The organism is Alcanivorax sp., from assembly GCF_040118815.1.
In the GTDB taxonomy this organism is placed as follows: Bacteria; Pseudomonadota; Gammaproteobacteria; order Pseudomonadales; family Alcanivoracaceae; genus Alcanivorax.
This window is the reverse complement of record NZ_JBEDTC010000001.1, coordinates 230,686-288,356: the sequence shown is the minus strand read 5'-3', so window position 1 is coordinate 288,356 and position 57,671 is coordinate 230,686. Positions and strand designations below refer to the sequence as shown.

At 56.1% G+C, this 57,671-nt stretch carries 43 protein-coding genes (1 of these 43 running past the window's edge); 28 read left to right on the top strand and 15 right to left on the bottom strand.

Annotated elements, in window-relative coordinates; genetic code table 11:
* Window positions 1-93: 93 nt before the first annotated feature.
* The 5 genes from ABNH18_RS01275 to ABNH18_RS01255 all read right to left on the bottom strand — a co-directional run bounded on the left by ABNH18_RS01275 (window position 94) and on the right by ABNH18_RS01255 (window position 6,678).
* The gene (locus tag ABNH18_RS01275) at window positions 94-1,197 is read right to left on the bottom strand and encodes a GGDEF domain-containing protein (RefSeq protein WP_349381075.1); all 1,104 of its coding nucleotides are present in this window, start codon (window positions 1,195-1,197) and stop codon (window positions 94-96) included.
* Window positions 1,194-2,297, bottom strand: coding sequence for a GGDEF domain-containing protein (locus ABNH18_RS01270; protein WP_349381074.1), 1,104 nt, complete (start codon window positions 2,295-2,297; stop codon window positions 1,194-1,196). The genes ABNH18_RS01275 and ABNH18_RS01270 overlap by 4 nt, the downstream gene beginning before the upstream one ends.
* A 190-nt stretch (window positions 2,298-2,487) precedes the next feature.
* The gene (gene glpK / locus ABNH18_RS01265; protein WP_349381073.1) at window positions 2,488-3,987 is read right to left on the bottom strand and encodes a glycerol kinase GlpK; all 1,500 of its coding nucleotides are present in this window, start codon (window positions 3,985-3,987) and stop codon (window positions 2,488-2,490) included.
* 306 nt (window positions 3,988-4,293) lie between these two features.
* Window positions 4,294-5,910: an ATP-binding protein gene (locus ABNH18_RS01260; protein WP_349381072.1), complete on the bottom strand. Its 1,617-nt coding sequence runs from the start codon at window positions 5,908-5,910 to the stop codon at window positions 4,294-4,296.
* 45 nt (window positions 5,911-5,955) lie between these two features.
* The gene (locus tag ABNH18_RS01255; protein WP_349381071.1) at window positions 5,956-6,678 is read right to left on the bottom strand and encodes a response regulator; all 723 of its coding nucleotides are present in this window, start codon (window positions 6,676-6,678) and stop codon (window positions 5,956-5,958) included.
* A 667-nt stretch (window positions 6,679-7,345) separates the two neighbouring features.
* Here ABNH18_RS01255 and ABNH18_RS01250 point away from each other — a divergent pair.
* The 6 genes from ABNH18_RS01250 to ABNH18_RS01225 all read left to right on the top strand — a co-directional run bounded on the left by ABNH18_RS01250 (window position 7,346) and on the right by ABNH18_RS01225 (window position 15,259).
* On the top strand, window positions 7,346-10,231 hold the full coding sequence (locus tag ABNH18_RS01250; RefSeq protein WP_349381070.1) for a ribonucleoside-diphosphate reductase subunit alpha: 2,886 nt from the start codon (window positions 7,346-7,348) through the stop codon (window positions 10,229-10,231).
* A 137-nt stretch (window positions 10,232-10,368) separates the two neighbouring features.
* Complete coding sequence (locus tag ABNH18_RS01245) at window positions 10,369-11,661, top strand: ribonucleotide-diphosphate reductase subunit beta (RefSeq protein WP_349381069.1); 1,293 nt, start codon at window positions 10,369-10,371, stop codon at window positions 11,659-11,661.
* A 542-nt stretch (window positions 11,662-12,203) separates the two neighbouring features.
* The gene (locus ABNH18_RS01240) at window positions 12,204-13,109 is read left to right on the top strand and encodes an alpha/beta hydrolase (protein ID WP_349381068.1); all 906 of its coding nucleotides are present in this window, start codon (window positions 12,204-12,206) and stop codon (window positions 13,107-13,109) included.
* A gap of 57 nt (window positions 13,110-13,166) precedes the next feature.
* Entirely contained in the window at window positions 13,167-13,724 is a 558-nt protein-coding gene (locus ABNH18_RS01235; protein ID WP_349381067.1) for a hypothetical protein, read from the top strand.
* A gap of 116 nt (window positions 13,725-13,840) precedes the next feature.
* Window positions 13,841-14,608: an SDR family oxidoreductase gene (locus ABNH18_RS01230; RefSeq protein ID WP_349381066.1), complete on the top strand. Its 768-nt coding sequence runs from the start codon at window positions 13,841-13,843 to the stop codon at window positions 14,606-14,608.
* Between the two features lie 42 nt (window positions 14,609-14,650).
* On the top strand, window positions 14,651-15,259 hold the full coding sequence (locus ABNH18_RS01225) for a TetR/AcrR family transcriptional regulator (protein ID WP_349381065.1): 609 nt from the start codon (window positions 14,651-14,653) through the stop codon (window positions 15,257-15,259).
* Window positions 15,260-15,431: 172 nt separating this feature from the next.
* Here ABNH18_RS01225 and ABNH18_RS01220 read toward each other — a convergent pair whose 3' ends face one another.
* Entirely contained in the window at window positions 15,432-16,331 is a 900-nt protein-coding gene (locus ABNH18_RS01220; RefSeq protein WP_349381064.1) for an oxygenase MpaB family protein, read from the bottom strand.
* 7 nt (window positions 16,332-16,338) lie between these two features.
* Complete coding sequence (locus ABNH18_RS01215; protein WP_349381063.1) at window positions 16,339-16,998, bottom strand: TetR/AcrR family transcriptional regulator; 660 nt, start codon at window positions 16,996-16,998, stop codon at window positions 16,339-16,341.
* Between the two features lie 356 nt (window positions 16,999-17,354).
* Here ABNH18_RS01215 and ABNH18_RS01210 point away from each other — a divergent pair, with 356 nt between their 5' ends.
* The gene (locus tag ABNH18_RS01210) at window positions 17,355-18,218 is read left to right on the top strand and encodes an alpha/beta fold hydrolase (RefSeq protein ID WP_349381062.1); all 864 of its coding nucleotides are present in this window, start codon (window positions 17,355-17,357) and stop codon (window positions 18,216-18,218) included.
* A 53-nt stretch (window positions 18,219-18,271) separates the two neighbouring features.
* Here ABNH18_RS01210 and ABNH18_RS01205 read toward each other — a convergent pair whose 3' ends face one another.
* On the bottom strand, window positions 18,272-19,660 hold the full coding sequence (locus ABNH18_RS01205) for a cytochrome P450 (RefSeq protein ID WP_349381061.1): 1,389 nt from the start codon (window positions 19,658-19,660) through the stop codon (window positions 18,272-18,274).
* 36 nt (window positions 19,661-19,696) lie between these two features.
* A complete protein-coding gene (locus ABNH18_RS01200) occupies window positions 19,697-20,017 on the bottom strand; it encodes a 2Fe-2S iron-sulfur cluster-binding protein (protein WP_349381060.1) in 321 nt (106 codons plus the stop codon).
* A gap of 109 nt (window positions 20,018-20,126) precedes the next feature.
* Between ABNH18_RS01200 and cypR the strand changes: the two genes are divergently transcribed.
* A complete protein-coding gene (cypR, locus tag ABNH18_RS01195) occupies window positions 20,127-21,182 on the top strand; it encodes a transcriptional regulator CypR (protein ID WP_349381059.1) in 1,056 nt (351 codons plus the stop codon).
* Between the two features lie 333 nt (window positions 21,183-21,515).
* Here cypR and ABNH18_RS01190 read toward each other — a convergent pair whose 3' ends face one another.
* Entirely contained in the window at window positions 21,516-22,517 is a 1,002-nt protein-coding gene (locus ABNH18_RS01190; protein ID WP_349381058.1) for a putative solute-binding protein, read from the bottom strand.
* A gap of 328 nt (window positions 22,518-22,845) precedes the next feature.
* On the opposite strand from ABNH18_RS01190, the gene ABNH18_RS01185 reads away from it, so the two are divergent.
* Together ABNH18_RS01185 and ABNH18_RS01180 are read left to right on the top strand one after the other, a co-directional pair.
* Window positions 22,846-23,898 (top strand): AraC family transcriptional regulator, encoded by a 1,053-nt coding sequence (locus ABNH18_RS01185; protein WP_349381057.1) that lies wholly within the window; start codon window positions 22,846-22,848, stop codon window positions 23,896-23,898.
* Between the two features lie 206 nt (window positions 23,899-24,104).
* Window positions 24,105-24,317 (top strand): hypothetical protein, encoded by a 213-nt coding sequence (locus ABNH18_RS01180; protein ID WP_007149518.1) that lies wholly within the window; start codon window positions 24,105-24,107, stop codon window positions 24,315-24,317.
* Between the two features lie 73 nt (window positions 24,318-24,390).
* Here ABNH18_RS01180 and ABNH18_RS01175 read toward each other — a convergent pair whose 3' ends face one another.
* Window positions 24,391-26,100, bottom strand: a complete 1,710-nt coding sequence (locus tag ABNH18_RS01175) for an amidohydrolase (RefSeq protein WP_349381056.1) — start codon at window positions 26,098-26,100, stop codon at window positions 24,391-24,393.
* Window positions 26,101-26,461: 361 nt separating this feature from the next.
* Between ABNH18_RS01175 and ABNH18_RS01170 the strand changes: the two genes are divergently transcribed.
* The 4 genes from ABNH18_RS01170 to ABNH18_RS01155 all read left to right on the top strand — a co-directional run bounded on the left by ABNH18_RS01170 (window position 26,462) and on the right by ABNH18_RS01155 (window position 32,736).
* A complete protein-coding gene (locus tag ABNH18_RS01170; RefSeq protein ID WP_349381055.1) occupies window positions 26,462-28,102 on the top strand; it encodes an acetolactate synthase large subunit in 1,641 nt (546 codons plus the stop codon).
* Window positions 28,103-28,227: 125 nt separating this feature from the next.
* Complete coding sequence (locus ABNH18_RS01165; protein ID WP_349381054.1) at window positions 28,228-29,658, top strand: aldehyde dehydrogenase family protein; 1,431 nt, start codon at window positions 28,228-28,230, stop codon at window positions 29,656-29,658.
* Window positions 29,659-29,808: 150 nt separating this feature from the next.
* Complete coding sequence (locus ABNH18_RS01160) at window positions 29,809-30,603, top strand: endo alpha-1,4 polygalactosaminidase (RefSeq protein WP_349381053.1); 795 nt, start codon at window positions 29,809-29,811, stop codon at window positions 30,601-30,603.
* Between the two features lie 180 nt (window positions 30,604-30,783).
* On the top strand, window positions 30,784-32,736 hold the full coding sequence (locus ABNH18_RS01155; protein WP_349381052.1) for a monovalent cation:proton antiporter family protein: 1,953 nt from the start codon (window positions 30,784-30,786) through the stop codon (window positions 32,734-32,736).
* A gap of 15 nt (window positions 32,737-32,751) precedes the next feature.
* Here ABNH18_RS01155 and ABNH18_RS01150 read toward each other — a convergent pair whose 3' ends face one another.
* Window positions 32,752-34,794 (bottom strand): M13 family metallopeptidase, encoded by a 2,043-nt coding sequence (locus ABNH18_RS01150; protein WP_349381051.1) that lies wholly within the window; start codon window positions 34,792-34,794, stop codon window positions 32,752-32,754.
* Window positions 34,795-35,106: 312 nt separating this feature from the next.
* On the opposite strand from ABNH18_RS01150, the gene ABNH18_RS01145 reads away from it, so the two are divergent.
* The 4 genes from ABNH18_RS01145 (at window position 35,107) to ABNH18_RS01130 (ending at window position 43,791) form a co-directional block, all read left to right on the top strand.
* Window positions 35,107-36,297, top strand: a complete 1,191-nt coding sequence (locus tag ABNH18_RS01145) for a helix-turn-helix transcriptional regulator (RefSeq protein WP_349381050.1) — start codon at window positions 35,107-35,109, stop codon at window positions 36,295-36,297.
* Between the two features lie 131 nt (window positions 36,298-36,428).
* Window positions 36,429-38,045 (top strand): ABC1 kinase family protein, encoded by a 1,617-nt coding sequence (locus ABNH18_RS01140; RefSeq protein ID WP_349381049.1) that lies wholly within the window; start codon window positions 36,429-36,431, stop codon window positions 38,043-38,045.
* A gap of 244 nt (window positions 38,046-38,289) precedes the next feature.
* Entirely contained in the window at window positions 38,290-40,671 is a 2,382-nt protein-coding gene (locus ABNH18_RS01135; RefSeq protein WP_349381048.1) for a hypothetical protein, read from the top strand.
* A 72-nt stretch (window positions 40,672-40,743) separates the two neighbouring features.
* Window positions 40,744-43,791, top strand: a complete 3,048-nt coding sequence (locus ABNH18_RS01130; protein WP_349381047.1) for a parallel beta-helix domain-containing protein — start codon at window positions 40,744-40,746, stop codon at window positions 43,789-43,791.
* A gap of 401 nt (window positions 43,792-44,192) precedes the next feature.
* Here ABNH18_RS01130 and ABNH18_RS01125 read toward each other — a convergent pair whose 3' ends face one another.
* Window positions 44,193-44,816 (bottom strand): lysophospholipid acyltransferase family protein, encoded by a 624-nt coding sequence (locus ABNH18_RS01125; protein ID WP_349381046.1) that lies wholly within the window; start codon window positions 44,814-44,816, stop codon window positions 44,193-44,195.
* A 100-nt stretch (window positions 44,817-44,916) separates the two neighbouring features.
* Here ABNH18_RS01125 and ABNH18_RS01120 point away from each other — a divergent pair, with 100 nt between their 5' ends.
* From ABNH18_RS01120 to ABNH18_RS01105, 4 genes are all read left to right on the top strand, one after another.
* The gene (locus ABNH18_RS01120) at window positions 44,917-45,414 is read left to right on the top strand and encodes a M48 metallopeptidase family protein (RefSeq protein ID WP_502876769.1); all 498 of its coding nucleotides are present in this window, start codon (window positions 44,917-44,919) and stop codon (window positions 45,412-45,414) included.
* A gap of 304 nt (window positions 45,415-45,718) precedes the next feature.
* The gene (gene acnA, locus ABNH18_RS01115) at window positions 45,719-48,466 is read left to right on the top strand and encodes an aconitate hydratase AcnA (protein ID WP_349381044.1); all 2,748 of its coding nucleotides are present in this window, start codon (window positions 45,719-45,721) and stop codon (window positions 48,464-48,466) included.
* A 535-nt stretch (window positions 48,467-49,001) separates the two neighbouring features.
* Window positions 49,002-49,289, top strand: coding sequence for a hypothetical protein (locus tag ABNH18_RS01110; RefSeq protein WP_349381043.1), 288 nt, complete (start codon window positions 49,002-49,004; stop codon window positions 49,287-49,289).
* On the top strand, window positions 49,286-49,894 hold the full coding sequence (locus ABNH18_RS01105; RefSeq protein WP_349381042.1) for a GNAT family N-acetyltransferase: 609 nt from the start codon (window positions 49,286-49,288) through the stop codon (window positions 49,892-49,894). Before ABNH18_RS01110 ends, ABNH18_RS01105 begins: the two co-directional genes overlap by 4 nt.
* 409 nt (window positions 49,895-50,303) lie before the next feature.
* On the opposite strand, the gene ABNH18_RS01100 is transcribed toward ABNH18_RS01105, so the two are convergent.
* Window positions 50,304-51,020 carry an SDR family NAD(P)-dependent oxidoreductase gene (locus tag ABNH18_RS01100; protein WP_349381041.1) on the bottom strand — a complete coding sequence of 239 codons (717 nt, stop codon included), beginning with the start codon at window positions 51,018-51,020 and terminating at the stop codon, window positions 50,304-50,306.
* 39 nt (window positions 51,021-51,059) lie between these two features.
* Window positions 51,060-52,298, bottom strand: coding sequence for an oxygenase MpaB family protein (locus ABNH18_RS01095; protein ID WP_349381040.1), 1,239 nt, complete (start codon window positions 52,296-52,298; stop codon window positions 51,060-51,062).
* Window positions 52,299-52,410: 112 nt separating this feature from the next.
* On the opposite strand from ABNH18_RS01095, the gene ABNH18_RS01090 reads away from it, so the two are divergent.
* From ABNH18_RS01090 to ABNH18_RS01065, 6 genes are all read left to right on the top strand, one after another.
* Window positions 52,411-53,028, top strand: coding sequence for a TetR/AcrR family transcriptional regulator (locus tag ABNH18_RS01090; RefSeq protein ID WP_349381039.1), 618 nt, complete (start codon window positions 52,411-52,413; stop codon window positions 53,026-53,028).
* Window positions 53,025-54,020, top strand: coding sequence for an AraC family transcriptional regulator (locus tag ABNH18_RS01085; RefSeq protein ID WP_349381038.1), 996 nt, complete (start codon window positions 53,025-53,027; stop codon window positions 54,018-54,020). The genes ABNH18_RS01090 and ABNH18_RS01085 overlap by 4 nt, the downstream gene beginning before the upstream one ends.
* 250 nt (window positions 54,021-54,270) lie before the next feature.
* A complete protein-coding gene (locus ABNH18_RS01080) occupies window positions 54,271-55,011 on the top strand; it encodes a fatty acid desaturase (protein WP_349381037.1) in 741 nt (246 codons plus the stop codon).
* A gap of 160 nt (window positions 55,012-55,171) precedes the next feature.
* Window positions 55,172-56,053, top strand: coding sequence for a fatty acid desaturase (locus tag ABNH18_RS01075; protein ID WP_349381036.1), 882 nt, complete (start codon window positions 55,172-55,174; stop codon window positions 56,051-56,053).
* A gap of 13 nt (window positions 56,054-56,066) precedes the next feature.
* The gene (locus ABNH18_RS01070) at window positions 56,067-56,873 is read left to right on the top strand and encodes an SDR family NAD(P)-dependent oxidoreductase (RefSeq protein ID WP_349381035.1); all 807 of its coding nucleotides are present in this window, start codon (window positions 56,067-56,069) and stop codon (window positions 56,871-56,873) included.
* Between the two features lie 252 nt (window positions 56,874-57,125).
* Window positions 57,126-57,671, top strand: partial view of an NYN domain-containing protein gene (locus tag ABNH18_RS01065; protein ID WP_349381034.1) — the 5' portion only. Its footprint extends 210 nt past the window's final position; the window shows 546 of its 756 coding nt (coding positions 1-546); its start codon is at window positions 57,126-57,128; its stop codon lies off the right edge, out of view.

Genomic DNA, 57,671 nt, shown 5'->3' with positions numbered 1-57,671 from the left:
TTGAAAGTTTAAAAGCGCGAACAAATTGCGTTGCTAACCGATCGACTCCTGAGCCTCGCGTTTAAACTTTGAGCTTTCAACTCACTCCTGCTTTTACGCCACCTGGCTCTGATCCCGCCCGCTGGACTTGGCCTTGTACAAGCCTTGATCCGCCCGGTTAAGCAGTTCATCCACACTTTCGCCATCGCGATAATCCGCCACCCCCACGGACAGGCTGACAGTAGCCGGACCTCCCTGGGCATCGAAGCGTTGTTCACGCCAGCGTTGGCGCAGGCGTTCGGCCACCAGCAACGCGCCGTGAGCATCACTTTGCGGCAACACTAGCAGGAACTCTTCCCCGCCCAGGCGGCCAAAGTAATCGCCATCACGCATGCCCGATAGCGCCAACTCGGAAAACTGGCGCAGCACCCGGTCGCCCCAGTCATGACCGTGCCGATCGTTGATTTTCTTGAAGTGATCCAGGTCCACGTAGCACACCGCAAAAGGCACCCCTTTACGGCCGGACAACGCCCGCTGGCGCTCCAGAATGTCCAGCAGATGGCGGCGATTGAATAAGCCAGTCAGGTCATCGCGGATCGCCATCTCCCGGACCTTTCCCACCGCGTTAGCTAGGTCCCGGTTCTTATCTGCGAGGGCGTCACGCAGGCGGTTCACGCTCCCACCGGTAACCGCAAAGCTCACCGAAATCATGGCGAACACCAGCCACTGCAGCAGCTCCACTGACAAGCTCAGCTGCACCCAGCGGTCCATCAACGCTACCCACAGCATCAGCGCATAGGCCGCACTGGCCAAGAACGCCACCGCCACCATCACCTTGCCACTGAGCCGGAACGACACCATCAGCAAGGCCGCAAAGAACAGAGTTACCACACTGAGCCGGAACTCATCCACGTAATAGCCCGACACCATAAACACGCCGATAAAGTACAAAATCAGCGGCAGCGACAGACTCGGCTCGCGCCATTGCAACGTCACCCCTGTCGTCATCAGCACCTGATAGACCAGCAAAAAAAACCAGACCAGCGACACCAGCACCAGCGCCTGAGGCAACGCGATATGCATGTAGCCCAACTGAAAATACACCACGCACAGCAACGTATGCATGGCCAGGATCGCCATGGCCGAACGGCTATGACGTTGCATCAGGCGCTTTTCGCTCAGAGTCAGTTTCTCTGCCTGGTGCAGGTCCTGGTTCATGCCGACTCCCCGACAATCAATTTATCGCGCCCGGTTGCCTTGGCCCGGTACAGGGCCAGATCTGCCCGCTTGATTAATTGCGCAGGCGTTTCGTCGTTATTCAGCATGGCCAGCCCCCCGGAGACCGTAACCACCAAACCGGGTGCGTCTTTGAAGCGCTGGCTGCGCATGCCCATCAGAATTCCCTCCACCAGATTGCGCGCCTCTTCAGGATCACTGACCGGCAGCACCAGCATGAATTCTTCCCCGCCCAGGCGGGCAGCAAAATCCTGGTTGGTCAGGTGACGTCGAGTCACATCCGCAAAACGCTGCAACACTAAATCGCCCATACGGTGACCGTACTGATCGTTGGTTTTCTTGAAGTGATCCAGATCCAGATACACCACGCCCAGTTGATACGCGCCACGGGCGGATTGCCCACATGCCTTGCTCAACAATTCCATGGCATGCCGGCGACGATAAAAACCGGTCAGCTCGTCTTTCACCGCCATGTCATGGATGCGCTCGACAATGCCTGCCAGCTGCTGATTACGTTTACCCAGCTGGAACCGAATGGTGGAGATCTCCGACGCTACCAGCATGGCAGCCAACACCATGACACTGAACAGCCCCCACTGTATCCATTCGCCCTGCACATCCACCACTTCTGGCCAGTACACGCAAACCGCCCCCAGCACGAGCGCATACCCCAGCACGCAATACCCTGCCAGCGCCATGAATTGCCGTAACGAAGCCTGCAGCACCCCCATCTGGACGATGGCGAAGAAAATCAACATGACGCACAGACGCACCTGATCGACGACCAGTGCTGTGGCCAACAACCCGGTGGTAGACCACACCATCAACGGCATGATCATGGAGGGTTCGGATAGTCGGCGGTTCAGGCCCACCAACATAAACAGGACGAACAGGATATGGCCGGTCCAGAGGGCGGCAAAGAGGGAATAAAACAGGACTTCCCCGCCGCGGAAAAAGTCCAGCTGCAACGCGATCCAGCACAGTAATGTATGGGCACTGCCTCCCGCCAGGATAGCAAAAAGCACCCGCCGTAATCGCTGCGACTGCAAGGCCACAGGGTGAGACGTTAACGTTTGATCCATGCCGGATTTCCCGATTTGGTGCGACCATCCCCACTCGCAATCACACCAACTGGTAGCAAAATAGTATTATTGTTGAACTAATAGTAATACCAAGTGCCTACTCCGTCACAGTTTGACCATCCCCTAAACGGAACCGCTCATCGTTGTAAAACGGATTTTACGCCACCGAACCGTCTGGTTTTTATGCAATTTAGCGAATCGGCGAATCCGGGGCTGGCTGACAAACCCGGGCCACCGCATCCCGCCACCCCTGATAGCGTTTCTGGCGCTCCGCCTCCTCCAGCGCTGGAGAGAACTCCCGCTCACAGCGCCATTGCTCGGCCACTGAGTCCAGCGATGCATACAAACCTACACCCAGGCCCGCCAGATACGCAGCCCCCAAGGCGGTCGTTTCGGTGACCATCGGGCGGTCCACACACACGCCCAGCACATCCGAGAGGGTCTGGCTTAACCAGTTATTCACGACCATGCCCCCATCCACCCGCAGGGTGGTGGGCCGGGTGCCACAATCCGCCGCCATGGCATCCAGTAAGTCCCGGGACTGATAGCACACCGCTTCCAGTCCTGCCGTCACCACTTCGGCAATGCCAGTGTCCCGCGTCAGCCCCAGCAAGGCCCCGCGAGCGTGGGGATCCCACCAGGGAGCACCCAACCCGGTAAAAGCAGGCACCAGGTACACACCGCCGGCAGAACCGGCCCGGCGAGCCAAGGCTTCGGTTTCACTGGCGTCACGAATCAGGTTAAGACCGTCGCGCAGCCACTGGATCGCCGCGCCCGCTACGAAGATGGAGCCTTCCAGCGCATAGGTGGTTTTGCCGTTCAAACGATAGCCCACGGTGGTCAGCAAACGGTTATGGGACTCCACCGCCTCACCGGTGTTCATGACCATAAAACAGCCAGTGCCATAGGTGCTTTTCACCATTCCCGGGGCAAAGCAGGCCTGGCCCACCAAGGCGGCCTGCTGGTCGCCGGCAATGCCGGCCACGGGCACCGCCGCGCCCAGCAGCTCCGGGCAAGTGGTGCCAAAATCTGCAGCGCTGTCACGCACGTCCGGCAGCACCGAAGCGGGCACATTGAACAAAGCCAGCAGCTCTTCATCCCAGCATTGCTCATGGATATTGAACAACAACGTCCGCGAGGCATTGGTGGCGTCGGTGGCGTGCACCTTGCCGCGCGTCAACTGCCACAGCAACCAGCTATCAATGGTGCCAAATGCCAGCTCGCCCGCCTCTGCGCGCTGCCGGGCACCGGGCACGTTATCCAGCAACCAGGCCAGCTTGGTGGCAGAAAAGTAAGGGTCCAGCAACAGGCCCGTCTTGCTACGCACAGTGTCTTCATGGCCCTGATCGCGCAGTGCTTCACAGGTGGAGGCAGTGCGCCGGTCCTGCCAGACAATCGCCTTGGCCAACGGGTCACCGGTTTCCCGATCCCACAGCACGGTGGTCTCTCGTTGGTTAGTAATGCCAATGGCGGCCAATTGCTGGGCTTCTACCCGGGCATTGCGCAAGGCTTGCTGACACATGGCCAGGGTGTCATTCCAGATCTCCATAGCGTCGTGTTCCACCCAGCCATCTTGAGGAAAATGCTGGCGAAACTCTTTTTGCGCCTGCCCACAGGCACGGCCACTGGCATCAAAAATAATGGCGCGGGAACTGGTAGTGCCCTGGTCGATGGAGAGGATGTAAGGCATGACTCGGCTAACCCTGTTATCAGTATTGGTGGCTGGATCAGACAGACGCCTCGAGGGACGTCGGGAGGCGCATTTTAAATGAAGGCCAGATGACAGATTGCACGATAACGGACAACCTCATGGACAAAGCGGGACGCAAGTTGAAAGCTCAAAGTTGAAACGCGGATCGGGTGGCGGGGCTTTACCGCGCTCTGCCCGCGATTAACGGTCAGCGCGCGGGCACAACCTCACAAACCCGAGAGCGTTGTGGTCGCGCTTTTCAACTTTGAACTTTGAGCTTTCAACTCTTATCTCGCATCTCGTAGCTTATCCCATCCGCCCCAACACATGTTGACCTTGCTGGCTCTTGGGCAGGCTTACCGTAAAGCGCGCCCCTCCTTCCGGGCTTTCTTCCACGCGAATCTCGCCGCCGTGCCAATCCACAATCCGCTTCACGATGGACAGACCCAGTCCATACCCGCCGCTGGCCCGGTGACGGCTTTTATCCAACCGGGCAAAGGGTTTGAATACGCGCTCACGCTCGTGTTCAGGAATGCCAGGGCCGTCATCATCCACATGGATCACCACCTGATCCTCGCTTTCTTCCACCCGCATAACAATGGTCGACTGGGCATAGCGCAGGGCATTGGTCACCAAGTTCTGCAACACCCGGTGCAGGTAGCGCTCTTCCGCTTCCACTTCCAGGGTCGGATAGAGATTCTCCACGCTGATGGCGGTTTCATCGCGAATGGTTTCCAGTTCATCGCGCAGCTGCTCGCACAGCTCGCCAATCACTACCGGCTGGAATTCGATATTGGGCGTACCCTGCTCCAGACGAGCATAGGTAAGAATTTCGTCGATCAACTGATCCAGCTGTTCGATATCATGGTCCATGGCATTTAGCTTTTCGCGGCGTCGCTCCGCCGACTCGATATCCGCCAGCATCTCCAGACCAAAACGCAGCCGCGCCACCGGCGTGCGAAGCTCATGGCTCACCGCCCGGGTCATCTCCCGCTGGGATTCAATCAGCCGGCGAATGTGCGCCGTCATGCCGTTAAAAGTGGCCGCCACCTGGCCGATGGCATCACTGCCTTCAATATTGGCATAGGCCCCCAGATCACCACTGCCCAGCTGGCTCACGGCACCGTCCAGTTGTTTGAGCCGCCGCTGCAACGGGCTCACCTGCAGGTAGGTAGCCAGCGCCACCGCCAGCAGGCTGGTCGCCCCGGCAATCAACAACAGCTCAATGGGAAATTGATCAAACAGACTCAGCGGGCCGATCATCAGCAGCTTGCCGGTCTGCGCCACCGGCGCATAAATGCGGATACTGGAATCACTGCGGGTGCTGTCATCCAGGGCGATGACCACTTCACGGCGATTGAGTCGCTGCTCTTGCTCGCCATCCAGCGAGACATCATCGCGCTGAACCAGTGTCAGGGGGTAACCGAATTGGTGCTGTAGATCAGCCAGTGCCGGAGCCCACTCGGACTCCTGAAAATGCGACAAATGATTGAGGATCAACACCGCCGTGGCCCGCGCCTGCTGCTCGGACACCTTGGTCATACGGGTGTTGATATAGGCATCTTCGTCGGGGATCTGGAACAAAATGTCGGCGTAGCCTTCATTGTCATTCAGGCGCATCACCACCAGGCCGTCTTCCAGATGCAGATTTTCCCGGTACCCCAGCGCCAGTTCCTCGCGGGATTTCAGGGTTATCTCTGCACTAAACAGCTTGCTGAGCACCTGGCTCCAGCGATCTCGATCCCCGGCTTCATAACGCTGGTAGCCCTCCGCCATCAGGAAGAAGGTACCGCGGGCCATGTTCTCCCGGTACAGATCGGATCGGTAGCTGTTCACCAGCTCCACGGCGCCATAGGTGATGGCGCCGATAAAACACAGCGCCAGCAACAAGCCCCCGTAGAGCCTCAGGAAAATACTATTCAAACGTCACCCAGCGTCATCCCTGCGCCGCGACGGCCAAAACAGCCGTTATGCCGCGCCGATTTCCTTGACGAACAGATAGCCCTTGGAACGCACGGTCTTGATGCGCTTGGGATTGTCCGGGTCGTCCCCCACTTTCGGGCGAATCCGGGAAATGCGCACATCAATAGAACGATCCTGGCCGTCATATTGAATACCGCGCAATTTCTCGAAAATCGTTTCCCGTGACAGCACGGTGCCCGCGTTCGATGCCAGCAACCAAAGCAGGTCGTACTCGGCACTGGTCAGGTCCACCGACTCGCCGGCCAGGGTCACTTCCCGAGCTGAGTTGTCGATCACCAAAGCACCGAATTCCAGGCGAGCCGGCGAGCTATCGCGTTCGCTGTCGGTTTCCACCCGACGCAGCAAGGCACGAATCCGAGCCAACAGCACTCGGGGTTTCACCGGTTTGGCCACGTAATCATCCGCACCCATTTCCAGCCCCAGCACCTGATCCATGTCATCCGTGCGAGCGGTCAGCATCAGGATGGGATTTTTGTAAGCACTGCGCACTTCACGGCACACCGTCAGGCCGTCGGCGCCGGGCAGCATCAAATCCAGCACCACCAGATCCGGTTGCTCCGCACGAATACGACGAATGGCTTCTTCACCGTCGCTGACTACCGAGACATTCAGGCCGTTGCTTTGAAGGTATTCACAGGTTAGATCGGCAAGACGCTCGTCGTCTTCTACGATCATGATGGCTGGCGGGTTATCCTGCACCGTTGTCATCCCGTCCTTATCCTTTTGAATTTGTATCGTTATTGTCGTTTTGTTTCAGCGCCAACCCGGCGAACTGTAACAAACGTATCCCTATCGGATGTTTATACGCATACACGCTGTGCACGGCAACCTCTCGGGCTTCTCATCGTACAAACAACCGCCACACAAGGCTTTTTATGGCGGCACACCTGCCCTGTTTACATCGAGCGCCACGTGACCGCTCCCCCATTGACAAACACTATATCTAGTGTGCGCCTGCACAGAAAAAAAGCACCCTTAATGCACCCACATCGCCCCACAGGTTATCCACAAGATTTCCCCAGGCGAAGTGCTTGCAAAAAAGCGGGGGCAACTATAACTTGTACTGAACTCAGGCGCCGACCCCAAGATGTTGGGTTTTTGTAAAACAGGCGACGCCCCAGGACCAAACAGTCTACAGCGTGAAAAAGTGCAACCGCATCAGCGATTTAGCCTTTTTCCGACAAGAAGGGGAAAGATAAACGTCATGGATAAGACACAATATATTGTGGTTCGCGCGCTCGCGATACCACCAGGCACCATCCACGACACGATTTAACACGCCATGACCTTGCGGTCGTGGCGTTTTGCGTGGTGAAGCCACCACGCCCACAACACACAATACAGACAGAACAGCACCGACAACGGAGAGGGCACCATGCAAACGGATATGAGCCAAAACCCACAGAACGCCGGCTCCCCTGCCAGCGACAGCAACGATCAAGATCAGAGCCTTGCCAACACCGCCCCCGGGCAACTGCGCGTAATCAAGCGTAATGGCAAGGTAGTGGGCTACGATGACGACAAGATTACCGTCGCCATCAGCAAGGCCTTTCTCGCTGTCGAAGGCGGCACCGCCGCTGCATCGTCCCGCATCCATGAAACCGTGGCACGCCTGACCGAACAGGTCTCCGCCACCTTCAAGCGCCGCATGCCCTCCGGTGGCACCATCCACATCGAGGAAATTCAGGACCAGGTAGAATTGGCCCTGATGCGCAACGGCGAGCAGAAAGTGGCCCGTGACTATGTGCTGTACCGCGAACAGCAAGCCTCCAAACGCGCCGCCGAGCACAGCGACGACCTCCCCGCCCCCACCCACCAGGTGAACATGTCGGTCACCATGGAAGACGGTAGCAAGGCTCCGCTGGACATGGCTCGCCTTGAGCACCTGATTCGCGCTGCCTGCTCTGGCCTGACCGACGTGAACGCGGACAAGATCATCACCGAAACGGTGAAAAACCTGTACGACGGGGTATCCATCCATGATGTGAACACCTCCATGGTGATCACTGCTCGCACCATGATCGAAGTGGAGCCCAACTACTCCCAGGTCACCGCGCGCCTGCTGATGGACAAGATTCGCGCCGAAGCCCTGCAGTTCCTGAACGTGGCCGAGCGTGCCAGCCACGATGAAATGAACGCCTGCTACGGTGAAGCCCTGAAGGCCTACATTGGTAAAGGCATCGAGCTGGAACTGCTGTCTCCGCAACTGGCCGAGTACGACCTGGACAAACTGGGTGCCGCCCTGGATGGCAACCGCGATCTGCAGTTCTCCTACCTGGGCCTGCAAACTTTGTATGACCGGTACTTCATCCACCACAACGACGTGCGCATTGAGCTGCCCCAGTGCTTCTTCATGCGTGTCGCCATGGGTCTGGCCGCGGAAGAAGATAACCGCGAAGCCCGCGCCATCGAGTTCTACAACTTATTGTCCAGCTTCGACTACATGAGCTCCACGCCGACCCTGTTCAACGCCGGCACCCTGCGCCCGCAGCTGTCCAGCTGCTACCTGACCACCGTGCCGGATGACCTGCACGGCATTTATGGCGCCATTCAGGACAACGCCATGCTGTCCAAGTTTGCCGGCGGCCTGGGTAACGACTGGACGCCGGTGCGTGCACTGGGCGCCTACATCAAGGGCACCAATGGTCGCTCCCAGGGCGTGGTGCCGTTCCTGAAAGTCGTCAACGATACCGCCGTGGCCGTTAACCAGGGTGGCAAGCGCAAAGGCGCCGTTTGTGCCTACCTGGAAACCTGGCACATGGATATCGAAGAATTCCTGGAGCTGCGCAAAAACACCGGTGATGACCGTCGCCGCACCCACGACATGAACAGCGCCAACTGGATTCCCGACCTGTTCATGAAGCGCGTCATCAACGAAGAGGACTGGACCCTGTTCAGCCCCAACGACGCCCCGGACCTGCACGACCTGTACGGCGAAGCGTTCGAGAAAGCGTACCTGGAGTACGAAGCCAAAACCCGCAGCGGCGAACTGAAACTGTTCAAACGTCTGCCCGCCATCAACCTGTGGCGCAAGATGCTCTCCATGCTGTTCGAAACAGGTCACCCCTGGTTCACTTTCAAGGATCCGTGCAACCTGCGCAGCCCACAGCAACACGTGGGCGTGGTGCATTCCTCCAACCTGTGCACCGAGATCACTCTGAACACCAGCGAAGACGAAATTGCCGTGTGTAACCTGGGCTCTGTGAACCTGGCCCAGCACGTGGACGAAAACGGCCTGGATATCGAAAAACTGCAGGGCACCATCAACACCGCCGTGCGCATGCTCGATAACGTGATCGACATCAACTACTACAGCGTGCCCCAGGCGGAACGCTCCAACATGAAGCACCGCCCGGTGGGCCTGGGCATCATGGGCTTCCAGGATGCACTGTATAAGCAGGGCATCAGCTACGCCTCCAGCGACGCGGTGACCTTCGCCGACAACTCCATGGAAGCGGTGAGCTACTACGCCATCCAGGCCTCCGCCAAGCTGGCGGAAGAGCGCGGCGCCTACCAGACCTTCGACGGTTCCCTGTGGAGCCAGGGCGTACTGCCCATCGACTCCATCGAGATCCTGGTCAACCAGCGTGGCGAGGACTACTGCAAGGTCGATCGCAGCCAGACCCTGGATTGGGATAGCGTGCGCGCCATGGCCAAGAAAGGCATGCGCAACTCCAACGTGATGGCCATCGCGCCGACAGCAACCATTGCCAACATCACCGGGGTCTCCCAGTCCATCGAGCCCACGTACCAAAACCTGTACGTGAAATCGAACCTGTCCGGCGAGTTCACCGTGGTCAACCCGTACCTGGTCAGCGCCCTGAAAGAGCGTGGCCTGTGGGACAACGTGATGGTCAACGACCTGAAATACTACGATGGCTCCGCACAGCCCATCGAACGGATTCCGGCCGACCTGAAAGAACAGTTCCGCACCGCCTTCGAAGTGGAGCCGCGCTGGCTGGTAGAAGCGGCAAGCCGTCGCCAGAAGTGGATCGACCAGGCCCAGTCCCTGAACCTGTACATTGCCGAAGCGAACGGCAAGAAACTGGACGTGACCTACAAGATGGCTTGGTTGCTGGGCCTGAAAACCACCTATTACCTGCGCGCCATCGGCGCCACCCAGACCGAAAAATCCACCATCAACGATGGCAAGCTGAACCAGGTTTCCTCCGGGCCAGAAACGCCGGCTGAATTCAACCAAGCCGCCGACGTACCTAAAGCCTGCTCCATCGACGAGCCGGATTGCGAAGCCTGCCAATAAGAGCCGCTAGCACGCCGGCACGCATCACGCCCCACGCTTTTTGCGTGCCCGCGTGAAGCGTGTTGCGTGCAAGCTGACCTAAAGAATGCAACACCGGTGACGCCACGGCGTCGCCCTTGAAAGAATGGAGAGAACACATGCTGAGCTGGGACGAATTCAATGCGCAAGAGACGCCTGTCGCCAAACCGCAGCCCACAACCGCAACGCCGCCGGAACCTGAGACGGTATCTGACCAAGCGGCACCTGCAGCTAAAGCACCGGGAACGGGAAGTGCTGCGGATGATGGAATCGAGCAACAGCGACGAGACAACACCGCCGCCGCCCGAGCCGCCTCAGACGCCGTAGCCCGTGCCCAGGCCACCGTGGCCAAGATGGACATCGAAGAAGGCGTGGCCGAGCTGGAAGGCGCCGCTGGCCGTGTGGAAGTTGACGACAAACGCATGATCAACTGCCGCGCCGACCTGAACCAACTGGTGCCGTTCAAATACGACTGGGCTTGGCAGAAATACCTGGATGGCTGCGCCAACCACTGGATGCCCCAGGAAGTGAACATGAACGCCGACCTGGCGTTGTGGAAGAAAACCGACGGCCTCACCGACGACGAACGTCGCATCGTCAAACGGAACCTGGGTTTCTTTTCCACCGCCGACTCCCTGGTCGCCAACAACCTGGTGCTGGCCATCTACCGCCTGATCACCAACCCGGAATGCCGCCAGTACATCCTGCGTCAGTCCTTTGAAGAAGCCATTCACACCCACGCCTACCAGTACTGCATCGAATCACTGGGCATGGACGAAGGCGAAATCTTCAACATGTACCAGGAGATTCCCTCTGTCGCCAAAAAAGCGCAGTGGGGCATCCAGTACACCCGCGACCTGTCCGACCCGGAATTCAAAACCGGCACCGTGGAAACCGACAAGGCGCTGCTGGAAAACCTGATCGCTTTCTACTGTGTACTGGAAGGTATCTTCTTCTATTGCGGCTTCACCCAGATCCTATCCATGGGCCGCCGCAACAAAATGACCGGCGTCGCCGAACAGTTCCAGTACATCCTGCGCGACGAATCCATGCACGTGAACTTCGGCGTGGACGTGATCAACCAAATCAAATTGGAAAACCCACACCTGTGGGACCAGCAGATGCGTGATAAAGCCACGCAGATGATCCTGGAAGGTACCGAGCTGGAAATTCAATACGCTCGCGACACAATGCCGCGCGGTGTGCTCGGCATGAACGCCGCCATGATGGAAGAATACCTGCAGTTCATCGCTAACCGTCGCCTGGCTCAGCTGGGTTTGCCGGAGCAGTTTAAAGGCGTGAACAACCCCTTCCCATGGATGAGCGAAATCATGGACCTGCGTAAGGAGAAGAACTTCTTCGAAACCCGGGTTACCGAATACCAGGTGGGTGGCGCCCTTTCCTGGGAATAACCACACACTGTTGTGAGTTGCCATTAGAGAGGGCACGTTTGCCATTAGACGGTAACGTGCCCTCTTTTCATATCAATCACTTACAGATTTCTTGCCATTAGAAAACGCCAAAACAATAGAATAGCCCCACTGCCAGTAGCGGCCTCGCATGAATACACGAGAACACTGAATACCTCCCCAGCCATCCTCAGCAATGGCGCCTCATCTTCTAGCTCACAGAAACAACCTGTCGCCCTTTCCCGCCGAATAACCCAATGTGATCGAAACCCAAGGCTCCATCGATCAGATGGAGAACAAGCCCGAACACCTCCCCGTGAAACCCTGCCCTCAAAAATTCAGGAAAGGAGGTTTGGTGCCAATATTAGAGCCTCCTGCCGTTAGAAAACTAACCATACAACCACTGAAATGGAGCACCCAAAAGTACGCCATGGATAGGGAAGCCCATTGTGACAACCACTATTGTCACAATGGGGCAGGCAGTGATATATTTCAGACAATGGTCATTGTCAGATAATCCAAGTCGTTAAAAAGGAAGAGCCCCCATGGGAAAAGCACAAAAAATATACTTTAGTTCTCAGGGGCTGAAATGTTGCGCAAATTATTACGACCAGCCAAGCACCTCTGCTGACAGTCCTAACAACCAATATTGCATCATCATGGCCCATGGGCTTGCTGGCGTGAAAGAAATGCGCCTAGATGCATACGCAACTAAATTCTCAGAGGCCGGCTACAAAGTCTTGGTTTTTGATTATCGCCACTTTGGGGAAAGTGAGGGGCTTCCCAGGCAGCTTTTAAGTATTAAGAAGCAACATCAAGATTGGCTAGCGGCGATCAGCTATATTTCAAAAGAAACAGAAATAGAGGACTCAAAAATAATTCTTTGGGGAAGCTCACTAAGCGGCGGGCATGTCGTTGAAATTGCAAACCAAATCCCAACCTTGGCCGCAGTCGTTTCACAAGTTCCTCATGTAAACGGAATCTCCTCGGCCATGGCGGGGAATCCATTAACAAATTTAAGGCTCACTTCCGCGGCAGTTAAAGACTACATAGGCAGTTTGTTCGGCAGGCCTCCTATATATGTAAATGCCTGCGGTGAACCAGGCGATTTAGCGCTAATGACGGGCGCCGGCGAGAAGGAGGGTTACCTCAAGCTGGTTCCGGAAAACTTTAGCTTTAACCAAAAAGTATCAGCAAGATTCGTACTCTCCCTGGTTAATTACCACCCAGGACGACAACTAAAATCGTTAGTAATGCCAACGCTAATACAGGTCGGATTGAGAGATGTTACAACTCCCTCAAAAAAGACGATAAAGTACTGTAATCGCAATAACAATATCAAAGTCAAGAGCTACGACCTTGGCCATTTTTCACCTTATGTAGACCCAGACTTTTCAACATTCATTAATGATCAAATCTCATTCTTAAACAAAATAACAAACGTAATCTGAGTTAATTGAGTTAACGCAACAACCCTTAAACCGATAAAAAAACTCAGGAAGAATATCATGCCGGAAGAAAAAAATTCATCTCAACCTATTTCACCTAACCGATGGACAATAGAGGAACTTAAAACGCTAAGCACAACCTCTATTGAGACGTTATTTGAAACCCTGCCCTGCCCTACCATTGAGGAAATGAGTGGCGATTACAGTAGTGCCTTCATTGGCGCAAAAGGGCATTTCATCTCTAATTTCATATGGCATTTATCCTGTAATTTAAACATTACAACGGGAAAGTGGCTTGGGAAATCATTCGTACCAGAGTCCGGCACAGCAGGGTACGGCTACAACACGCTTGAAAAATACGGAATGAAAAGAAAGAAGTACCCCATGAAAACATTCATAGGCAAATCAGCCTATGACGGGAAAGATGTTTTTTCACTTCACTATCGGTACTTTTACTCTTTAGCTGGAATTGTAAACATGAGCGACGAAGTTCGTCGATTAGATGAAAACCGGTACTTGGGAGTTGGCCACTGGAAGATGCCGCCTGGAATTCCCATGGCATCACTTTGGTTCGTTTTAACAGGACCAACATCCCCGATTGAGCGCGGCTATCTCTGATAAGCTCATTATTATTACTTTTAAAATAATCTTCATAACCGCTCAACCACAAAACTATTGAGTTCAAAATCAAAGCAATATTTATATTGCACCACTTTCGCAAGGAGAGAAACCAAATGCAAAAATCAATTTTTATAACTGGATCGGGCGCCGGCATAGGCAGAGCGGCTGCAAAGTTTTTTTCAGATAAAGGCTGGATTGTTTGTGCAACAGACATTCACTCCGGTGGACTGGAGAGCCTAAAAGAAGACATCGGGGAAAAGCACTCATTTATGCTGCTTGATGTAAAAAATGCTGATGACGTTAAAAGCGCTCTTCTCCTATTCTCTAACAAAACAGGCGGAACTATCGATGTATTATTAAACAATGCAGGCATAGGCATAATTGATAATTTCAAGGACACGCCCCTTGATAAGCTAACCAACATGCATCACGTCAATACAGATGGAGTGATGAACTGCTGCTATTTCGCCGCACCATACCTTGAGGCTTCGCCGCAAGGAAAAATAATCAATATGTGTTCTGCTGCATCGAACTATGGACTACCGAGTGAAGCAGTTTATTCAGCAACAAAGTTCTGGGTGCGCGGATTCACAGAAGCGCTCAATATAGAGTGGGAAAGCCTGGGAATCCATGTATGCGACATTCTTCCCAGTTTCGTTGACACCCCCATGATGGAAGAATGTAGCGGCGATATTGTTGATAGCGTTGGTATTAATTTAACCACGGATGATGTTGTTAATGTGATTTGGAAATCCACTAACGATAGAAGCGTTATCCATTGGCATGTAGATACAACAAAGATGAATATTGTTCGCTCTTTGTCTCACTTTATCCCAAGAAAGATAATGCGGTCTGTTGTTAAGAAATTGTCAGGCTATTGATTATGCGCAACAATTTACTCCCTTTCTTTTTTGGAGATAACTTTGACTCGACCTTACGCTGGTGAAAATGCGGGCACACGGACCCACAATCGTAGACAAAAAATACTGGCTGCAGGAAAAAAATGCTTTGGTTCGAAAGGGTTTTCCAAGGCCACGGTGAAGAATATTTGCCTGGAAGCCGGGCTTACTGAGCGGTACTTTTACGAATCATTTAAGAATAAAGAGGATTTACTCGCAGAGATATATATCCTGCTTATGGAATCCATGATGAATGTCGTTCGCCATGAAACGATTAAGCATAAAAACAACCCTAGTGATGCTATCCACGCATTCCTTAATAGTTACTTTTTACTTTTTAAGAATGACCCGGACCGTGCTCAAATCCAGTTGTTCGAAATACTCGGCGTTAGCGAAAGGTTGAACACTATCTACCAAACGAAAATTCGTGAAGCGACCCAGCTAATGAAAGACACCGTTTCAGAAATTTCCGAAATAGAATTAAGCAAAGACCTTAGTATTATCTATTTTACTGCACTCTCCGGCGCCTTGTGGCAAATCGCGAACGAATGGGTAATATCCGGATTAAAAGAAGACATAAGAGACTTAATTGAACCACTAGAAAAAATGATTTTCACTTTTATAAATAAGTAATCATACGCCACTCTAAAACGTGCATAACCTACCTATTTATAGATATTAAAGTTATACCCTTACTCAGTTGAAAGGCAATACTTTCTACTTTGCCATCCTTTTAAGTTCAGTTGATTCTACTTTAATTTTCCCGACATCAAGGCCTGCGTAGAGAACCTCACTAGCAGCATGTTTATTCTGCAGGACCTGTCTCGCTTACTGTAGGTGTGCCACCAGGGTAGCTTTTCAGATTTTGCTCTGACACAACAAATGGATAGCCCTTGAAATTAATAAGCTTTCTTACTGCTGAATTCGTTTTTACACCTAAAAAAACCGGCAGACGGGCAATCATCGGCAGCTGTCTCACCCCATAGGCTTCACACATTGCTCCCTCATAAAAGGCACGATAGTACCACCGTGCGACAAACCGAAAAGGATAATCTGACTTTTGAACAAAGACAGAAAGCGTGGACTCCCCTAACCTGGCAGAAAACCGGCTAAATTCATCTTTATTCGCATAAGCTTCATCCAAAGTGTTTTTAGCTTCTTCATAACTTGCGGGCATATTCTGTATCGACATCCGCGATCCAACTCTAATCCAGAAATTAAACCAGGCTTGTCTCTCCTTTTGTGACAGCTTTCTCCAGCCAAAACTTTCAATCCATAGAATTGGTGAAACAATGAAAGCACTTAGCGCGGAGACGAAGTCTTCGTTTCTTATCTTATAGCGAGCATGAACTGAATTCATTTTCTCAATGGCCGCAGCGCCAGCACCATCATCCCAGCCACATTCAAGAAACTTGAAAATAAGAAATCGGGTGTCGTCATACCGCCGGAGTCCATTCTTCAAATAATGAGATCGACCGAGAATATCCGCTATATTTTTATTAACCCCAGAGGCCAGATAAGCCAGATCCAGTGCAGAGACGATCTCATGAGTGAATTCATAAGAGAGCATTAGATACACTATTCTTTGACAGTCTTTCTCCTCATCCAGCGTGTCAATCTCCTTTAGAATCGCTGGATTTGGCATGAAGCCAAAACGCTTTCTGTAAACTGGCCCCTTGGGAATACTCAACGTCACATTCTGCATAGCGTCCTCACTTTTGGCTTATCCCTTCTGCGGCCTGCTGCCCCAAGAGGGTGATCTTCTCTTTCGCTCCACCCTTCATCCCACTACCCAGAATCAGTGAAATCCCGTAGTACAGGCGGTGCCGTAGCTGTGCGGATTCAACCGATCCCGTAGACCACTTAATGATGACCGCCATGGACAGGTCGTAGAGTTCTGCGATAGCCAGGTCCAGCTTGAAACAATCGTCAAAGTCCTGGCTTTTTCTGGCACTCAGGATCGCGCCAAGAAACGACTGGTAGAGCCTCGCCCCACGCTCATGGAAGCTTCTCAGCTCAGCGACAGAACTGCTGTAGGGAAGAAATGCCTGGTAGTAGGCCTCATCCGCCATGATTTCATCGAGCATGGCCTCATACAGGTTCAGCGTCCGGTCAATGGCATCGCCACCAGGTTTGGCCTCTGTGGCCCGCACCACCCTGCGAAATGCCTCCACCGCATCCTGGGCCAGAATCTCATCTTTACCGCCGATCAAGTTGTAGAGAGTCGGCACCGACATCCCGCATTTCTCTGCCAACCCCCGCATTGTTAGCCCCTCGTACCCGGCTTCAGCCAGCGTTTGATGAGCAATTTCACGAATGTGAAAAACGCGCTGCTCTTTCTGCAGATTCGCCATGGATTTTTGCGAGGCCATATCAGATCCTTTATCTTGTTAAATTAATTTAAACACGTTAAATTTCTTTGTCAACAAGATGACACATTACAGGGAGCAGCCATGCAGGATTTCACTGCTCACTCGCCATCAAGCCCCAAACGGCCCGTAGTGGTGGTTACTGGAGGCAATAGTAGCCCTGGATATCAAACTGCGCAGACCCTCGCCAAGCCCAGATATAAGTGGTGTTGGTGGCATCACCGGGGGGGTCAAATAACGCGACCACTTCGCAAGACAGATTCCCGCCGTCGCGTTTGACAGCCACGACCGTGGCGCCTTCAGGCCGGCGCTAGAACAGCAAGCCCGCCCTTCCTATACAACAGCACTGAAGACATAGCATGCATTCAAACTATTACGTTCACAGCCATGGAAAACTTCACTACTGGTATCAGCATGGCAGCAAGCCAACTCTAATCTTCTTTCATGCTGCCGGCTTCCATGGGTACCTATGGAAAAGCATTGCTGACAATTTCAGACACCATGAAATCATCCTCATTGACTTGCCCGGCCACGGAAAAAGCGATCCGCTATCAGCACATTTTGACTGGGAAGAAACTGCGCTGCTTCTTGGAGGGTTTCTGGATTCATTGCACTTGTTATCGGCAATAGGCATCGGTCACTCCATGGGAGGGCATATGGCGCTTTCGCTGGCAGGGCAGCGAAATGACTTTAATAGCGTGCTGGCATTGGACCCGGTGGTACTCACCCTGCCCATGATTAATGCTTTTGCAAACGGCGATTACACCGCGATAAACAATAAACGCGCGGCCTGGTCCACTCAATCAGCCTTTATTCACGATTACGGCAAGAAAGCATTCTTTAAGGACTGGAGCCCATCGGTATTCACTGATTATTGCACGCATGCACTAAAAGAAACGGCTGATGGGTTCCAACTGGCTTGCAATCCGGCTTATGAAGCGAGCATTTACTGCAACACCCATTCTGACCGGCTATACGAACAACTACCCAACATACACTGCCCAACAAGGATTGTACGGTCACGGGACAGGCGGCCCGATGAGGCGCCGGTTTCCTTTAGCTACTCCCCCATCCGCGACAGCATTGGTGATTTTATTGCCAATTGCGATGTGGAAACGCTTGGGGATTACAGCCACTTTTTCCCCATGCAAAACCCCTTAATCGTCATCAACGAAATCAGGACATTGCTGTCAGTTGAAAAGGAGGCTCAAGAACTCCATTAAATTACCACGCCAGGCGGGCCAACCCACCTGGCGTGGCTTCTCAGACAAGCTCTCTAGCGGCTTTTTCGCTCCGTCAACGTCACCATCATCTTGCTGTACCCGCGCACAAAGTTAGACTGCACACACTCAGGCTCACTGAGTACCTCAATATTTTCAAATCTCTCCAGCAACTCTTCCCACAAGATACGCAGCTGTAATTCCGCCAATCGATTTCCCATGCAACGGTGTGCACCGAACCCGAAAGACAGATGATTACGTGCGCCCTTACGATCGACCATGAAGGTATCTGGCTGATCAATATTGCGCTCGTCGCGGTTGCCGGAGGCGTACCACATCACCACCTTGTCACCTTTCCTGATGGTTTTTCCGTTTAGCTCCACATCCTGCTTGGCAATGCGGCGCATGTAAGCCAACGGTGTTTGCCAGCGAATAATTTCGGACACCATATTGGGGATCAGGGTGGGGTTCGCCTTTAGCTTTTCGAACTCACCGGGGAACTGATTTAATGCGAGGACACCACCGGTCATGGAATTCCGGGTGGTGTCGTTGCCTCCCACAATCAGCAACGTCAGGTTACCCATGAACTCCATGGGCCGTTTCACCATATCTTTCGTTTCTTCATTTGACTGCATTAAGCTAATCAGGTCGAAACCGGGTTCATGCCCCGCCGCTTTCTGGGCAGCCTTGTCGTGCCAGAGCTTAACGAAGTGCTTGCCGGCATCGGCAGCGGCAGCAAAGATTTCATCTGCATCCACACTCCCGCCGGTGGTTTCCGGGCTTGCGGTGGACACGTCAGACCAGTACACCAGCTTGTGCCGCAGCTCATAGGGGAAGTCCAGCAACGTCGCCAGCATCCGTGCTGTCAGTTCAATGGAGACTGTTTTTACCCAGTCAAACGGTTGATCAACCGGCAACTCATCCAGCACTTCCTGGGTACGCTGACGGATCAGCCCTTCCATTTCCTTTAGATTCTTCGGCGCCACCACATTCTGTACCGCTTTGCGCTGTTCATCATGCTTGGGCGGGTCCATGGCGATGAAAGTTTCAATCTCCAGACCTTCAGGGGTGCGCCCTAGGGTAATGATCGGCTCGGCGGAGAACAGGTCATGGCGTTTGTCCACAAAGACAATGTCGTCATAGCGGGTAATCGACCAAAACGGACCAAAGGGACTGTCTTTCTGGTAGTGCACCGGGCACTCATCGCGCAAGCGCTTGAAGTAGGACTGCCATTTATTCTGCCGGAACAGGAACGGGCTACTGACGTCGATATCCTCAATGGCCAGCGCATCCACGTCTGGCAACGGGCTCTCAACAAAGGTAGGCACATAGGGCCCTTTGAATAGGGTGTTCTTGATCTTCAAAAAACGGTGTACGGCACGGATCTGCCAATGGGCAGGTATCACCGGAGCAGTGATATTCATCGCAGTGGATTTCAGTGACATGAGTCTCTCCTTGTGAGTGGCGGAACAGCAAAGGTGTTACATCTGGAATTCAGGTAACTGAACCACCAGGCCGTCCAGTGCCTCACTGACTTCAATCTGACAGGCCAGCCGCGAGGTATCAGCACGCTCAGGGGTCATCCCCAGCATCATGTCTTCCTCATCACTGCTGCTGCCGGTTTTGGCAAACCACTCACTGGAGACAATCACGTGGCAGGTGCCACAGGCACAGGCGCCACCACAATCGGCATCAATACCGGGAATCGTATTATCCAGGGCGATTTCCATCAGGGATTTGCCGGCTTCAAGCTCTACCTCGTGGGGGGTGCCACCGTGTTCGATAAAGGTGATCGTTGCCATCTCAGGGCTCTCATTGTTGTTGTGTTGGTAACACAGTGCGCCCAGCCCCACCCCATGAGCAGGTCATTTTTTGACAACCGGGAGTCATAAAAAGACAATAAGCCTTTGCATGCCAGACAGGCCCACCATGCCGCAACTGCCTTACCCACAGAGCAATGTCGCCTCAAATCCTGCCAGCTACTCTCGGTTAATCGCCCGGGAGCTGGGTCTAACCCCTGCCGGTCTGGCCCCTTTACTCACGGGAACCGGACTGACAGCGGAGTACCTGCTGGCAGAGGACTCACTGCTCACCACCCAACAACAGGTGCAGGTGCTCAATAATGCACTGGACATGAGCGATGACCCGGCTTTTGGTTTTCGCCTGGGCCACCGCCTCACCCCGGCCACCCACGGGGCCATGGGGTTCCTGACCCTCAGTAGCGGCAATCTGATGGAGGCAATGCAGGCGATTCACCTTTACGCGCCGACCCGAATGAACTTTGTCCGTATCGAGGTACAGGATCAGGGCCGCTGGCTGGAATGCTATGGCCATTTTGACGTACCGGTTCGGGATGAACTCAAGCGTTGCCTGTCAGAAGCTTTCATCATGATGTTTTTTGAAACCGCCAAATCCATACTTGGCCGGCCAGCCCACGAAGTAGAAACGTTTTTCAGCCATGCCCCGCCTGCCCATCAGGAACGCTACCGCGAGTACCTGCCCGGCCCTCTTCACTTTTCTGCCGACCAGTTCATGGTCAAGATCCCTAAAGCGGTCTGTCTTTATCCCAACAATGCGGCGAATCACGAGAGCTATCAGCTGGCCTTGCAGCAATGCGAGAAAATGCTCTCGCAGTTGGCATCCGACGCCCAGAGCACTCGTTATCGGGTGGAAAAAATGATGCTGTCGTGCCCGCCTGGCACCCTTACCGAGGAAGAGGCAGCCGCAGCGCTGTTCATGAGCAAGCGTACTCTGGCGAGAAAGTTAAAACAGGAAGGGAGTGGCTTCCGATCGATTCGGGATCAGCTGCTCTCACAGCAGGCCAAAGAGTATCTTCGCGATTCGCGGTTAACCACGGACACCATCGCGGCACTACTCAACTACCATGACAGCGCCAATTTCCGGCGCGCCTTTAAGCGCTGGTTCGCCATGACACCGGAGCAATATCGTCACCGCAGGCCGCAGTAATTGCGGTTTCCCTTTATGCACGAAACCAGGAGACAGTTCATTGGATTATCAGTCAGTGAACACGGACTCCTACACTGCCTGCGGGGCAATAATCCAGTGGTGGCACCCGGGGTGGTGTGTTTTATTTAATCGCGCCGCCGGTCGGAATCGATAGCTCGCCCAACCAGCATCATCCTCTAGTGTGAAATATTCATTATTAACGGTTTTATTCTATAAGCCACTAATACATCGATTATCAGCAACGCGTCTTGAATTCATCAGATAAAAAAAGCGCCCGCCAGAATTCTGGCGGGCGCTTATCATCTAAATCATAACAGCTGGGATATCGGTTCCTTACTCGCTTTGTGCTGAGCATTCCGGGTTTGAGGGGTTATCCCGGCAGCGAACCTTGTAGAGAAAAGACATCATGTCCTTGTCGTAAACATTCTTTTCAGTGAGTTCAATACGGGCTTTTCTCATCATTTGATCCAGATTACGGTTGGACTCTTCATCCATGCTAATCCACCATTTATCGTCGACTTCATTAGCGGCGTTATCAACAACGCGCATAGCCCGATCAAACTGCCCCAAAAGAAACTTTCTTGCTTCCAGCGCAAATCCTTCTGGGAAGGCATCCTTCCTGATGACTAGCTGGCTGGTGAGCTGACCGAGAATGTAATCCATCACACCGCCATCTGGTGCCATCCCCTTGTACAGCTCCAACGCCGAATAGCCAAAGATGGGGGCGAAGCAAACATCCACCGACCCATTATTAAAACGCGAAGAAAAATTAGTGATATCCGACATCATTGGCGACATACCTACCTTACGCGCCATATACGCCTCTGCTTCATCGTACTCCAGAACCGCAATGCTTTTCCCGGCCATACCATCAAGATCAGTGATCTGCTCTTTCACGAAAAGGTACGCAGACCCCATTGGCACCATACCCGCATATTGATAAGGGCCAGAAACCATTTTGTCTTCCAGCTTTTCATGGCCGCTGGCAAGAATGGAGATGACGGAACGAAGAACATCGTAGTTTGGAATGCCGCGAATGGAATCCGTACTACCGGTGTAGGAAATAAACTGTCTTGCCCGAATACCCGTAATGAAAGCCCCATCACACTGCTTGGCTTTCAAGTCTTCTGTGGCGACTTTTTCATCGGTATAAGGCACCAATTCCAGCTCAACACCCCAGTCAAGTGCCGCCGGCTTCATATCTTTCATGATCCCGTAGAAATCACCATTGGCACCAATAAGATCGAAAATACAGATTTTTTTCTTCTCCAGTGCATGGGATTGCACCGAAAAAAGCACTAAGGCAATAATAAATAAAAAATTCTTTTTCAACATAACCATCTCTCCGCGAACCATTTAAACCGCTTGTTTTAGTTATCCCTGAGCTAGCGCAAATCGCGCCACTTACAATGCCACCACAATCGGAAATATTTCTTTTCAATCAGCTTTTTACAGCTATTTTTAAGTCGAACCGAGGCTATAGATATCGCGATGTAAAATAAGGGTTCGCGGCAGACAATGACGGGTTAGTTTTCGACAAAGAGGTGTTAATTTATGACAGAGAAGGGTTAAATAATGACAACAACAACGATGAAATATGAAAACACCCTCTAGTAATATAAAAAAATACGCACTCGTTACTCGAACTTATTTGAGCGACATAATGACAAAAAAATTCGACATCGAAGCGCTTCCCGTGCCTATCACCTATTCACGATTGATGGCCAGGGCAATGCGACTTCCCGAAAGACAGCTACCCTTGCTCCTTGAAGGCACAGGGCTATCAGCCGACATCCTGCTACCGGGAAGCAATAGCTACATCAGTGTTAAGCAACACATGATCATTACTGCCAATGCTTGCAGACAAGCAAATGACCCGTTGTTCGGCCTCAAATTTGGCCACCATATGAATACCTCTTCCCATGGGCCACTGGGATATCTGGCACTCAGCAGCCCGGACCTGATTACCGCTTTGCAGTCTTTTTTTGAATATCTCCCTGTCAGAATCCCTTTTGCACGGGTAGAAATAACGTCTGACAGTGAATGGCTTTTTTGCTCACTCGAATTTCTTATCAATATTGAGCCCACCGAAAAGCGGGTCTTTCAAGAGTGCTTTGCGCTAATCATGCAGTCCATTGTTGAATCCGTTATTGGCTCGAAGCTAGAAACGGCGGTCATTAAGCTGGCACATAGCAAACCGGCCCACTCAACTGACTATGCAGATTACATTCACTCAGACGTCAGCTTCGATAGCGACATCAACGTCTTTATGATTCCCATTGCCTTTGCTGAAACACAAAATGCCGTGGGTGACCCGAATAGTTACCGGTTTACGCAGAATCTCTGTAAGGAATTGCTCAGTCGCATTCCACAAGCCAGCGCCTCTACCGTGGATCAGGTGAAAAGCTTTCTTCTCTCCCACCCCCCGGGCTCTGTTAGTGAAGACGATATTGCCAATGCCCTGTTTATTTCCTCCAGAACCCTGGCCCGCCGTCTCTGTGAGCATGGCACCAGCTTTAAGAAAATCAGCGAAAGCATCTATTCAGAATTGGCAATCAAACAGTTGAGCGAACAGAACGTGTCGATAGAATCTATCGCCTTGACGCTCGGTTATTATGACGCTGCCTCCTTCCGCAAAGCCTTCAAACGCTGGCACGGGGTCACGCCTTCGGAATACAGAGACACACGCCTCAGCCGCGTAAGCAATATGCATTAGCGCTGCAGGAAGGAGTGCTAGGACGGTGAGACGGGGACCAGGGTATATGGCGTCCTTCTGCCAGCAGCAAGGAGGCACCGCCCATCCCGAGCGTTCAAACTTTCATCAATTACGCCGATTTCCCGTTTGTTTTACGCCGCCATCGTTGGCAACATTGAACAGAGCCTCGGCAGCATCAGGCTCATCCCAACTGCAGGAGGCTTCGCATGAGCGATTACGACGACAGAGATGATTACCAGCAAGAAGCCGAAGACCTGTTGGAAACTATCGAGCAGGTGGAAGAAACCCTGACGGTCATGTCCAAGGTGGTCGGGCAGCTGAAAGAGCAAGTGGCGTCACATCTGGACCCGAATACGGTGGAAATGAGCGCCGAGGAATTCCTCGATCAGTGCGAGAACCTGGAAGGCACCTGGCACTAGCGCCGCACAGACCGCTTTCGCAGAGCACCTGAGTAAGGGCTCTGCGCACAGAGGGCCACATCGCTTGCCCTCGCTAGTCCGCTTGCCCATCCGGGTAGCGGCGAACCCCGCCAACCCAGGTGCCCAACACCTGGATCGATGCCCAGTCGCCAATCGCTTCCCGTGGGTCCCGGTCCAGCCAGACCAGATCCGCGCGCATTCCCGTGCGCAACTGCCCCACCTGGTCCGCCACCCCGAGTTGTCTGGCTGCATCCACGGTCACCGCCTGCAATGCCCGTTCCACACCCACCGCCTGTTCCTGGCCCAACACCGCCCCGGATGCCGTCTTGCGCTCCACCGCATTCCACACCAGCTGCAGCGGCTCAAAGGGGACCACCGGCGAATCCGCATGCAGAGTGAAACGCAATCCGGCTTGCTCCGCTTGCGCCAGCGGGCTGATCCGTCGTGCCCGCTCCGGCCCCAGGAAAATATCCCGGTGACGGTCGCCCCAGTAGTACACATGGGTATTGAAGAACGAAGGAATGACATCCAACGCCACCATCCGCTGCAGCTGCACCGGAGTGGCCATCTGCGCATGGATCAACACCGGCTGCACCTGCACCTGCGGGCACGCCGCCCGAGCACCGGCAATAGCGTTCAGGCTCAGGTCGATGGCGGCATCACCATTGGCATGTACCGCCACTTGCCGCCCCTGGCAATGAAACTGTTTTACCTGGGCGCTGAGCGCCTCCTGGGACAGGGTCGGGAAACCCAGATAGTCCGGCGGATAATCCTCCGGCAGTGTGTAATACGGCTCACTCAGAAATCCGGTATAGCCCTGCAGGGAGCCATCGCTGACCAGCTTGACTGGGCCCAGGTGAATGCGATCGCCCTCGGGGATGGACAGGTCGCCCGCCTGACGCTGTTGTTCGGCATCCGCATTGGGCCAAATGCTCAGGCGCAGCGGGATCAGGCCAAACTGCAACGCAGGCTTCAAAGCCTGAATAGCCGCCGGGTCTGCCAGCCCATTCTGGGCAAAGGTAATTCCCCGCGACAGATAGATGTGCGACGCCCGGGACAGCACCCGCAGACCGTCCATCGGCGCCAGTTTCAACGCCTGGCTGCGCACCGGGTTAAACGCGGTTTCTGCCAGCAGGCCATTGAGCCGACCGGTTTCATCGCGACCATAAAATCCGCCCGGCGGGTCTTTAACGTCTTCCTTGATACCCATGCTGCTCAGGGCAGCGGAATTAACCACGCCCAGGTGCCCGGAAATATGCATCACCATGATGGGCCGCGTCTTGCTCACCGAATCCAGTTCTGCCCGGGTCGGGTAACGCTGCTCCCCGATGGTGGTGTCATCGAATCCATAGGCCAGCAGCATCCCGTCTGGTCGGCGCTGAGCCAGTAGCCGCAAACGTTCCAACAACGTGTCGATGCTGTACAAATCGCCTATCGGCGGGCTGTTGGCATCCACCGCCACCGCCGATAGCCCTTCACCGGGAAAATGCCCGTGCGCCTCGATAAAGCCGGGCATCAGGGTACCGCCATCCAGATCGATCACCGCCACATCCCGGCTGACCTGCTGGCGCAGCACCTCAACCTCACCGAGCGCCACGATCTCGCCCCGCTTGACCAGCATGGCATCCGCCACCGGCTGTTGCGGATTCATGGTCAGCACCGTGCCATTAAAGAACAGCTGCGCCGCCGGCGCCGGCGGGTTAAACCAGCGATGCATACCCGCCACGGTCAACACGATCAGAGCAACAATGACCACCAATACCCACAATCCGGTTTTCTTCATAGCTGCCTCTCTCTTTGGCTGACCGGGCGTTTTCGCCTTTATGCGTTATCGCGCAGACTCTGCCCTTCCACTCCGGGGAGAACAAGTCGAATTCTCACCCGTTTTGCATTCGCACCACCGGTTTATCATCACATTTTTAAATGAAACAGATTCGTTAACCCCATACCGGCCAGCCCCTCGAGCGCGCTATAGTGAAGCCCAACATGGAGGCCCCGCACCCCTTGAGTGCACCTTTTATGCACCAGAATAAGGAAAAAACGGCACCATCCTTGCATTAACCGCGATGAGAATTTTATAGCCACGCATCGTGGAACCCGCCCGGCCACAAGCCGGCACCGGGACCAACTGGAGACAAAGAGTCATGAAAGCATCGGATTTGTTCGTTCGCGCCCTGGAAGCGGAAGGGGTTGAACACGTTTTTGCCATTCCCGGTGAAGAAAACCTGGACCTGCTTGAGTCGCTGCGCGGCTCCAACATCAAGCTGGTCATCACACGTCACGAACAGGCCGCCGGCTTTATGGCATCCACCTATGGCCGCCTGACCGGCAAAGCCGGTGTGTGTATGTCCACCCTGGGCCCCGGCGCCACCAACTTGGTGACCGCCGCTGCTTACGCCCAGCTCGGTGCCATGCCCATGGTCATGATTACCGGCCAAAAGCCGATCAAGACCAGCAAACAGGGGCAGTTCCAGATCATCGACGTGGTCGACATGATGCGCCCGCTCACCAAGTTCACCAAGCAAGTGGTCAGTGGCGACTCCATCCCCACCCGCATCCGCGAGTCTTTCCGACTGGCCCAGGAAGAGCGCCCCGGCGCCACCCATCTGGAGCTGCCGGAAGATATTGCCCGCGAACACTCCACCATGCCGGTGACCGAACCCAGCGCGACCCGCCGCCCCATCGCCGAAGACAAGGCTATCTGCAAGGCCATCGAAGCCATTAAGGGCGCACGCAAACCACTACTGCTGGCCGGTGCCGGCGCCAACCGCAAACTGACCAGCAAAATGCTTCGCCAGTTCGTGGAAAAACTGGGCATTCCGGTAATCACCACGCAAATGGGCAAAGGGGTGGTGGACGAAACCGGCCCCCACTTCCTGGGCAACACTGCCCTGTCCGACGGTGACTTTGTGCACCGCGCCATCGACCAGGCCGACCTGATCATCAACGTGGGCCACGACGTGGTGGAGAAGCCGCCGTTCTTCATGCGCCCCGGCGGTGCCGAAGTGGTTCACATCAACTTCAACTCCGCCCAGGTGGACCCGGTCTACTTCCCACAGATCGAAGTGGTCGGCGACATTGCCAACAGCCTGTGGCAGCTCAAGGAACGTCTGGATCCCCAGGAACACTGGAGCTTCTCGGACTTCCACCGCATCCGCGATGCGCTGCAAAAGCACATCAATGAAGGCATTCAGGACGACAGCTTCCCGATTCGCCCGCAGCGCCTGGTGGATGAAATTCGCAAGGTCATGCCGGAAGACGGAATCCTCACCCTGGATAACGGCATGTACAAAATCTGGTTTGCCCGTAACTACCCGGCGACCAAACCCAACACCGTACTACTCGACAACGCCCTGGCCACCATGGGCGCCGGCCTGCCTTCCGGCATGGCCGCGAAAATGGTGCACCCGGATCGCCGTGTCATGGCCATCGTCGGTGATGGCGGTTTCATGATGAACAGCCAGGAACTGGAAACCGCTGTGCGTCTGAAGCTGGATATCGTGGTGCTGATTCTGCGCGACGACGGCTACGGCATGATCAAGTGGAAACAGAACGACATGGACTTCCAGGACTTCGGCCTGGACTTCCAAAACCCGGACTTCGTGGACTACGCCCGCGCCTACGGCGCCCACGGCCACCGCGTGGAATCCACCGCCGGCCTGGGCCCGCTGGTAGAAGAGTGCTACCAGCAAGGCGGCGTGCACGTGATCGACTGCATGGTGGATTACCGCGACAACAGCCGCATCCTCAACCGGGAAATCCGCGAACTCAGCAGCAAACTATAACGCTGACACGCAGCACGCTACACGCACCATGCTTTGTTGCGTGCCAGCGTGTTGCGTGGAGCGTGCTAGCTGGCGATTGATCACGCCCAGCCTCATGGCCCACTAAACGTCATTAAGGAACCAAGATGCTAAAAGACGCCTACCCCTACTACCTGGCCAACGAAGCTGTGTTCGCCAACCAGGATCTCGACGTTACCGACAAATACAGCGGTGAAGTGGCCACCCGCGTGGCCATGGCCGATGCCGCCACCATTGATAAAGCCATCGACGCCGCGGACAAGGCCACCAAGCCCATGGCAAAACTGGCGCCCTACGAGCGTCAGGCCATTCTCAACCACTGCGTAAAACGTTTTGAAGAGCGTTATGAAGAGCTGGCACTAGCCCTGTGCATAGAAGCCGGCAAGCCCATCAAGGATGCCCGTGGCGAAGTGGGCCGCCTGATCGACACCTTCCGCGTAGCCGCCGAAGAAGCCGTGCGCATCGACGGCGAAATGCCGAACCTGGAAATTGCCGCCCGCGCCAAAGGCTACCGTGGCATGGTCAAGCGTGTCCCCATCGGTCCGTGCTCGTTCATTTCCCCGTTCAACTTCCCACTCAACCTGGCCGCCCACAAAGTCGCCCCGGCCATCGCTGCCGGCTGCCCGTTTGTCCTCAAGCCAGCTAGCCGCACCCCCATCGGCGCCATCATCATTGGTGAAGTGCTGGCAGAAACCGACCTGCCGAAAGGCGCGTTCTCCATTCTGCCCTGCCACCGTGAAGGCGCCGACCTGTTCACCACCGACGAGCGCTTCAAGCTACTCAGCTTCACCGGCAGCCCGGACGTGGGCTGGGACCTGAAAGCCCGCGCCGGCAAAAAACCGGTGATCTTGGAACTGGGTGGCAACGCGGCGGTGATCGTGGATGAAGATGCCGACCTGGACGATGCCGTAGAGCGCATTACCTTCGGTGCCTTCTATCAGTCCGGCCAGAGCTGCATCGGCGTACAACGCATCCTTATTCACGATGCCATCTACGACGAGCTGAAAACCCGCCTGGTGGAAAAAACCGCTGGCCTGAAAATGGGCGACCCGAAAGACGAAGAGACTTTCATCGGCCCGGTGATTTCCGAAGGCGAAGCCACCCGGCTGGAAAACTGGGTCAACGAAGCCGTGGATGCCGGCGCCACCCTGCTGGTGGGCGGCAAACGCGAGGGCGCCATGCTCGAAGCCACGCTGCTGGAAAATGCTCCCAAGGGCAGCAACATCGTGGAAGAAGAAGCCTTCGGCCCGGTGGCCGTGATCAGCCGCTTCAGTGACTTCGACGACGCCCTGAACACCGTCAACGAGTCCAAGTTCGGCCTGCAAGCCGGCATCTTCACCCGCGACCTGTACAAGGCCCACAAAGCCTGGGACGAACTGGAAGTGGGCGGCGTAGTGATCGGCGATGTGCCCAGCTGGCGCGTGGACAACATGCCCTACGGCGGCGTGAAGGATTCCGGCCTGGGCCGCGAAGGTATCCGCTGGGCCATCAATGACATGACGGAAGAACGGCTGCTGGTAATCCGTACGCCCCAATAAACTCGCTGAACGAACCGGACGGAGGCCTTTTCGACCAGAAAAGGCCTCTCCTTCCGGATATAAGCCGGTTACAAAATAGCGCGATTCATCCACATTTTTCTCGCAAACGCGCACTTACCATCCCAGTATTCCATTGTGATGGTGTAACCAATGAGTACCTCTCTAGGCCTGCTAACAGGCGCTATTTCCAGCCTGCTAAACCCGCAGGACGTGGTTCAGCCACACTATCAACCGACAGTGGACACCACCTGGCAAATACAACTGCAAGGCACCATCAATACCGGTTACCAGACCGACCTGTATATCCTAGACCTGTTCGACACCCCGCAATCCGTCATCGATGACCTTCAGGCCAGCGGTCGCAAGGTAATCTGCTACTTCTCGGCTGGCACCTATGAAGAATGGCGAGACGACGAGGGTCGCTTCACTGCCGCAGACAAAGGGCGCCAGCTGGACAATTGGCCCGGCGAACGCTGGTTAAATACCCGCTCCAGCAATGTCCGCGGCATCATGATAGACCGCCTAACCCTGGCGGCACAGAAAGGCTGCGATGGCGTAGATCCAGACAACGTAGATGGTTACAGCAACCAAAGCGGCTTTGCCCTCACCTATGACAGCCAACTGGATTACAATCGTTTTCTGTTTAATCAGGCCCAATCCATGGGCTTGGCCGTATCACTGAAAAACAACGTGGAACAGGTGGCCGACCTGATCGACTACGTGGACTTTGCCGTGAACGAATCGTGCCACGAATGGCAAGAATGCCATCGGCTATTGCCTTTCGTGGAAGCGGGTAAACCGGTGTTCCACATCGATTATGTCTTCAGTCAGGACCCGGACGGCCAGGCTATCCATTGCCGACATATGGATAGCCTGGATTTCCAATCCCTGACCCTGCCCTGGGCACTGGACGACAGTTTTCGCATGAGCTGTTTCGACGACTAGAACACCTGCTCGCGGATGAAGCGAGCTCCCAACCTTCCTGACACCACTCGCGTTCACCGTTTTGCCGACCCCATCCATCGGCAAGGCTGCCGCCAACCTGTGGTTACACCAGAATCAATCCCCCCGAAACGGATAACACTACTGCTACACTGGAGATTCAGAACAAGGATATCCAGAAACATGCATGATGCCCTCACCCTGATCGTCTTTCTGCTAGGCTCCGCCGTGGCTGCCGTGGTGCTGTTTCGCCGTCTAGGCATGCCGCCGATTCTTGCTTACCTACTTTCCGGCCTCGCCGCCGGGCCCTTTGGTTTTGGCTGGATCAACGATGTAGAAGGTATCCAGCATCTGGCTGAATTCGGTATCGTTTTTTTACTGTTTACTCTGGGGCTGGAATTCTCCATCCCCCGTCTTCTGACCCTGCGCCGCATTGTGTTCGGCGCCGGCCCCTTGCAGGTGATACTCACCGGGGCCGCTGTCTTTGCGGCCATGCGACTGTTCGGCTTTCAGCCCATGACCGCCGGCATCACCGCTGGGGCACTGGCCCTGTCCTCCACCGCCATCGTCATCCGTGACCTGATCGGACGCGGCGCGGTGAATACCGGCTACGGGCGTGCCTCCACCGGAATCCTGCTATTTCAGGACCTGGCAGCAGTGATCATGCTGGTGATGCTGCCAGTGATCAGCAGCAGCAGCGGCGATGCCCTGTGGACCATGGCGGGCATCACCCTGGGCAAATCCCTGTTGTTGTTTGCCGGCATCTATGTGGTGGGCAAATGGATACTGCCACGTCTGCTGGAAGAAACCGGCCGCGCCCGCTCCGATGAAGTGTTTGTAATGACGGCCTTGCTACTGGCGCTGGTGGCCGCTTGGGTGACCCACTGGCTGGGTTTATCCATGGCGCTGGGGGCCTTTCTGGCGGGCATGATGCTGGGCGAAAGCCACTTCCGGCATCAGATCGAAGCAGACCTGCGACCCTTCCGCGACCTGCTGCTCGGGCTGTTTTTTATCAGTGTCGGCATGCTGGTAGATCCAAACCTGTTCGCCGAACAGTGGCTCTGGATTATCCTAGCCGCCGTTTCGTTGATGCTGTTCAAAGCGGTGCTGATATTTGTCTTGTTACGCCTGCTGGGCGAACCCGCCGACACCGCCACCCGCAGCGGCCTGATTCTGTCCCAATGCGGCGAATTCGGTTTTGTGCTGGTCGCACTTGGGGTGTCACACGAGGTCATGTCGCCGGGCAAAGCCGGCCTGCTGGTTTCGATTACGGTGCTCACCATGGCGGTGACCCCCGCGCTGCTGCAACACAGCGGCAAACTCAGCCGTCGCCTGCTGCGCCCCTGGATGGAAGTCCCAAAAGACACGCCGGTATCCGACGACATTACCGGCCATGTGATTTTGTGCGGTTACGGGCGGGTGGGCCAGAACCTGATGCGCTACCTGAACCGTTTCCATCACCATGCGGTAGCGGTGGATATGGACCTGGTGCGATTACAGGAAGCCAGCGCCGCCGGCGAGCATATCCTGTTTGGTGATGCCAGCCGCAAGGACATTCTCGAACGGGCCGGTATCCACCGCGCTCGCCTGCTGGTGGTCACCTTCGACAATGCCCGCCTCGCCGAGCGGATCATCCACACCACCCATAGCCTCAACAGTAACGTGCGAGTATTGGTGCGCACCCGCGACGACACCCATCTGGATGCACTCACCGAAGCTGGCGCGGCCGAAGTGGTGCCCGAAGTGCTGGAGGCTTCATTGATGTTGGTCGCCCACGCTCTGATGATGCTGGACGTACCCTTTGAGCGGGTACTGGCCATGCTCCGCAAAACCCGGCGCGACCGCTACCGCATGCTGCAGGGCTATTACCACGGCGATTCCTTCCCCACCACCGACAGTGCCGGCAACCCCTACCGGTTGTTGCATGCCGTGGCGCTCACTGGAAACGCCAAAGGCATCGGCCAGAACGTGGGCCATTTGCAGCTCAGGGATATCGAGATCCGCGCTATAAAACGCGGCGAGCAGACGCTGGAAAACCCCGGGGAAGACCAGACGCTGTTGCCGGATGATACGATCATTCTTTACGGTCCGCTGGAAGCTGTGGAAGCCGCCGAAGCCAAGCTCCTCGGCGGCTAACAACAACGCCCGCCCCTACCACAACCGCACACGTTGCTCGGGAGGAAAGTACAGCACCTGCTTCTCGCCAACATTAAACGCTCTGTACCAGGCGTCCATGTTTCTAACCACACCGTTGACCCGAAACTCGTTCGGACTATGGGGGTTGGTCAGCACAATCTGGCGTAGGTGCTCATCACGATACAGAGCGCGCCAAAGCTGGGCATAGCCAAGAAAAAACCGCTGCATGGCGGTATACCCATCCACCACGGTATCTGCCGACGGATTGGCGGCCAGAAACTCACGGTACGCCGTATGCGCCACCGTCAGCCCACCAAGATCCCCCATATTTTCCCCTAGCGTCAGGCGCCCATTGACCGTCATATCAGGCAATGGCCGATACTCCTCATACTGAGTCGCCAGCCGGTCCGCACGCTCATCGAACCGTTCCCTGGACGCGGTCGACCACCATTCCCGCAGCACGCCACGGCCATCGTAACGGCTACCTTGGTCATCAAAGCCATGGCTCAACTCATGGCCAATGACCATACCAATAGCGCCATAATTCACCGCTGGATCTGCCGCCGGGTCAAAAAACGGCGGTTGCAGAATGGCCGCGGGGAATACGATTTCATTATGACTGCGCGAATAATAGGCGTTGACCGTCTGGGGCGTCATGCCCCATTCCCAGTCTCTTGCCGGGCCACCCATTTTTTTCACTTGATCCGCACGGTGCCAGGCAATGATCCGCTGCACATTGCCCACCACGTCATCATCCTCTATGCGAATATCACTCATGTCGCGCCAACGATCCGGGTAACCAATGCGGGCCGTAAACGCATCCAGCTTGGCAGACGCCTGCTGCCGGGTTGCCTCATCCATCCAGGTATTTTCAGCAATGCGCTGGTGAAAAGCGCTCCGCAAGTAGCCCACCATTTTTTCCATTGAGGCTTTGCTTTCCTCAGGAAAAAAGCGCTTCACATATAGCTTGCCCAACGGCTCACCAAACACCTGATTCAGAAACTGTAATGCCAGCTTGTCCTGAGAACGCGGCGTCTCAATCCCTTTCAGGCGCCGTGAATAAAAATCAAAATAGGCATCCCGCCAGGGGGCCGACAACAGTTCGGAAAAACCGTCCAGATAGTGAAAACGCATCCATGCCTGCAGCGTAGCGACCGGCGTTTGCCCGAACAGGTCAGCAGAGGCTTTCACCGCCGTGTCGGTGGAAACAACGACCGATGAGGGCTCACCGAAACCCGCATGTTTAAGCAGCGACGCCCAGCTCAGCCCGGGAGCAAATGCCTGCAACTCGGTCATGGTCATGCGGTGGGTGTTACGAATCACGTCACGACTTTCTGCCGGCGTCCAATAATGCTCTGCCATGGTGGTTTCGAACGCCAGGATATCCTTCGCCTGCGAACTCGCCGATGCCAGCCCGGCGCGCGCCAACACACCCGCTATGTAGTCTTGATAGGCTTGGCGGTGATCCGGATAAGGCGCCTGATCGCTCAGGTAATATTCCAAGCTGGGCAAGGCCAGCTCAGCTTGCGAAAAAAACAGGGCATAGCGGTCCGGTTGATGCGGGTCTTGACGGACGGAAAAATCCACCACCGAAGGCATGCCCGGTAATGCCATCAACGCCTGCAGAGCGGGGTGATCCTGCGCGTCATCAATCTGCGCCAACTCATCCGAGAGCATGGCAACACCAGCACTATCTCGCGCTGCCAGATGAGTGAAACTCGCATGCAGGGCGGACAATTGCTGCTCGGAACGATCCGAAGATTTATCACTGCTCCCCAAGCTATCGACAATATCCTGCAACTGCGTTTCGGTGCGCAGGCTCAAGGCACTGAAGGAATCCATACGCGGCAAGCCATCCGGGATCGTGGCACTGCTGAGCCAGCCATCATTCACATAACGATAAAAATCGTCTCCAGGCACAATCAATGGATTGATGTACCCAGACTCCACGCCCCAAGCGCCATACATGGCTTTTGGGTGTACCACCGTGCTTTCCGGTTCCTGACAGGCCTGTAACGTCAGAACCACCCCCAGAGCCACCCCCGTACGCTTCCACATGATGCATTCCCTTGATAACCAGACTGTCGATTTAATGTCAGGCACCGCCTACATGCCAGTAAAAACCTAACGCCAACCACACGCAGCAAAGGAGCACGCCGAACCAACGGATACTCGCCCACCGACGTCCAAAGACGCCCACATGACTAACGGCGCCCTTTAACCGGCCAATGCCCTTGCCCCCTTGTCGGCGATATAACACGCTAACCAATACACATTCGATCAATCAAAACCGATAGACACGGATAATGGCAAAGCGGCCTGTCATCCTGGCGCCAGCCAGTATCGGCTTTTTTTCCGGGGAAAAAGCCCATGCGTTCCAGCACCATCACGCTGATCAATCCGCAGGAGCAGCCGCAGAGCTCAGATCCGCAGGCACCCACGCTGAGCCATGATGAGCTGCACCGCTTCAACCAACTAGTCGCCACCCTCTACAGCTGTCTGCATTCAAGCCAAGGCTTCCAGCCCTTTTTCGATGCCTTCCAGGCCCACTTCAACGCCCTTCAGGGGGGCATACTCGGCCTGAGCAGCAGCCCGCGCCGCATGATCTATGGCTGGACCTTCGGCTATCCCGAGGGGTTTGAAGAGTGGTATATCAACAGTGACTTGCCAGAGCGAGACGAAGCACTGGCCCGCTACGAGGCGTTACCGCCGCGTCAGTTCGATTCCTTCCTGCGCGGCGATGCCCGCAACACCATTCTCGACATGCTGAGTGCAGAAAGCCGCGCCTGGGCAGAAGCGGTGGGCATGGGCGACAGTGCGGGTATGCTGGTCAGCCGCCAAAACGACTGCAACGTGGTTTTCCTTGCCAACCGCCATGAGGATTTTGGTCCCTACACCGACCATGACATCCTGCAAATGAACCTGCTGGCCCCCCATGTGGAAAACGCCGTCAGCCTGCACTTCAAGCTCTACCAATCACGCAGCAATAACGAAAGCCTCGCCCTGGCGCTCAACCACGTAAACAAACCCATGGTGGTATTCAATGCCCTGGCCACCATTGCCCAAGCCAACAATAACGCCCTGGATTTGCTCGCCCACAGCGACACCCTGAGCATTTCAGATAACCAGCGACTGCAGTGCAAGGATGCCCGGCTGAATCGCAAACTCAGCGATGCCATCAGCACCTGCCTTATTCATTCCCAGAAAGGCACTCCCGCCACCCAAACCCTGTTCGTGGATAACTGTCACGAACGCATCGCCATCTGCCTGACGCCACTGATTGCAGAAAAGAAAGAACATAACGGCGTGCTCGCCGAACTGTTCCGCTACGACAGCGCCATGGAACCGGATATAGGCAAGTTGCAGTCGCTGTTCCAGTGCACACCGGCAGAAGCGGGCATCGCCGCCGAATTGATCCACGGCCTAAACGCCACCGAAATCGCCGACAAAAATGGCATATCTGTTCACACGGCCCGGCAGCACATCAAAAACCTGTTGGCCAAAAACGGCTACCGCAAGCAGACAGAACTGGTCGCCATGTTGGTCAGAGCCCTTTCATAGCCTCTACTTCCGGCATTCTGGCGTATTGTCGAACAATAAAGGCCACTTGCTTACTTTTGACTTGCTCCCTTTCCAGCTTCGCAGTAATTTGTGAACACCTATTCACAAATTACGCTGGAGGGCCCGTTCTCATGCGAGCCACATCAACGGAAAACAACAATATTCAGCCAGCCAAGTCGCAACCTGCTCACGCACCTCGCTGGCAGCCGATTAATGACTTTGCCGAGCGTAAACAGCAAGACAGTGGGCTGAAAGCCTGGATCGCCGTGGTCGAAGGCTGCATCAAGGCCATCGAGAAAACCGCCTGGCAAGGCAGGGAAATCGCCGACCAGGCCCTGACTGCCTGCAAGGCAGTCACCCGTGGCGCCAGCGCCGTCAATGAAGAAATGCAGCTGCTCGCCGACGAGGCCCGCCGGTGGCCGGCGCGCCTGAAACGGCTGACCAAAACCGGCTGGATGCTGACCAAGGTCGTAGCCAGTTACCGCCTGTGGGGCACCAGGGCCGCTTTTCTGCCCGGCAGCATGCGCGATGCCGCGCTGGCCAACCTGCACAAACGCAACGCCAAACGTTTTCGCGACACCTCCCTGGAACAGGGCGGCGCCTTCCTGAAAATCGGCCAGCTGCTCTCCAGCCGCCCGGATCTGCTACCCCAGGCCTGGGTGGATGAGTTAGCGGTCTTGCAGGATCAGGCCAGCCCGGTGGACTTTGCCGACATTGCCGCGGTGCTTGAGCAGGAATTCGGTGAGCCGCTGGATACCCTGTTTGCCCATGTGGATCCCCAGCCCCTGGCCGCTGCCAGTATCGGGCAGGTACACCGCGCCCGCTTGCACGATGGCCGCGACGTGGCCGTCAAAGTACAACGTCCGGGGCTGGATGAAGTGGTCGAGCTGGACATGACCCTGCTCAAGATTTTCATGGACGCGGTGAAATCCGCCCTGCCGCCCATGGATATCGACACCATCGTCAATGAAATCCAGCGCACCGTCCGTGAAGAGCTGGATTACCAGCGCGAAGCCCGCGTTATGACGGACATCGGGCAGCAACTCGGTCGCATTCCGGGAATCCAGGTCCCCACCTTGGTAGCCGAGCGCAGCAGCCGCCATGTGCTCACCACCGAATTCATTCAGGGCGAGAAGCTCACCCTGACCCTGGACCGGCTGAAAGACACGGATCCAGACCGGGTCAGCGCCCTGCTCACCACCCTGCTGGATGCCTGGTTCTGCCAGGTCCTTCACGGCGGCCTGTTCCATGCCGATCCGCACCCCGGCAATATCATGATCACCCCGGACAACACACTGGTACTGCTGGATTTCGGCTGCGCGCAAGCCCTCACCGACGACGCTCGTCGCGGCTACTTCCGGGTTCTGCAGGCCTGCATCGTGGGCGATGAATCCGTCATCGCCGACACCCTGACCGCCCTCGGCTTTGTTACCCGCAGCGGCGATCCGGCCACTCTGTTGGCATTCGTGTCTGCCGTGCTCAACCAGGTCCGCGATGCCATTATCAATCCCGACCAGCAGGCCGGCTGGCCCAGCCCCGAAGCCATGATGCAGCAGGTCAGCGAACTGCTCGGCCAGCTGGAACACGACCCGGTACAAACCCTGCCCGGCGATTTCATCATGCTGGCCCGGGTCTTCGGCACTTTGGGCGGCCTGTTCCTGCATTATCAACCCAATGTGGATGTGGCCAGCCTAGTGCTTCGCTACCTGACTCGCCCCCTGGACAACCCAACCAGCCAAGCGGCCTGACCCTCCTTTTAACCGCTCCTTCCTCCTCATATACCCGGAAAAGCCTGTAATCAGGCTTTTCCGTTTTGTATCCCTATGAAAAGAAACTGTCACCAATACTGACAATAACGCTACAGCATCGCCCCCTCGTTAATGTGCACACTTGTACCAATCAATGTGTACTATCGTGCCAGTCAGTCGCACGGCACCTGATCATTGCACAAACAAGAACAGTGCCACTGCAGGCACCGCCAAGGGGTTAGCGATGTATCCACTCAGCCAGGCTCCCGCCTTTATCTCTCACCGGCTCCCGCTGGCCTTACTGCTCAGTGCCAGCCTGCTCGCTGCCTGCGGTGGAGGCGGTGGAGGAAGCAGCGCACCGGCGGTGGCCAACGATTCCCCCACTATTCCGGAAACCCCTCGGGAGCCGGAAATACCAGATCCGACCCCTGAGCCAGAACCGGAACCGGAACCCCTGAACCGCTACCAGTTCGCCAATGGCTGTTACACCCTGCAAAGCCAGGAGCACTTTCTGAGCAGCAACGACGACGGCTACAGCCTCACCGAAGACGCAGGTAATGCCACCGCCTTCACCATGAAACCCACCGACCTGGGACGTTACCTGCTGCTTTCCAGTTACCACCGTGATCCGGGCAGCGCCGGCAGCAAACAACTGCTCGGCATCAGCGATCCCGCCGGGGAGTTCCTTGATCAGGGTGGCAATTTTGTGGGGGAACTGAGTTATCTGGTCTCCGGGCTTGGCGACACATTGAATCTGGTGCTGGACCCGGTCGCTCCCCTCGGTGGCCTGTTGCGGGAATTGGGCGAAAGCCTCGGCGACACCTTTACTCTGGCCTCCAACGTGACCGGCCTGCTACTCACCGCCGGCGACGACGGCCTGACCCTCACTTCCCCGCAACTGGAGTCTGACAACAACCGCTTCACTCTGGCTGCCAGTGAAGGATGCAGCGACTACCCGGAAGCCGAGCTCAACGCGGACATCACCGATAACGGCCCGGCCAATTACCTGACCGAAGTGCCCCGATTCCAGAATGTGGACGGCCTGGATGATGACGACATCTTCGGTTTCGTGGATGCTCACAGCCATATTTCCGCCTACGAATTTATCGGCGGGCGGGTGAATTACGGCGACCCCTTCCACAAATTCGGCGTCGACCACGCCCTGCACGATTGCGCGGAAAACCATGGCCCCCAGGGACTGACCGGCCTGATCGAACAAGTCACCAGCAATCCCGGTCCCCACGAAACCCGGGGCTGGCCAGACTATCCATACTGGCCACGCAACAACTCTTTGCAGCACCACCAGAGCTACTACAAATGGATTGAGCGTGCGCACCTTGCCGGCATGAAAATTCTCGTCAACCACCTGGTACACAACGAAATTCTTTGCCAGATCAACCCGCAAAAACAGAATGACTGCGACACCATGTCAGCCATCGAAATGCAGGCTGACCAGATGCATCGTATGCAGGATTACATCGATGCCCAGAACGGCGGCCCAGGCAAAGGCTGGTTCCGCATCGTTACCGACCCGGCACAGGCTCGCCAAGTCATTGGCGACGGGAAAATGGCCGTCATTCTTGGAGTGGAAGCATCCAAAGCCCTTAACTGTGGGGAATTCATCAATGCACCGGAATGCACGCGAGACGAAATTGTAGAGCAACTGGATAAGCTCGAAGCAATGGATGTGCGCAGCCTGTTCCCTGTCCACAAATTCGATAACGCTTTCGCCGGCCATTTACCAGATCTGTCTGAAGGCGTTGGCATCGGCACAGTATTGTATGCCGGCAACTTGCTGGAAACAGGTCATCTGGTGGAATTTGAGGAATGCCAGGGCCATGACGATCATGAGGTCGAACTGGACAACCCTTTCCAGCCTTTCGGCCTTCTTGATCAGCTCCTGTTTCAACTGGACTATCTGGCAGACCGCTTCCCTGCTAGCCCCGAAGAACTGGCCGATTTCGATCTGCGACGCGGCACCGATCACCTGTGTAATACCCGCGGCCTCACCGACCTGGGCTTCTTCCTGATCGAAGAACTGACTCGCCGCGGCATGATGATCGAAATCGACCACATCAGCCGCAAAGCCGCCACTCAAATTCTCGACATCACACAAATGCGAGATTACCCAATCATTAACAGCCATGGCGACTGGACCGGCACCGAAGTCCTTCGTGATCGCATCGCCAGCCAAGGGGGGGTTACCGCGTCCTTCGGCAGCGTACGCAGCAACTGGGTAGATCAACTAACCCGCGATGGCAACCGGCCCCGCGACCCGGACTTCATGGTAGGCCCATTCGGCGGCGCCCCCTTTGCCTCAGACGTAAATGGCATTGCAAACCTGGCAGGCAACCCAGGCACACCCGACCAAGAAGACACCTTGTACCCCTTCACCTCGGTGGATGGCCGTGTGCAATTCGACAAACAAGTTACTGGGGATCACGCCTTCAGCCTCTACGAAGGCCGGGGCGTGGCGCACTACGGACTCTATGCGGACCAGATCGCCGACATGATGCTCAACAGTGATCGTCCGCAGGAAGAAATTGATGACGCGGTGAACCAGCTGTTCACCTCGGCGGAAGCATACATACGGATGTGGGAACGACTGGAGCAGGCCGAGCAATAGCGGCCATACCTCCACATGAAAAATGCAACCTTTCAGGCAGCAGTAACAATAAACGACAACGGGGAACCTATCATGAACATGAACCGACTCTGGCCTGCCATCGCCCTGGCGGTCACTCTGGTACTCACCGCCTGCGGCGGTGACGGCGGCGGCTCATCACCGGCCAATAATTCCGCCACACCCAACAATCCCGACAATGGCGGCGATGGAGGGGATGACGGTGGTGACGGCGGCGATGATGGAGGGGATGGCGGTGACGGTGGCGACACCACGCCCCCCGATACCGTTGGCCGAACGTTCCTCATCAGCCCCGGTGAAGACGCCACCGAAGACATGGTCAACGCCATGGTCCAGCTGCGTCCAAAAGACACCCTGCAATTCGAGTGCGGCTACTTCGAACTGGACCAGGGCATCTTGATCCAGGCCACCGAAGATGTACTGATTAAAGGTTGCGGCAAAGACGAAACCATTCTGTCGTTCAAAGACAGTGTCAACGTGACCGGTCTGGAAGCCCTGAACATACGCGGCATTACCGTGGAAGACCTGACCATCCTCGATTCCCCCGGCGACGCCTTCAAATTGAAGAGCGTAAAGTGGGGCACCCTGCGTGGCGTACGTGCCATGTGGTCCGGTGGCGGCGAACCGATCACCGCAGATAACTACGCGGAAAAGATCCATGTGTCCTGTACCGCGCCCCCCTACAACGAGGGCGATTCCAGCCCGGATTACACCCCCAGCTCCGCCAGCGGTCGCTACGGTATCTACCCGGTAGAGTCAGAGAACATTCTGGTAGAAGACAGTGAATCCATCGGCGCCAGCGATGCAGGCATCTATGTTGGCCAGACCAACACCGCCATCATTCGTAACAGCCGTGCCGCTTATAACGTCATGGGTTTTGAAATCGAAAACGTTCAAGGTGGCGAGTACGACAACAACCTTTCTGAATGTAATACCGGCGCTTTCCTGATCTACGACCTGGAAAACATCACCCGTTACGGTGATACCTCGGTGATGATCAACAACGTGGCTCGCAACAATAATACCTACAACTTTGCCCACAGCGGCCTGGTGTCCGTTGTACCTCGTGGCACCGGACTTATTACCTTGGGCTACGACAATATTGAGGTCCTCAACAACACCTTTGAGGATCACAGCACTGCCGCCGTCATCCACGCAAGCTATGAGTTGATTGATGGCAAGGACAATACCGCCGATAAAAAAATCGACCCCTATACCGAAGGTCTGCACATCCATAACAATGTGATGAAGAACTCCGGTTACGACCTGCCCCCACCGGACCTGGAAAAACTGGCCAACGGCGAAGTAGAAAGTGTGCTGCCGACCCTGATAGGCCTGAAAAACCTGCCTGAACTGTCTCCCAACCTTCTGGAAGTGTTGGCCAGCCTACCTAACCTACTGAATCTGGGCAAAGGGGCTCACATTGTTTGGGATGGGCTTCGCGACGACCTGGACGAAGATTGCCCCTACCCGGTAGACAACAACGGCGATCCGGTTCCCATGTGGGATAGCGGCAAGCCCATTCATACCAATGAGCATCCAAACCCCAGCTGCCATTACAACGCCTACAAATTCAACGAAAGTGGCGACCGCATCCTGCCAGAATGGGGCACCTGTATTCACGATAACGACCTGAACAGTGACAGCGCCCCCTACCTGAACTTCCACGGCACCGATGGTTTGGAAGTGGTACTGGCCATTGCCGAGCAGGACTTCTCCATTCTCAATCCTGCAGGCATCAAAGGGGCTATTGAAGGGTTACTGAATATCGCCTCCGACACGGACATGTCCGAGCATGATTGCCAGGCCCGTTTCGGTACCACCCTGGCGTCACTGCCACGGGTAGAAATTCCGCCCTTCGAGCCCAGCGGCGAATTCGACCCTGCACCGTCGGATGAGGTTGTCGAGTTCTACTGTAGCGCTGACGTTGCAGACGGCGAGATCAACCGCGAAGCACTGAACTACAACTGCCCGACACTGGATCAGTACAACCTGTTTGCGGATGCTGAAGACCCACGTAGCACACCGAACGAGAGCGGCCAGCCCTTTGTGCTGAACACCAAACTGTTCTCCGACTACTCCACAAAATACCGGGTCGTGTTTGTGCCGCCCGGCGAGCAAGCGGTGTATAGCGACGGCCAGGACGGTAACAACGTCAACGGCAGCATCGTGTTCCCGGAAGGTACCGTGATTGCCAAAACCTTTGCCTTCACCGATGAAAGCCAGGGCACGGAAGTGCCAGTAGAAACCCGTCTGTTGATCAAACGCAAGAACAGCCAGGACAGCGCTGTCTGGGTTGGTCTGCCCTACATCTGGGCAGAAGAAGACGGCAAGCAAGTCGCCCGTCTGGCAATGAACGGTGGCAGCGCCTCGGTTGCCTGGCATTACCGTGATGCGGATTCCAACACCCTGCTCACCGGCAGCACCGACGGCTACACCATCCCTAACGGCAACCAGTGTGTTACCTGTCACGCCAATGATGACCAGCCGGCTGGCAGCGCGCCCATCGGTCCGAAACCCCGTAACCTGAACCGTGCCTACAAAGCGGAATCCGCTTTCATGGGAACCAGCGGCCAGGCCGGTTTCCCGGCGGTAAACCAGATCAAGCAGTGGAAAGATCTAGGGATCCTGACCGGCGTGCCGGAGTTGACCATCAGCAATGGAGTGGCCACCAACATTGAGCATCTGCCACGCTGGAATGTGCCCGGTGACAGCGGTGAAACCGCCAACTCAGCGGCGGATATCGAAAGCCGGGTGCGTGCCTACCTGGAAGTGAACTGTCAGCATTGCCACAACGACAAGGGCGCCGCGTCCAACACGGGTTATTACCTGGATCACTTCCGTGATGTGAACGCCAGCTACGGGGTGTGCAAGAAGCCCACGGCCACCGGCGGCGGCTCCTGTGGACGCCAGCATGTACTGGTACCCGGCAGCGCGGGCAGTTCCATCGTCTCTTGCCGTCTCAGTGCAGAAGATGATCCGCAGAAGATGATGCCACCGATTGCCCGCAGCGTTGCCCATGGCGAAGCCACCGCGCTGATGGATCAGTGGATCAATAATGTGGTGGATAGCAGCTATACGAACGCTAGCGCCTGTAACTGATCTTCCCCCCTCCCTCCTCTCCAGCATCATCGGAGGGGAGTGCAACACCCCCTCCCTGCAAAGGGAGGGTTCTTAGGGCCTGTTAACACTACCGAGATAACGCCTGCTGGATGCATTTTTTCGTCCAGTGGTGTCAGCCGGTGTGCCGTGTAGTCATTCTACATAAACAGCGGATGGCTCTGCTGGGCGGGAAAAGGGACCAGCCCTTCGGGTTGAGCCCCAAAAGCCGTCACTCGTCGTTATTCGTCACTCATTTGGAACCACCAAACTTCACTCCTCATGCCTAGATTGACGGCTTTTGGGACTCAACAGGTGTCATCTCGGTAGTGTTAACAGGCCCTAGCCGCTCCGCGGCCGCGATACGCTTCACGCAGCATGCAACACGCAACGGGCACCCTGCCTCAAATGTTGCTATTTCTATCTCGAATGGCTTTTAACGGCGCAGATAATTTATCCGGATGACGCGGATGAATGGCTGCATAGCATTCAAAAATTTCGGCCAGATCCTTCTCCACATCTCCACACGGCTCAATCACGCGGGCAAAGGTAATTTCCTTTTTACGGTAATCCGCTGTGGCCACCACAATCGGCACACCCGCCTGCTGCGCGATTCGGTAAAAACCGGTTTTCCACTGCGTTGCCCCACCGCGAGTCCCTTCAGGAGCGACAACCATCACCAGCTTGTCACGGCTATTGAACTGTTCCACGGTCTGCTCAACCACACCACCCGCCTTCTGCCGGGCAATGGGCAAGGCTCCCATCCAGCGAAGCATTGCGCCAAACGGCCCCTTGAAGGCACTGTCCTTGATCATCACGTGAGCATCCAAGCCCAGCTGCATCATGGCAGCCAAGGTATAGATACCATCCCAGTTAGACGTATGCGGGCCGCCAATAATCACGGCTTTAGGCACCGCCGGCATGTCATTAGTCACCCGCCAACCCGCCAGACGCAAAAAACCACTGGCAAGACGGCGAGAAAATGCATTCCCTCGGCGAGGATAATCAGAGTCCTGGGATGACGACATGGGATTGTCCATTGTAAAAAGAAAGCGGATCATACCCGCGTTAGCCCCCCATCACATTGGCACTAACGCCCAAACTCAGGCCAGAGACCCTCACCAGCCTATGTCCTCTTTGCATTACCTCACAGGGTACCCTGAGCAAATTCAGCAACAAGCCAAAGCCCTGCTGAACCAAGGCCAACTAGGTGACTACCTGCAACAGCGCTACCCCGACAAGCATGACATTCAAGGCGACAAGGCCCTGTTCCAGTACGCTAACACCTTGAAACAACAATACCTGCGTAAGGCGCCGCCGCTGGGCAAGGCCAATTACGACGCCAAGCTGAAGACTCTCAGCCAGGCGCTGGGCATGCATACCCGGCAAACCCGCATTCACGGCAACAAATTGCGCAGTCATAACAGCCTGCGTATCGCCAGCCAGTTCAAGGCGGCGCCGGAGGCTTTTCTGCGCATGATCGTGGTCCACGAACTGGCCCACTTCAAAGAAACCGACCACAACAAGGCGTTTTATCAACTCTGCTCGCACATGGCACCGAACTACCATCAGCTGGAACTGGATACCCGGCTCTGGCTTCTCTGGCAGGACACACTCAACCGCTGACACAGTCACCACCTGCAGGAGCCAGATCGCCCTTTAGCGCCTCGACCCAACAAAGCCAAAACACCAAAAACCTCTTTATTCAACAAGCATTTACATTCCCGATCACGAATATCGACAAAGACCATGGCCGGCAGTTTCATGTCCCCGCCATAAGGGCGTAGTATGAAATGACTTAACGTCATAACGCAGGGTCATCAGTGCCTAGGTTTGTGGCAATGCTGTACTGATCCTGCGCCCGTGTTCCACGTTGGCGGCCTTTCTATCCGCCCGCGAGGGACTCCAATCAGAGCCCAGGAGGTGTGTAGTGACACGGATTGGCCAGGACACCCTGAACAGCAAAAAAACGCTGGAAGCCAACGGCAAGACCTATCATTACTTTGATATCAATACGGTCGCCGACAAAGGCTGGGGCGATCTCAGCAAACTCCCCTTTTCCCTCAAAGTCCTTCTTGAAAACCTGCTTCGCTTTGAAGACGGTGACAGCGTTACCAGCGCCGACATCGAAGCCGTAATGCGCTGGCTGGAACAAAAACGCTCCGACAAGGAAATCAACTACCGCCCGGCCCGGGTACTGATGCAGGATTTCACCGGCGTCCCCGGGGTCGTCGATCTGGCCGCCATGCGCGATGCCATCAAAAAAGCCGGGGGCGATCCGGGCCGCATTAATCCACTGACACCGGTGGATCTGGTCATCGACCACTCGGTAATGGTAGACAAGTTCGGCAATCCGCAGGCCTTCGAAGAGAACGTAGAAATCGAATACCAGCGCAACCGGGAACGTTACCAGTTCCTGCGCTGGGGCCAGAAAGCCTTCGACAACTTCCGCGTGGTGCCGCCGGGCACCGGTATTTGTCACCAGGTGAACCTGGAGTATCTGGCCAAGGGCGTTTGGTCGTCCGAATCTGACGACGGCAATACCTACGCCTACCCGGACACCCTGGTGGGCACCGATTCCCACACCACCATGATCAATGGCCTGGGCGTACTGGGCTGGGGCGTGGGCGGCATCGAAGCGGAAGCCGCCATGCTCGGCCAGCCCATCGCCATGCTGATTCCCGAAGTCGTCGGCTTCAAGATCACCGGCAAACTGCTCGAAGGCATCACCGCCACCGACCTGGTACTCACCGTCACCGAAATGCTGCGTCGCCACGGCGTGGTGGGCAAGTTCGTGGAATTCTTCGGCGACGGCCTGGCCGACCTGACCTTGGCCGACCGGGCCACCATCGCCAACATGGCGCCAGAATACGGCGCCACCTGTGGCTTCTTTCCCATCGACGAACGCACCACCGAGTACATGGAGCTAACGGGCCGCGACGCGGACACCATTGCGCTGGTGGAAGCCTACTGCAAGGCCCAGGGCCTGTGGCGTTCCAGCAGCGATCCAGACCCGGAATTCACCGATGTGATGGAGCTGGACCTAAACGATGTGGTGCCCAGCCTGGCCGGCCCGAAGCGGCCGCAGGACCGGGTGCCCCTGACTTCGGTCAAGCGCACCTTTATCGACGTAGTTACCGATACGCTGAAACTCAATGATGAGGAAATCAGCAACCTGGAAGGCGAAGGTGGCCAAACCGCCGTGGGCAACCACGAGCCCAGCGGTGGCGATGTTCCCGTGGTCATCGACGGCAAGAAACACCACATGAGTCACGGCGACGTGGTGATTGCCGCCATCACCTCCTGCACCAACACCTCCAACCCCAGTGTCATGCTGGCCGCCGGTCTGGTGGCGAAAAAGGCCGCCGAAAAAGGCATGAACCGCAAGCCTTGGGTGAAAACCTCGCTGGCCCCCGGTTCCAAGGTGGTCACCGATTATCTCGACGTGACTGGCCTGCAAAAACCGCTTAACGATATCGGTTTTGACCTGGTGGGCTACGGCTGTACCACCTGCATCGGTAACTCCGGCCCGCTACCGGAAGAAATCGACAAGGCCATTTCCGATGGCGATCTAGTGGTGGCATCCGTGCTGTCCGGTAACCGGAACTTCGAAGGCCGGGTGCACCAGAGCGTGCGCACCAACTGGCTGGCCTCACCGCCGCTGGTCGTGGCCTATGCCCTGGCCGGCACCGTGAAGATCGATCTGGATTCCGACTCGCTCGGCAATGACAAGGACGGCAACGCGGTCTACCTGAAAGACATCTGGCCCAGCTCCGAGGAAATTCAGGCAGAGCTGCTGAAGATCAACAGCGGCATGTTCCACGACCAATACGCCAGTGTGTTCGAAGGTGATGAAATCTGGCAAAGCCTGCCGATCCCGGATTCGCAAACCTACGACTGGGACAGCAGCTCCACCTACATCCAGAACCCGCCCTTCTTCGACGGGCTCACCGCCGAGGTGGACGATGTGCTGCCTGTAAAGAATGCGCGCATTCTGGCCATGCTGGGCGACTCCATCACCACCGACCACATCTCCCCGGCCGGGGCCATCAAGGCAGACTCCCCCGCTGGCCACTACTTGCAAGGACATGACGTGGAGCCCATCGACTTCAACTCTTACGGCTCACGCCGGGGGAATCACGAAGTGATGATGCGCGGCACTTTTGCCAACATCCGCATCCGTAACGAAATGACCCCGGACATCGAAGGTGGCTTTACCAAGCACCTGCCCGGAGGTGAGCAAATTTCCATCTACGGCGCGGCCATGCGCTACCAAAAAGATGGGATCCCCACCGTGGTAGTCGCCGGGAAGGAATACGGCACCGGCTCCAGCCGTGACTGGGCGGCCAAAGGCACCACTTTGTTGGGCGCCAAGGCGGTGATTGCCGAGAGCTACGAACGGATTCACCGCTCCAACCTGATCGGCATGGGCGTGCTGCCGCTGCAATTCCCGCAAGGCACCGACCGCAAAACGCTGAACCTGGATGGCAGTGAAGAAGTGGATATCCCGGATCTGGACAACAACCTGAAACCCGGGGACACCATCACCGTGGTCTTCCGGCGCGACGGCAAGGAGCAAAAAGTAGACGCCGTTTCCCGCCTGGATACCGCAGCAGAAGTGCAGTACTACAAGAACGGCGGCATCCTGCATTATGTGCTACGGCAGATGATGAAGTAGACGAGAAACGCTGCACGCTTCATGCAGCACGCAACAGGCAACAACGCGGAAAACCGTGTTGTTTGCACCAAACCAAGAGGCCGCGCCCGGAAACGGACGCGGCCTTTTGCATTTATTGTACCCACCACCTTCGCCCTTCTTACCTGTAGGAGCCCCACTTGAGGGGCGAACCGAACAGTACCCACCGTAGGCCGCATTAGCCGAAGGCGTAATCCGACACCCTGCGTTCCAGCCTCCCAATTGTCGGCTTACGCCGCTTCGCGTCTAAGCCGACCTACGCAACTGTAGGAGCCCCGCTTGAGGGGCGACCCGAGCCGCGCGAGGCGACAAAAATCCAATTGTCGCCACAATCTTTTCCGGGATTCTATCGAGCCGCAGCAGCCCTGATCGCCCTTCAGGCTATACTTCTCTTCGCAAGATTCGCCCCTCAAGCGGGGCTCCTACAGCGGCTTCGCCGATCGCTCGTAGCTCGTAGCCCCCCGCCCCCGGTTTTTGCTATGCTGGCTTTCTTCCACACCGAGTTTCGGGGAACTCCGTGCGTATCGTATTCACTCTTTTTCTCTGCGTGCTGGGCGGCCATGCCATTGCCCAATCGCCCGCCAATGACGGTGCACTGTTGAACGCAGAACAGCGCGACGCCCGCCTGCGCGAACAACAGGAACTGGAAGCACGAACCCGCGAGCTGCAAGCCCAACAGGAAACCACCCGCGAACTGCTGGATCAGCAGGAACAATACCTGGACGCTCTGCGTGCCCAGATCCAGACAATGAAGGACTCCAAGCAAACGCCCGTCCCCGCTAACCAGGCAGGTACTGCGCCATGATTGGGCAATGGCTACAACGACTGTTCCGCCGTTCCCATCGGCCCGCTGTGCCTGCCGGCGTGACCACACCGCAACCGCCGCCCCCGACAGACAGCGACATACACACCGCCGCCCCCATTGACGATCCGCTAGCCCTGTTCTTACCCTTTCAGATTCGCCCACTGGAAAGCGCAGATTTGGGCGAACTGCTCGGTGTCTTTCGCCAAGCCATCCAGATCAGCGCCGCCGACCAATACGACCAGCAACAACGGGATGCCTGGAGCCGGGCGCAAAGCCACGAAAGTCTGATCTCCGCGCTCAGTGAAGGGGAAGCGGTGGTGGCCGAATGGGAAGACGCACTGGTGGGCTTTGCCCATCGGGTCGGTGGTTATATCAACATGGTCTTCGTGCACCCGGATGCCAGCCGCGTGGGCATCGCCACGCTGCTCTACCAGCACCTGGAAGACGGCGCGCGAGTGGAAGGTGTCCCCGAACTCACAGCCCACGCCAGCCTCACCGCCCACGATTTTTTCCACTTCATGGGGTTCACCAGTGAAGGGCAGGAAGACGCCGAACGCGACGGCGTACGCCTGCCCCGACACCACATGCGCAAATCTCTGATCTAAATCAAGAACCGCAACACGGGCAACCGCTAGGCGCAGCACGCCCGACGATTGACGCTTTCATTCAACACTTAAAAAAACCGGCTCTATCCGCTCCGCGTAACACGCATGACCGGAGTCTCCCTTGAATCTCCCTGCTCTGCCTATTGATCAATAAATCTGATCAAACCGGTCGAGCCATTCCCGTGGGTTGTTCGGCGGACACGCCCTACACTGAGTCCATCGCTGAAGAGAAACCCGCTTCAGCCACCGAATCACATTGCGCTCACTCTGTGGTTATACCCCCGGGCCCGCATGGACCCGTTGATTTCCCCCCTTAAGGCCGTCACCCCCGACGGCCATTTTTTTTGCTGCTCTGCGGCCGCCACACGCTGCACGCTGCACGCAACACGCAACCAGACCGCATAAATGATCAGGACTTGTAGAGCAGTTTGCCCACACTGTTGAACGCCTTTTCCGACAGGCTCATGCGAATCATGGCGCGGAACAGCGTTTCCGGCAGCAGACGGCGCGCCAGTAGCAACATGCGCGCATCCGCACCCACGCTATAGCGCAGGCGATTACTGCTATCGTTGGCGGCCTTGTAGATCACCTTCGCCGCATCTTCCGGGCTAGAGCCGCCCGGCCCCGTCTTGTCCATCACCCCGAACTGGGCTTTGGCATACTGATCGTAGCTGCTGACCCCGGTGCGGTTATCCCGATCCGCCGAGCGGCCGAAGAACGCCGTATTCACCGCTCCCGGCTCAATGATTTTCACTCCGATACCCAACGGACAAAGCTCATACACCAGCCCTTCGGTAAAACCTTCCACCGCCCATTTGCTGGCGTTGTAAACGCTGTAAAGCGGCAAGGGTACGCGCCCCACCATGCTCGCCACATTCACCAGCACATCAATAGCGCCAAAGTGCGCAATGGCCTTTTCCACTGCCGCCTGGATGCTGGCGCGATCATTCACATCAAGGGGCAGACACAACACACGCGGCAACGCGGCCAGTGCTTCGGCTTGTTCAGGTTTGCGCAGGGTCGCGACCACATTCCAGCCTTTGTCCTGAAATAATCGTGCCGTGGCATAGCCAATACCGGAGGATGCACCGGTGATAAAAACGGTTTTCGTTTGCACTGCAGTCATTCTATTGTCCTTTATGGCTGATCTGTTGATTCACTACCCTCAGGCATGACCAGGGTGGTCGGTACTTGGGCGAATAAGATCCTGCTCTGTTTCGCCAAACATTTGCGCCAGCACCTTGCGCTGGGCAGCACGCCCCTGTTTCTGCTGCCATTGGCGCAGGCCCGGCAGATAACGCTGGCCACTGAACGACACCAGCCGTGGCAACAAGGTGGCCAGCGGGTACCAAGCCGACACCGACTTGGGCAGGCCCAACTGCGCCATCTTGTCCCCACTCAGAAAATAACGGCTAACACTCAGGTGTTTTTGATAGGCGATCTTGCGTCGCAAAGACTCAAACCGGCGGAAGTGGCGCTCCAACGGCTCACCGGCCAAAGCCTTGCCCAGCTCCTGGCTGGTCCAGTCCGGTTTGCTCTGGGTCATCAGGGTGTGGTGCAGCAACACAATGCCGTCCTGTTCCCGATCCACCAGCCACTTTTCTTCCACCCCCATCAGCCAGCAGGTGTACTTCCAAAGGTGCATCACCGCCCGGGATTCGCGCGGCGTCACCGGCACGCCCATCTTGCGCAGCCCACCCAGCATCACCACACAGAAGCCCAGATAGGTGGCCACCATGTCCACCTGGCTCAGAGGCAAGCCCCACTGGGCATCATCCCACTCCTCCCGGCTGGCCAAGTTGCGGCGCACCAGCGCATGCACCAAACGCACATGCAGAGTGCCTCGGAAACCCGCGCCAAAACGATTCAGGCCACCTTCTTCCGTGCAATCGATCCACCATTTTCCGGTTTCGGCAATGCGCCGTGACGCGCCCTGATTGAGCGCGCCGGTGAGTACCAATGACTGGTTAAACCCGGACAGCAAGTACCCCCCCATCAGCGCCAGATCTCGCAGTACATAGGGCGCAGTCATCCCGGTGGCGTGGATAAAACGCGCACCTTCATCAATGAGCTCAAAATCCACCCAGGCCGGGCGCCTTTCCAGGCTTTTGATAAACAGCCGTAATGGTTCCGGGCAATCCGTAATGGCGGCCAGCCCCTCAGTAATGGCGGTTTCGAACAGAGCACGAGCCTCGCGGGGGCCAAACGCCACCATCCAATCCACTAACGCATCCATGTCCGGATCGCCCACATTGAGCGCCTCCACCACGCCGGCGTATTCCTGCTGACTGGGCGCCAGATCGCGGCCCAGCAGCTTGCGCAGCAACGCCGGTGTGGCTTGCTGGGTTTTCTCGAATGGGCGCGCCCGGCTGGGGATCGCATGAATATGAGCCTGAACCGTCATCTCGGCCTCCACGATGTGGTTACTTGTATTGGCCAGAAACATAATGCGAATATGTATTCGTATTCAATTCGCATTTTAACCCAGTCCATCAAAACAGCGCTCAGAGATCCCCATGCGTAAACGTCCCCAGCAACAGCGGTCCCGGGAATTGGTAAAGGCACTGATCGACGCCACCGCCAAAGTCATTCAGCAACAGGGCCTGGATAACACGACCACCGCACGGATCGCCGAGGTGGCCGGGGTCAGCGTGGGGTCGCTATATCAGTATTTCGGGGATAAAGACGGCCTCATCGAGGCGCTAATGGAGAGTCTCGCGGACGACATCGGCACGGGATTGAAGCGCCTGCCGCTACTGGACAACGTGGACATGGACGCCATGGTCGGTAGCGCCATTCGTTTCGGTTTTGCCGTGCTCCATTCCCGCGACGGGCTTTATCTGGAGCTGGTCCGCAACTGGCACCGGCTGCCCACCGACCGGGTGGTAGATACTTTGCAGCAGCATTTCATGGATCTGGCCAGGCTCTACTTCCTGCGCCACTATCGGGACTACCCGATTCGCAATCTGGAGGTGCGGGTGTTTATTGTGACCAACAGTGTGCTATTCACCATGGTCCGCCATATCAGCCAGCACAACGGATTAATGCGCGAGGATGAGCTGGCCACCGAGCTGACTCGCATGGTCGCCGGCTATATGACCACGCCGCCCGACACCCAGGATACTCCGTCATGACCCCGGACCTGGCCCTGACTTACTGCCGCATGATCGCCCAGACCCTGGGGCTGGATCAGGCTGGCCTGGAAAAGCTGGTGGCCAATACCGGCGTGGACGTGGACACCCTGCAACACAGCGACGGCTTTATCGACTGGCCCGGTGCTCACCAGCTAATCGCTAATGCCCGCCAACTCAGTGACCGGCCGGATATCGGCCTGCAAACCGGCCTGCGTGCCCTGCCCGCCATGCACGGCCCCATGGGCATGGCGGCCATGGCCAGCCCCACCCTGCGCGATGCCATGCAGCTGTTTGCCCGTTTTATCAACACGCGCACACAGGTCTTCACCAACATTTTTGAGGAAACCCCGCACACCATTAGCCTGCGCCAGGAATTTGCCTACCCATTCGACGACATCGTGCAGTTCTTAACCGAATCCGCCATTGCGTCTGTGTTTGCCTGCCATGTAGTGCTGCGTGGCAGCCCCATTAGCGATGGCGAAGTACACTTTAATTACCCTGCGCCCAGCTACGCGGACCGTTACGCAGAAACGTTCCCCGGCACGCGGCTGGTCTTCGATGCGCCCTGCGCCGCTATCAAGTTGCCCGCCCACTACGGCGATGAACCCTTGCCCAGCCACGATCGAGACCTGCTGTGGATCGCCATCGAGCAATGTGAAGCCCGCCAGGAGGCACTACGCAACCGCGGGACTGTCAGCGACCAGGTACTGGCCCTACTACACCAGAGCCACGGCCAAGCCAGTCTTAGCCAGGTGGCTGACCAGCTATACATGAGCCCGCGCACCCTGATCCGCAAGCTCAAACTTGAAGAGACCCGTTTTCAGCAACTGCGTGACCAAACCCTCAGCCGCCGCGCCGCCCAATTACTCGGCCTGCCCCACTACACCGTCGCGGCAGTGGCCGAAGATCTGGGCTACACCGATGTGGCCAGTTTCCGCCGCGCCTTCCAGCGTTGGTTCAACACTAACCCTGGACGCTTCCGCCGAGAGTAACGCCAGCCACGCTTCCAAAGCAGCGATGTCATTTATCGTCCCCTCCTTGTCAGCTTCTGCGCTTATCCGCTTTCTCGTTTCCGGTAACACTGTGCAAAAAGAATCACCGGAGACTGTCACAATGAACAAGCCCGAAAGCGCAAGCAGCCCGACTCTTGCGCAGCTGAAAGTATCTCCACCGCTAGCATGGCCAACCGTGCTTATCTTGGTAGGCGCCGTAGCAACCATAGCCTTGAGCTGGTTTCTAACCATGAACCACTTCTGGCCTCTGTGGCTGGGAATCGTCGCCAACAGTGTGGCCGGCTACGCCCTGTTCACCCCGGCCCATGAAGCCATTCACCGGGCTGCTGCGCAGAAGCCGAAAACCAACGATTTCCTGTTGGCGGCCGCCACCTTTGTGGCCGTGCCCTTCGGCAAGGGCAAACTGTTCCGTTTGCTGCACATGCGCCACCATCGCTTTGCCAACGAAGAAAACGACCCGGATCACTGGATGTCCAGCAGCCTTTGGACCATCCCTCTATGGGGTCTCTGGCCTTACTTTTATCTGTACACCTTCCTGCGCAATCCGGCGTTATTTCCCAATGTGAAAGTGTCGGAAATCGTCCGTGAGATTGTGGTGGCGGCATTGATTATTGGCGCCCTGTGGTTGTGGTCGCCGTTCTACATGCTGATGCTATGGCTGATTCCCACCTACTTCGCCTTCTTCCTCATGTGCCTGGTCTTCATGGTGCTGCCCCACTATCCACATACCGGCCGCCAGGATGAGGACCCTAACACCACCGCCCTGATGCGCATGGGCCAGGAATGGTTGCTGACGCCACTGCTGATGTACCAGAACTACCATCTGGTTCATCACCTTTATCCCACGGTGCCGTTCTACCGTTACGGCAAGGTGTGGAAAGCTCGCCAACAGCACCATCTGGCGCATTCAGGGAGCATGATCATCGGCCCATTTGGACTGGGTCCGGACGCCGCTCGCAAGTCCGCCTGAACAATCCCCTTTCCGGGCGGCCCTGCCGCCCCGGTTTTTTCACAAATAGTCTCTTGTTAGCCCGTTTGTCACTTTTTATCCCCCCCATGGCAGCTTCCGTGCTTACTTTTGCCTCCCCGTCAGTAAACACTGTGTTTTCAGACTAAGCGGGAGACTGCACATGACAACCACAACAAACTCCGACAGCGAAGCCCTCAAAACCCTCGCTAGGCTCAAGGTATCACCAAAGATCGCTTGGCCCACCGTTGCTCTGATGGTCTTTGCCCACGGGGCCACCATCCTCAGCTGGGTCATGGTACTAAACAACATCTGGCCCGCCTGGGTTGGCTTGGTCGTTATCAGTATCACCGGCTATATGCTGTTCACACCTGCTCACGAGTCTATCCACCGTGCGGCAGCACAGAAGTCCGAGCACAACGACCTGATCCTCTCAATGGCTACCTTTACGGTGGTACCGTTTGGCAAAGGCAAATTGTTCCGCCTGCTGCACATGCGCCATCACCGTTTTGCCAATGACTCGGAAAAAGACCCGGATCACTGGATGGCTAGCAGCCTGTGGACCATGCCGCTGTGGGGCTTCTGGCCTTTCATTTACCTGATAAATTACCTGCGTAACCCCGATGTATTGCCCAACGTGAAACCCGCTGAAATATGGCGCGAATTGGCACTAGCCGGCGTGGCAGTCACTGCCCTGTTCATCTGGCAGCCCTATGAAGCGCTGATGCTGTGGCTGATCCCTTCCTATATTGCTTTTTACCTCATGTGCTTGGTGTTCATGGTGCTGCCCCACTACCCGCACACGGGCCGTCAGGACGAGAACCCCAACACCACCGCGCTGATGCGCATGGGCAAAGAATGGTTGCTGACACCTATTTTGATGTACCAGAACTACCACCTGGTGCATCACCTCTACCCCACCGTGCCCTTTTATCGCTACGGCAAGGTCTGGAAAGCCCGCGAGCAGTACCACCTGGAACATTCCGGCAGCATGATTATTTCGCCTTTTCAGCTAGGCCCAGACAACCCACCCGGTAACGCCTGACAGGAGAACAACAATGACAAAAACCGTACTCATCACCGGCGGCGCCGGCGGTATTGGCCGGGAATTCTGCAAACTCTTCAATGCGGACGCCTACCGCATTGTGGTGTTCAGCCTTCTACAGGACGAACTCGACGCCCTCGGCAAGCAACTGAAAAACCAACGGGCGAATGTGGATTACCGCCCGGTCCAAATGGATCTGTCGCAACCCGGCGCGGCCGAGGAAATAGTCCAGTGGCTGGAACAGGAAGGGCTCGAACTCGACGTGCTAATCAACAACGTGGGGTTCGGCATGATGGGCGAGCACGTTGAACAAGACAGCCAAACTCTTGAGCGCATGCTTACCCTCAATAACATCCTGCTCAGCAAACTGTGCATGCTGGTGGGTGCAAAAATGAAGGCCCGCGGCGCAGGCAAGATAATGAATATCGGCTCCCTTGCCGGATTCTGCCCCATGCCGTTCTTTGCTGCCTATAGCGCCAGCAAGGCCTTTGTCATTAACCTGAGCGCCTCCCTGCAGGAAGAACTGAAACCCTACGGAGTGCAGGTGACCTGCTTCTGCCCCAGCACCACTAAAACCGCCTTCCTGGATACCGCCGAAGGCAAGCATAAATCCTCCGGCGGCATCAGAGAGTTTGTCTCCGCACAAATTGCCACCCCGGAAGACGTGGCCAAAGCCGGTTACAAGGCCCTCAACAACGGAAAACGCTACGCCCTCCCAAGCCTGGCTCTGACCCTGCAAAGCATCTGGATCCGCATGATGCCTCTGCGCACCATGGCCAGCTTCGTGTACAAGAAATCGGTAAAAGAAATGAAAATCTGATCGGCGAAGTCGCTGTAGGAGCGGCGCTTGAGCCGCGAACCTCCCCTTCAAGGGGAGGAATCGCCCAGCGGGCGATCAGGCGCTTCAGTTCAAGTCCCGTCTATCCAGAAAGGTCACGAGACGCAGACATCTCTGCAGCCTCGCTACGCTCGGTTCGCGGCTCAAGCGCCGCTCCTACAGCCCCCATCCGCGTCTGTCCACTCCCCGCCGAATCCGTTATGTTGACGCTATCGTATGCAAAAGGAATGCACCATGTCTGACGATGGCTCCCCACCTGTTAACAGCACCTCCCTCGCGGTACTCATTGATGCCGACAATACGCCCCCGAAAATTGTCGATGGTCTGTTTGAGGAAATTGCCAAATTCGGCACAGCCAGCGTCAAGCGCATCTATGGGGACTGGACCAAACCCAATCTGGGTGGCTGGAAAAGTGTGTTGCTGAAGCATTCCGTGCAACCGATCCAGCAGTTCGCTTACACACAAGGAAAGAATGCCACGGACTGCAGCATGATCATCGATGCCATGGACTTGCTGTACACCAAGCAACTCGCCGGTTTTTGTCTGGTGTCCAGTGACAGTGATTTCACCCGCCTGGCCGCACGGTTAAGAGAAGAAGGGCTGACCGTTTATGGCTTCGGCGAACGCAAAACTCCCGGCCCCTTTGTGGCCGCCTGCGACAAGTTTATTTACACCGAAGTGCTGCGCTCGGACCATGCGCCGGAACATACCTCTGACAAGCCCGACAAACCCAAGCCTTCCGATGAAGCCGTCAGCAAAGAGGCGCCGCCACTACAGCTG

Coding starts and splice junctions, on each gene's coding strand:
- ABNH18_RS01275 (WP_349381075.1), bottom strand. CDS start 1,197: ATGAACCAGGACCTGCACCAGGCAGAGAAACTGACTCTGAGCGAAAAG.
- ABNH18_RS01270 (WP_349381074.1), bottom strand. CDS start 2,297: ATGGATCAAACGTTAACGTCTCACCCTGTGGCCTTGCAGTCGCAGCGA.
- glpK (WP_349381073.1), bottom strand. CDS start 3,987: ATGCCTTACATCCTCTCCATCGACCAGGGCACTACCAGTTCCCGCGCC.
- ABNH18_RS01255 (WP_349381071.1), bottom strand. CDS start 6,678: ATGACAACGGTGCAGGATAACCCGCCAGCCATCATGATCGTAGAAGAC.
- ABNH18_RS01250 (WP_349381070.1), top strand. CDS start 7,346: ATGCAAACGGATATGAGCCAAAACCCACAGAACGCCGGCTCCCCTGCC.
- ABNH18_RS01245 (WP_349381069.1), top strand. CDS start 10,369: ATGCTGAGCTGGGACGAATTCAATGCGCAAGAGACGCCTGTCGCCAAA.
- ABNH18_RS01240 (WP_349381068.1), top strand. CDS start 12,204: ATGGGAAAAGCACAAAAAATATACTTTAGTTCTCAGGGGCTGAAATGT.
- ABNH18_RS01235 (WP_349381067.1), top strand. CDS start 13,167: ATGCCGGAAGAAAAAAATTCATCTCAACCTATTTCACCTAACCGATGG.
- ABNH18_RS01230 (WP_349381066.1), top strand. CDS start 13,841: ATGCAAAAATCAATTTTTATAACTGGATCGGGCGCCGGCATAGGCAGA.
- ABNH18_RS01220 (WP_349381064.1), bottom strand. CDS start 16,331: ATGCAGAATGTGACGTTGAGTATTCCCAAGGGGCCAGTTTACAGAAAG.
- ABNH18_RS01215 (WP_349381063.1), bottom strand. CDS start 16,998: ATGGCCTCGCAAAAATCCATGGCGAATCTGCAGAAAGAGCAGCGCGTT.
- ABNH18_RS01210 (WP_349381062.1), top strand. CDS start 17,355: ATGCATTCAAACTATTACGTTCACAGCCATGGAAAACTTCACTACTGG.
- ABNH18_RS01205 (WP_349381061.1), bottom strand. CDS start 19,660: ATGTCACTGAAATCCACTGCGATGAATATCACTGCTCCGGTGATACCT.
- ABNH18_RS01200 (WP_349381060.1), bottom strand. CDS start 20,017: ATGGCAACGATCACCTTTATCGAACACGGTGGCACCCCCCACGAGGTA.
- cypR (WP_349381059.1), top strand. CDS start 20,127: ATGCCAGACAGGCCCACCATGCCGCAACTGCCTTACCCACAGAGCAAT.
- ABNH18_RS01190 (WP_349381058.1), bottom strand. CDS start 22,517: ATGTTGAAAAAGAATTTTTTATTTATTATTGCCTTAGTGCTTTTTTCG.
- ABNH18_RS01185 (WP_349381057.1), top strand. CDS start 22,846: ATGACAAAAAAATTCGACATCGAAGCGCTTCCCGTGCCTATCACCTAT.
- ABNH18_RS01180 (WP_007149518.1), top strand. CDS start 24,105: ATGAGCGATTACGACGACAGAGATGATTACCAGCAAGAAGCCGAAGAC.
- ABNH18_RS01175 (WP_349381056.1), bottom strand. CDS start 26,100: ATGAAGAAAACCGGATTGTGGGTATTGGTGGTCATTGTTGCTCTGATC.
- ABNH18_RS01170 (WP_349381055.1), top strand. CDS start 26,462: ATGAAAGCATCGGATTTGTTCGTTCGCGCCCTGGAAGCGGAAGGGGTT.
- ABNH18_RS01165 (WP_349381054.1), top strand. CDS start 28,228: ATGCTAAAAGACGCCTACCCCTACTACCTGGCCAACGAAGCTGTGTTC.
- ABNH18_RS01160 (WP_349381053.1), top strand. CDS start 29,809: ATGAGTACCTCTCTAGGCCTGCTAACAGGCGCTATTTCCAGCCTGCTA.
- ABNH18_RS01155 (WP_349381052.1), top strand. CDS start 30,784: ATGCATGATGCCCTCACCCTGATCGTCTTTCTGCTAGGCTCCGCCGTG.
- ABNH18_RS01150 (WP_349381051.1), bottom strand. CDS start 34,794: ATGTGGAAGCGTACGGGGGTGGCTCTGGGGGTGGTTCTGACGTTACAG.
- ABNH18_RS01145 (WP_349381050.1), top strand. CDS start 35,107: ATGCGTTCCAGCACCATCACGCTGATCAATCCGCAGGAGCAGCCGCAG.
- ABNH18_RS01140 (WP_349381049.1), top strand. CDS start 36,429: ATGCGAGCCACATCAACGGAAAACAACAATATTCAGCCAGCCAAGTCG.
- ABNH18_RS01135 (WP_349381048.1), top strand. CDS start 38,290: ATGTATCCACTCAGCCAGGCTCCCGCCTTTATCTCTCACCGGCTCCCG.
- ABNH18_RS01130 (WP_349381047.1), top strand. CDS start 40,744: ATGAACATGAACCGACTCTGGCCTGCCATCGCCCTGGCGGTCACTCTG.
- ABNH18_RS01125 (WP_349381046.1), bottom strand. CDS start 44,816: ATGTCGTCATCCCAGGACTCTGATTATCCTCGCCGAGGGAATGCATTT.
- ABNH18_RS01120 (WP_502876769.1), top strand. CDS start 44,917: ATGTCCTCTTTGCATTACCTCACAGGGTACCCTGAGCAAATTCAGCAA.
- ABNH18_RS01105 (WP_349381042.1), top strand. CDS start 49,286: ATGATTGGGCAATGGCTACAACGACTGTTCCGCCGTTCCCATCGGCCC.
- ABNH18_RS01100 (WP_349381041.1), bottom strand. CDS start 51,020: ATGACTGCAGTGCAAACGAAAACCGTTTTTATCACCGGTGCATCCTCC.
- ABNH18_RS01095 (WP_349381040.1), bottom strand. CDS start 52,298: ATGACGGTTCAGGCTCATATTCATGCGATCCCCAGCCGGGCGCGCCCA.
- ABNH18_RS01090 (WP_349381039.1), top strand. CDS start 52,411: ATGCGTAAACGTCCCCAGCAACAGCGGTCCCGGGAATTGGTAAAGGCA.
- ABNH18_RS01085 (WP_349381038.1), top strand. CDS start 53,025: ATGACCCCGGACCTGGCCCTGACTTACTGCCGCATGATCGCCCAGACC.
- ABNH18_RS01080 (WP_349381037.1), top strand. CDS start 54,271: ATGAACCACTTCTGGCCTCTGTGGCTGGGAATCGTCGCCAACAGTGTG.
- ABNH18_RS01075 (WP_349381036.1), top strand. CDS start 55,172: ATGACAACCACAACAAACTCCGACAGCGAAGCCCTCAAAACCCTCGCT.
- ABNH18_RS01070 (WP_349381035.1), top strand. CDS start 56,067: ATGACAAAAACCGTACTCATCACCGGCGGCGCCGGCGGTATTGGCCGG.